Genomic DNA, 55,396 nt, shown 5'->3' on the forward strand with positions numbered 1-55,396 from the left:
TTCATCCCCTCCACCTGGGAGTGGGCGGGCCGCGACGGCAACGGCGACGGCAAGAAGGACCCCAACAACGTCTACGACGCCGCCCTGGCCGCCGGCCACTACCTGTGCCGTTTCGACCACGACATGTCGGTCCAGGCGCAGATGAACGCGGCGATCCTCAGCTACAACAACTCGACGGCGTACCTGAACACCGTCCTGTCGTGGCTGGAGTACTACCGCAAGGGCACGCACGAGATCCCCAACGGCACCGGCACGCTGCCCTCGCACAACAGCGACGAGCCCAGCTCGCCGAGCCCCACGCCGGTGCAGCCGTCCCCGCCGAGCAGCCCCCACCCGGGCGGCACCCCGACGCCCCCGGCCCAGAAGCCGACCCCGCCCGCCACCCCGACCCCGCCGCCCACGAAGCCCCCGACGGGCACGCCCACCCCCACGCCGACGCCCACCCAGACGGTGGACCGTCTGACGAACATGGGCGCCGGGAAGCTCACGGCGACGGCCGGGGACACGTTCGCCGACAAGATCGCGGTGCGCACCGACGACAAGGCCGGCAAGCCCGTGGGCAGGGTCCGGGTGCGGTTCACCATCGTCGGCGACACCGACGCCACCTTCACCGGCGGCGAGAACGTCGCCACCCTGGTCACCAACGGACTGGGCATCGCCACCGCGCCCGCACTGGTGGCCGGTGAGCAGACGGGCGACTTCACGGTCCGCGCCACCGTCGTCGGCCGCGTCATGGCGGGCCTCGACTACACCGCGAGCGTCACCGCCCGCCAGGCCGACACCCTCACCCGCACCGACGACACCGCCCTGACCTGTGCCCCGGGCGGAGAGTTCGACGGCCAGGTCGCGCTGAAGGCCACCTACAAGGGCGCCGCCGCGGGCAAGGTCGCCGCCACCGCGACCCTGATCAAGTCCGCCGACGACCCGACCGCGAACGACCAGGGCCCCTACTTCAAGGACACGGACGGCAACCCCGTACGCACCCTCACCACCCTGACCACCGACGCCGACGGCACGCTCCAGCTCCCCAAGCTGTACGCCGACGACACCACCGGCACCTACCTGCTCCACGTCACCACCACCGGCGGCGCCACACTCACCGTCGAACTCACCGTGGCAGCCGCAGCCTCCTAGTACTCCAGCCGTAGATCGTGATCATGGATACCGAAGCTGCTCGTCGGCAGCCTGCGCGCGTGGCTGAGACCTGGGACGAAGTGCAGCTGATCGCGGACGGCTTCGAGCGCGTGCACGTCGAGTTGGAGTGGTATAGCAGGCCGCGTGCCGGCCTCGGCGATGTCGACGGGAAGCCGCACTACTTCGACGCCGACGAGTACCGCGTCTGGCCCGCGAGCGACGTGGTAGTGGAGCTGGAGCGCGAGCAGTGGGCGATCTTCGCCAGGTGGAACGAATGCTGTGAGGCCGGGACGGTGAAGCCGGAGACCCACCCGGGCCGGGGCGGGATCAACGCCCTCTACGACGAGCTGGCCCTGTTGCTGGCGTCGTACCGTCAGGCGCCGGACGACGCGAGGCTACTGGTGGGTGAGATGCGCTTTGACGCTGGGGCCCGCTACCGGGTCGAGGGTCTGGACTACTGGTTCCGGTGGCTTCCAACCAAGTGAGGCCGCCGTTGATCACTAGGTGTTGCGTGGACAACCAATGATCACGCGACGACCTCGGACGCCATGCCCAGCGGCTCGCGCCACAGCTCTGGTGGCTGCTGCCCGCAGCGCTGCTGCGGGCAGCCGATACGCAGTCGAAAGGGCCTGGCCACGGCTGTAAGGTACCCGAGGGCTAACGGACGGGGACGCAGCCGAACACGGCTCTGGCGCCTGTCATCGGTGGCAGACCTGCACGCTCTTCGAGTAGGAAGTACTCGCTCTCGCAGAGTCGTTACAAAATGAATTGCCGGAGTTCACAATCCCGGCCGACTACAGCGCAACGGGGTTGGATTCACCGCTCATGATCAAACGGCTTCGGCTCATACGTATTCTTCTCCGCAAAATCCGTCTCGACGAATCGCACGGCACTTACCGTCATTGCAATTCATGCAATAAAATACTGGCGGTGGAACTCTCCGGTGATGGATTCTACACATGCCCGACTTGCGGAGAAGCTGATTACGAGGATTGGGCGCGTGGTCAATTCTGACTTCCTGTCACCTCGTTGGCGATACGACGCCATTCCGGTCTGGTGAGCGGTGCAGGGAGCCTGTCGTGCCCCCGGCTCTGCGACGATTGCTGCGTGAGCAAGCATGAGTGGGACACATTGACCAAGTCCGAAGAAGCCTTCATGGTCAATTCCTATGAGATCGACATCCTGCCCGGTGTCTGGGGCGATCTCGACGAAGCCGACCAGTCCCGACCGGTCAACGAGCTGGCGGGAATCTTGCTCGCTCTCATCGATCGCGAGTGGATCGAGGTCCGCCGACTTGCGCCGTGGACCTCCCCCGCCGGAGAGAACGGCCTCCAGCCCGAACTGGTGCCTCGTGATCAGCTTCCGGCGATCCTCGAAGACGCGGCCAACTGGGAGTATCCCGAAGACGGGAACTGGATTGGCGCGTTGAACCTGGGCGAGACCGAAGCGGGAAAGAAGATCACTCGTCTTTCTCCCGAGGAGATCACCCAGTAGGCCGTCATCGTGGGAAGCCTCAGGCGGCGGCCAACGGTCGGCCGCCCCAGCGGAGGCCCTCCTCGCTGCGGATGCGGGCTCGTTCGCGGCGTTGGGCGGCCAGGAGGTCGGGGTGGCGGGCGTTGGCATTGCGCCAGCGCAGATGGCGGTGCAAGGGCGTCGGCAACGAGTCCGGTTTCTGTGAAGCCGGCGCCCCGGCGCGCTGTTCGCGGTCACGTCCGCTGGAGTGGTGTATCGACGGCCACTCGGTGATCTCGTTTTTGAGGCTATGCGGTGAGTTCGGTGGGCAGGGCGGTGTCGTCGGTTTCTGACTCGATCGAGTGGAGGCGGGCCTTGGCGAGGAGTTCGCGGCCCATGTAGCGGCGGGCCTCGGTCCATTCGTCGTTCTGCTCGGCCAGGACCGCTCCGACAAGGCGGATCAGGGCGGTGCGGTCGGGGAAGATCCCGACGACGTCGGTGCGGCGGCGGATCTCCTTGTTCAGACGCTCCTGCGGGTTGTTGGACCAGATCTGCCGCCAGATCTCCCGTGGGAACGCTGTGAACGCAAGCAGGTCGTGCTGGGCGGCGTCCAAGTGGGCCGCTGCTTTGGGGAACTTGGCTTCCAGGGCGTCCAGGACGTGCCGCAGCTGGGCTTGGACGGCCGTGGTGTCGGGTTGTTCGAAGACGGTCCGCAGCAGCGTGGCCACCCAGGGCTGGGCGGACTTGGGAACCTGGCTGAGCAGGTTGCGGGCGTAGTGGGTGCGGCATCGCTGCCAGGATGCGCCGGGCAGGACCGCGCCGATCGCGGCGACCAGGCCGGTGTGGGCGTCGGAGACGACCAGTTGGACGCCGGACAGGCCACGGGCGGTCAGTGAGCGCAGGAAGGCCAACCAGCCGGCGCCGTCCTCGGCGGTGGCGACGTCGATGCCGAGGATCTCGCGGTGCCCGTCGGCGTTGACGCCGACCGCGATCAGCGCGTGGACGTTGACGATGCGGCCGCCCTCGCGGACCTTCTGCGTCAGGGCGTCGACCCAGACGAACGCATACGGTCCGGCGTCCAGGGGCCGGTTGCGGAACGCGGTGACCTGCTCGTCCAGGTGCTTGGCCATCGCGCTGACCTGGGACTTCGACAGCTGGGTGACGCCGAGGGATGCGGCGAGCTTTTCGACCCGGCGTGTGCTGACACCGAGCAGGTAGGCGGTGGCGACCACCGAGATGAGGGCCTGCTCGGCCCGCCGGCGTCGTTCGAGGAGCCAGTGCGGGAAATAGCTGCCCTGCCGCAGCTTGGGGACGGCGAGTTCGACGGTGCCGGCGCGGGTGTCCCACTCGCGTGGGCGATATCCGTTGCGGGGGTTGACGCGTTCGTCGCTGACCTGCCCGTATTCGGCGTTGCAGAGGGCGTCGGCCTCCGCGGACATGAGCGCGTCGGCGAACGTCTTGACCATCGCGCGCAGCAGATCGGGACTCGCCGAGGCGAGGTTGTCCTCGGCGAGGGCGTGCAGGGGCAGACTGTCTGGTGCGGTCATCGTGCTGATCTCCTTCGAGCCTAGACATCTCGAAGATCAGCCGGTGGCCGTTCTCATATCCGGACCCTCACCCCGACGCCGGGACAAACACCCGGATCAGGTGAGAACCGGTACACCACTTCCAAGGACGCAACCCTGTTCGCCGTGAAGGCACCCCAGCCGGAGCGACAGTCTGCTCAGGATGCCTCAGCCGAGGCCGAGCGTGCTGAGCGCGGTGGTCCAGTCGGTGACGATGGCGCGCTGGGCGGCAGCGAGGGTGATCTTGTTGGCGCAGACCGCGGTGTGTAGTTTCGTCTCCACCGGGTCTTTGCGGTTGTTGACGCCGCTGCCCGCCTTGTGGCCGGGGTCCGGCGGCTCGACCCAGAGGTTTCGCGGATCGTTGGGGTCGCCGCCGAGCTGCAGGCTGATGAGGTGGTCGTATTCGGCATCGCGCATCGAGCCCCGATAGCCGTACGAGGCCGCGTTCAGCGCCTTCTCCTTACCCGTGACGGATGTGGAGGGCCGGATGCCGGAGGTGTAGCCGCCCTTGCGGCAGATCGTGGACTTCAGGTTCGCCTGCGTGACCGCCGGAGAAATCGCCCCCGGCGTGCACGCCGGGTCCTCCAGCGGCTCCCCCTGCTCGTACCGGAAATGACAGCTCCCGGCCGGAGGCTGCTTCTGGACGGTGTAGGTGGTCTGCGGGCCGGCCCCGACCGCGATAGCCCGGTCCGCGCCGCCACCTGTGCCCGTGCCCGAAGACTTCGTGGGCGACGTCCCGGTCGGCAACCCGGTCGATCCGCCCGTCGCGACCGGAGAGCATCCCGCCAGGAACACGGCGGCGAACAGCACGGATGACGCGGCGCGGTAGCTGGAGCGCATGACGACCCCTCACGAGCAGAAAATAGCTGGGCACATACTGCCCGGCCAGCGCATCAGCACACCGGCCGGGGCCCACGCACTGCAGTACGGAACGATGCGGGACGCCCCAGGGCAGTCCAACGCCGGCGCAGTCCCAGCGCGTGTCAGTCGTGTTCGCCGGGGTGGGTGTAGGTGGTGGTGTAGTCCTCCACGGGTGTGGCCATGTCCGCGGCGTACTCGGCGCGGGCCTGGCGGTCGGCCTCGGTGATGTCGGGGTGTACGGAAGGCGTGTGGGGTGCGGGCCAGAGCTGGACCAGGTGGCGTTCCCCGTGGTCGCCGATGCCGGGTTCGGGGTCGTCGGCGTGGCAGTACAGGCGCATGCGCACCCAGTCCGTGCCGTCGGATGCGACCGGGAACTTCAAGAGAGGCTCCTCGTCCGGCCATGCGTCGAGGATGTCGCCCTGTTCGAGGGTTGCGATGTGGAGGGTGGGGAGGTCGGCCCGCAGGCTGATCTCCTCGGCGGGCTCCCACGCGGTGCCGGTCTCGGGGGCCGGCACGGTGTCGTGGAGCTGGACGGTCAGCTGGAGGGGTCCGGTGTCGGTGGTGGTGAGGACGACGGCGCCGGCGTCGGTGGCCGGGCCGCAGCGCCAGCCGAAGGGCATCTCCTGGGGGTACTCGTAGTCGTCGGTGAAGCCGATCAGGTAGCCGCCTTCGCCGAGGTCGACGGTGAACGAGGATGCGCGGATCAGCATGGGGAGTCTCCTTGAACGGGGCAGGGTGCCCCCTCCCGGACGATGCGGGATGAGGCACCCAAGTCTTGCGGTTGCTGTCGTGGTGCTCAGGCGATCACGTAGAACGGGTCGTGGTCCATGACGTGCATCTGGCCGCGCCATGCGGTGATGCGTCCGCCCTGGGACGTGTTCTCGTTCACCTTGACCCAGGTGATCTCCCGCTGGGCGGCAGCAAGGGTGGTGCCGCCCTCGTAGGTGGAGGCGAACGGGTACTCGTCACACGAGGTGCGGCCGGCGCGCCGCATGTCCGCGGGCGCGGTCCGCGGGCACACCGCGGCCCGGTTGCGGGCCTCCTGCGTCTTGTTGATCATCCAGTGCAGGGGCTTGCCGCCGTTCGGGTCTCCGTAATGGCCGCCGCGGGAGCGGAGGTTGCGGATGCCCTCGTCGATCCGGGCCAGGCCGACCATGCTCACCCCGGTGGGCGCTTCGGGGATGGCGCATCCGGCCCGGCTGGCCCGGGTGCTTCCGTAGTAGTTGTCGCACCGGTAGACGGCGGAGGCGTAGGAGACGCCGGCGGGGCTGTAGCCGGCCTTGGTGAAGGTGTAGCCGTAGGTGGTCTTCGCCTTGGGGTTGATCTTCTTCGGGGCGATCGTGGCGGTCTTGTAGTCGACGCTGCCGCTGGCCGCGCTGTCGAGGGTGTGGCCCTGCGGGAAGTGGACCGTGGCTCGGGTTCCGCCGCCGGAGGTGGCGGAGAACTTGACGGCAACGCCCCTGCCCTGGCCGGTGGTCACCGCCTTGGAGATGGTGAACTTCTCACTCCAGTTGGCGGAGTTGGTCTTGAGCGTCATCTGGTGCTTGACGTTGAAGTCGGCGGTGCCCTCAAGGACCGGGCTCCCGTTGACGACTTTCACGACGTCGAGGTGGACGGTGACCCATTCGCACTCGCTGAAGCGGTTGACGGTGACGCGGTTGACGGTGCAGGACGCGTTCGCGGCCTGGCTGGCCAGAGCGCTCGCCCGGGATCCGGGCTGACCGATGGTGACGCGCAGCTGTCCGGCACTGGACTGGCCGGCCGCGGCTAACGCTGACGGAGCGGCCGCTGTTACCAGCAGCCCCAGCGCCACGGCCCCCGTCGTGAGCAGCTTTCTCGGTTTCACGTTGTACCCCCGGTTGTTGGTCTCAGCCAACGGAGGTGCAGCGTCAACTCCCGCGTACCCCCGTCGCGTTGACGCCATCCAAGCACCGGCATTGCAAAGGCTGCACACCGTTTTGTTCTGTTTCAGTCACAGGTGAGCGGGTGTCTCATTGCCGACGGCCCTACTCGTCCCGGAAGCCGGGCCTGACTGTCCTCGGCCGCTCTCCACCGGATACGAACCGCCTTCGCGGCGACGGGTCAGGAGACGCGCAGCAGGGTGGTTGCGGGGCGGATTGCGGAGGGTCCGAATTTGGCGCGGATGCGGTCGCTGGCTTCTTCGGCGAGGAGGCGGGCTTCGCGTGTCTGGTCGAGGCTGATCTGCTCGGCGATCTGGTCGGCGGCGATCAGGTCTTCGGCTTTCAGGGTGAGGGCGGTGATCCTGCCGCGCTGGAGTCCTGCCGCGTCGATGAGCCGGTAGGCCATGGTGCGTAGGTCGTCTTCGTGTGCGGAGGCTTCCGTGAGCCGGCGGGTCTTGTCCCAGGTAGCACCTCCGGCGAAGCGCAGGGTCAGGGTCAGGCCGCGGGCCGCCTGGCTGCGGCGGCGCAGTTGGAGGGCGAGGGTGACGACCGTGTCCAGGAGGACGGCGCGGACGGCGGCACCGTCCAGGGTGTGCCGGTCAAAGGTGCGGTGGATGCTCGCGGTGGCGGGCAGGGTGCGCGGGACGACGGGGCGGGGGTCGATGCCGCGGGCCCGGTCGGCGGCCTGCCGGCCGGCGCGGCCGCCCATCAGGCGTTGGACGGTGGCGGGCGGGAGCGCGGCGAGCAGGCCGATGCAGTGGACGCCGTAGTCGTTGAGGATCTTGGCATGGCGGGGTCCGATGCCGTGCAGGGCCTCGACGGGGAGGGGGCCCAGCCAGTCAGTGACCTGGTCGGGGGCGATGGCGAGGACGCCGCCCGGGCCGGTGATCTGGCCGGAGGCGGTGGCCGCGACGGTGATGGAGGGGCCGATCCCGACGCGCACGTCGACGCCCAGCCGGGAGATGGCCCGTACCCGCAGCACCTCCCCCAGCCGGGTGGCGTTCGCGCCGTGGTAGCGCAGCGCGCCCCTGAGCTCTGCCAGGGCGGCCGTCGGGGGCAGCGCCTGGACGACTGGCGACAACTGCGCCATCTGCTCCAGCACCTGCCGGTAGAGATCCTCCGGCAGTCGGTCCGGGCAGCGCACATGCATCACGCTCGCCACTCGCCGCGCTTCAGTCCCTGTCTCCACAGCATCCACCTCCACACCGCACGTTATCGAATAAATATTCGAACACGCGACAAGCGAAGCTGGCACCCTTCGCACGACGGCGTGACTGCGCACGATGGTTGGCCCGTGAGCAGGCGGCTCGGCCCCTGTGTGCGATGAACGGCCCGCGCGAAAGCCGCAGGGGCGGCTGGGCCGGGGTTTCCGAGTTCGTGATGGTCAGCGGCGTGCAGTGCCCTGGCTACGGGGTGGCGTCGCCTGGTCCGGATCGCGCATGATCCAGTCTCTGGTGGATTCGACGGGGGTGTGGCGTGGGGGACTGGCGGACCGATCCGACGTTCGCGATGTGCAGGGCTCTGGTCGACGGGGCGGATCTGGCATCGTTCGCGGGAGGCCCGTTCGACATCCGGGCCGTTACGGCGACCATTCGGCCCGAGAACATCGACGGAGCCGACCTCGACGACTTTCCCTGGGGGAACTTCCCTCACGGGGAGGACGCCCGGGAGGCCGTTCGCCTGCTGCACACCAAAGACGGATCGGCACGTGACGCGATGGGTGTACTGATCGGCATGTGCGCCGACGACAGCCGGGCCGCTGCTGCTCTCGCCGTCCCGTTCTTGATCCAGATCGCCACCGACCCACACCATCCACACCGCACTGCCGCCCTCGGCGATCTCGCCGCCCCGGCCCGCGCCCGTTACTTCGGTGTCGCCTCCCGCGCCGAATTCCTCCTCCACCGCTCCGGCCCCCGGCACGACGACTACGACGACTACGGCGTCGAGGTGACCGGCTATCCGGCAGGCTGGTCGGTGGCCGCTGCCCGAGCCGCGATCACCGCCGGAACCCCCCTGCTCCTGCCCCTCCTCGACGACTCCGATCCTGCTGTGCGCATCGACACCTCCTACGCTCTCGCCACCGCGGCCGACCCCGGCCATACGGTCCGAACCGCCTTCGCTGCCCGGTTCGCCAAGGAGCAGGACCCCATGGCCATGGCCGCCTTGGTTCTCGCGACCGCAGAGAGCACACGCGCCCACCCTCACCGGCAGGCCACCGCGTGGATCAGCGAGATGTGGCAGGACCGGGCACAGGCCCCCGAGGTCCGCCTTGCCGCCGCGATCGGCTGGCTCTGCCTCACCGACGAACCCGTCCCCGACACCCTGCACACCACCGTCGACGCCCTGACCACCGAAGAACGCGCCCGCGCCATGGACGCCCTGCCCTGGATGGCCACCGCCGGTGGCAACGAGCCGGGACTCCTGCGCTGCGTCCGCCGCATGCTCCACCCGCAAGAGCCCGAACCGTACAGCGACGACCCCTGGGCCCCATGGCCCTGAGCGACGAGCAGCCGGCCCGACCACGCCGCCCGCACACCTGCTCGCGTTCTGTGCATTGCAGTCGCCCGTCGGGGCCAACTACCACGCTCAGTCACAACGGAGCACCGTCGACGAGACCGACCATCAGCAACTCAGCACTTTGATGGCGGGAGCGAAGGCGGCCCGCCTCCTGCCCCACCTCGAGGAACGCCACCCGTTGCTTCTCCAGGCCAGGCAAGAGCATCCGCCACGCCGAGACCGGCCTAGAATCGTAAATATGTTCGATGAACTGCCGCCTGACCTGGCGCGACTGCTCACCTTGAGGGTGTGGCACGCGATGTGGCTGCAGCGCATCGACACCAAGATCGCCACTCTTCGGGAGCGGGAGACCGAACCGGAACAGGGGCGCCGGAACCGGCCGACGGAGCCGGACTGGATCGTCGAGCTCGGTATCGGCAATGGCCGCCCGCCCATCGAGGTCCATGCCGGCGGCTGCTACGCCGCGGGCAAACGACGGCGCCCGGTCCCGCGCGGCGAAGCACGCCGGCTCCTCACCGCGGGTGTGCGCGCGTGCGGTCACTGCCGGCCGGACACTGCACTGGACATCCTCGACTTATCCGCAGATCCGGCCCCGCCCCCACGCTGCGCTGACCGACACCCGCACCTTCAGTCCTTCATGCTGCATTTTCGTGGTGATTTATTATCTAATAACCCAGAACGGGATGCTCTGATGACCAGCACTCCTCCCCCGCCACCCCTCAGCGAACCGGACCCCTCCACCTTCACCTGCCCCGGCAGCCTCGTCGGCCCGTGCTCCGGCTGCCAGCGGCGCACCCACAAGTACGGCAACGGCGGCCTGCCCCTGTGCCAGTGGTGCATGCGCCCCGCCCGGGAGAGCTGGGGCTCCACCGTCCGCTTCACCAGCACCCGCCTGTAAAGGTCTCTCTGCGGCACAGCCAGCAGGCGAGTCACACCCTCCGGCGCAGCCGAGCACGCCGCCCTTGCCACTGCGGGTGTGCTGGCCCTGGGGGCCCGACGGCCCCCTGCACGTCCTGCGCTGACTAGCCCGAGCCGATGCCACATGTTGGGGCCTCGGCGTGCCCTGACCTGCGACTGCTTCTAGGCTGAAGGCCTCGGAGCTTGCCAGGGAGGGTCTCCCATGCCCCGAACCATCTGGTCCGGCGCCATCTCATTCGGCCTGGTCACCGTGCCTATCCATGTGGTCAACGCCCGGGAGGACCACAGCATCCACTTCCACCAGGTGCATCTGGAGGACATGGGCCGGGTGCGGAGCCGCAAGATCTGCGAAATCGAGGGCCGTGAGGTCGCGCAGTCGGAGATCGGCAAGGGCTATCAGTGGGGCAAGGACACAATCGTTCCGGTGCTCGACGAGGAGCTGCGGGAGATACCACTGCCCACGGCGAAGGCCATCGAGATCGAGGCGTTCGTGCCCCTGGAGTCCATCGATCCGATCCAGATCGGCGAGGGCTACTACCTGGAGCCCGACGGTCAGGTGGCGGCCAAGCCCTACACACTCCTGAGGCAGGCCCTGGAGCGCTCATCGAAGGTGGCCGTGGCGAAGTACGCCTGGAGCGGCCGCGAGCGGCTAGGTCTGCTGCGGGTCCGCGACAACGTCATCGTTCTGCACGCAATGCGCTGGTCCGACGAGATCCGCGACCCCGCCGCTCTGAAACCGGACGAGGTGGACCTCACCGATGACGAGATCGCCCAGGCGGAACAGCTCATCGACCGGCTGACCCGCGACGACCTCCAAGGCGAGGAGTTCACCGACCGGTACACGGAAGCGGTGGAACAGCTCATCGACGCCAAACGGGAGAACCGCGAACCTCCCACGGCCGAAGAGCCCGAGGCGCCGGCACAAGTCGTCGACCTGATGGCCGCGCTCAAGGAGTCCGTGGCCAAGGCCCGCAAGTCCAGAGGCGAAGACGCCACCGTCCACGACCTGCCCAAGAAGAAGACCACAGCCAAAAAGACGACGACCGCAAAGACGGCGAGGAAGCAGCCCGTCAAGAAAGCAGCCAAGAAGACGACCGGCCGGAAGCCGCGGCGCAGCGCCTGAACCTGCTCACCGCCAGCTGAACAGACACGGTGATGACAACGACGACCGTGGTGTCGACGATGCAGAGCAGGCCTCCCAACTGCTCCAGCTTCATCCACTATCCCTCGGCGCGGTGGGAGCTGCAGCCCGATGCAATCGGTACTTGTTGCGGGTGCGCCAGACGGCTGCCACGTCACTTGCTGTCGGGCGTGGTTGGCCTCGGCTGGGGTAGCCGTACGAGGCCGCCCCAACCGAACGCCTCTGGAAGCGGGTTAGGAGTAGTCGCCGTGTCCGGCCCGGCGCAGGATGTCGCGTTCCCGCCCGGCCTGACTGTCAGATGAGTCCTCGTGGTCGATGACGATGGTGTCGCCGGCCGGTCGGGCTCGTACCTGGGCCCCGTAGTCGTCGGTCGCTGTCACCAAGAGGGCGTCCTGGTGGGCGGCGGGCCAGCATTGGATCAGGTAGGACTCCACGACGTCGTCCGTGCTCCCGTCGACAGCCGTGTCCCTTCCTAGCGCGTGGACGCGCAACCGGTAGGGGCCCGGGCCCTGGGACGCCAGCGAGGGAAGATCAGCGGGATCGTCCATCATCGGTGTCACCAGCACTTCCCCGGAGGGGGAATGGCATGACATCTCAGCGATCTCTTCCCAGCCCGGAGCAGGGTCGGGTCGCTGTGAGTGCGCTTCAACCATGACACGGACTCTGCCGGTGTGGATCCCGGTTGACACCTCGATGACGCCGCCGACAGCGGATACGAGCCCGTTCTGGGATGCGTCGAGGTCGTCGGCCACGGGCCCTTGCGGATCTGCTATCTGGAAGAGGTGGTACTCGGCAGATACCAGGGCTGTTGCTCGGGCTGACTCAGCGTTCACGGGTTTTTGTCTTCCGGTCTCGTCCGCCTGGGGCTACCTGATCCATGCCGACCGGTCTCGGTCGAGGACGCGACTGTAGGTGTAGAAGCCGTTGGGCTCCCTGCCGGCGTCCGTGTTCTGCATGGCGTTGATCATCCGGCGGCAGTCTGCCCGTTCACGGGCGCGGATCCTCATGCGTAGCGCCGGTCTCCGGAGCCATGGCGTGTTCCCCGCGGAGTTCCTCCGCGACTTCGTAGGCCCGATCCGGGTCGTAGACCGTTGCCGTCTTGGCCGGTGAGTGCATCACCATGGCCCGGGTCGTGTGCTGGTAGCTGCGGACGCCGTGGCGGACAGCCAGCTCGTCGACCGCGCTGACGGGCACGTGCCACAAGGCAGCCAGGTGTGATGGCGTCCACCATTCCCCCGGGCATGCGAAGTTTCGGTCGACCTTCGCCAGGTACTCCACCTCTACACCAGCCGAGCCGAGTTGGCTGGTCAACCAGGCAAGCAACGCCTCTGTGCCGACCTGTGAGATCGGGGCCTGATACCCCGGTTCACATTCCACCACCCCGCCAGGCGTGTACAACACCACGTTGAGCGACTTTCGTTGGCCCAGCCTGAGCCCTTCGACAACGACGATGCGTCGCAGATCAGCCGCAGCAACGGTCGACGAACGCAGGGAGCGCGCGATCACGAGTTGTTTCGCATTCCCATGTGGGCGGAACTCGATCCACCGCACCATCGTGGCCGACACCGTAAACATCGAGGCCAGGGAGAGCCCGATCACGGCTAGGACTGTCAGCCCGAGACCGACCCAGACGATGGCCCAGAGCACCCCGGACTCCGTGAGCACGGCAATCACCAGCATCGGCAGCAGCAAGGGGGTTGCCATCCACAGCGGGACCATAACGCTCCCGCCGAGCGTGACACCGAACTCCCGGACTCGACTTGGCACGAACACCAGCCGGTCACCCGCTGCCGTCGCCGACGCAACTCCCGCCAGCGGGTTCGTGCTTCGCGTGGTCATGGGGCAAATATAGGTATCAGTCAAGACATGCGTAAGAGGTGTGAGCAGCACGGCAGTTCCGCGTCCTCAGGGCGCTCTTTTGACTGCTCGCCATGGGCGCCGTGCGTCTCCCTCTGCTTGCGCGATCCCCGACAGCGTCTGGCACTGAGCTACGGAGCCGCTCCCCCTGTGGGCAAATACGGCTGCTGTCGCATACCGACAGTTCGCCAGTGCGCCGGATCTGAGCAAGCCTCCGCCCCGACACCGGCGTGCTTGGAAGACGGAGACGGCTTGGCTCCCGTCTGTATCCGGCGGTTCGCCCTGGCCGGGCAGGCTGCCGGGCTCACTGCCAGCCGGGGCCCGGTACACGAAGCCCGGATGCCGGCGAGGGCGTGGTGGTCAGTTCGCTGACGGGATCCGTGCAGCGATCTCCCGTGCGAGCCGGTCTGCTTGCGGCGAGAGGGGATGCCCGTCTTGGGCGATCGTCAGCAGGAGCTGGAGCAGGTCGTGTGCTTCCTGCAGTGTCAGCAGGGCCAGTCTCTCGGCGCAGTCGTCCATCGGCGCAAAGTCGATCTCGTCGAGGTCCAGGTGATCGTAGTTGTCCATGCCGGGGCCAACTCCCCTACGGGTGCTTGCGTTACGGGCTGGCTCTGCCTGCTTCAACCAGGAGCGTTGCGTTGAGGCAGGCAGAGCCCTTCAGGAAGCCCGTACTCCGTCCGGGTCGCGTTCAGTTGGTGCAGGTGTCGATCATGGAGGAGAGGGCGGTCTTCTCGGCGTCGGTGGTGGCGAGCTTCCAGACCGATTTGATGTGGGTGTAGTCCTTGGCGTAGGTGCACCAGAAGGCGTGGTTGGTGGGTTTCCAGTCGGCGGGGCCGCTGTCGGACTTGGAGGAGTTGGAGGATTCGGAGGCGATGAGGAGCTGGGGGTCTTTGAGGTCGTTGCCGAAGGCTTTGCGCTGGTCGGCGGTCCAGGTGTCGGCGCCGGAACGCCAGGCTTCGGCGAGGGGGACCATGTGGTCGATGGTCGCCTGGGCGACGACGGTGACGGTGGTGTCGTCGTAGGCGGAGTACCAGGAGCCGCTGGCGGGCTGACAGTGGTTCGGCTGGTCTTCGACGTTCTTGCCGTCGCGGGCGAGGACGTCCTGGCGGGTGGTGCAGCCGTCGGGCTGGCTGGACCAGATGTCGAACTTGTCGCGGGCGTAGCCGTCCATGGAGTGCGGGGCGGCGACGGTCAGGGCGGCGAGTTCGGTGCGCGCGGTCGCGGTCGACGGGGGTGCGGGAGGCTCGGCCAGAGCCGGTGCGGCGCAGATGCCGAGGATCAGCAGGGAGGCTGTGGGCAGGCCGAAAGCGGTGCGGCGGAACATGAACTCTCCAAGGAATGTGGGGGGTTGGAGATATGCGTTCCTGAGGAAACCGCACCGCCCACGGAGTGTGCTACGCGCGTCGACAGGGCGTTTCAACCCTTCCACAGTGCCTTCACCTGCCGGTCACCACACCGGCAGTGGACAAAGAGAGATGGGGCGGGCCGGAGTAACCGGCCCACCCCTCTTGCACCGTTGCCGGCCCGGCTCAGGCAGTCCGCGGCGCAGGGCTCAGGTCATCTCAGCGGCGGAAGTGGCGCCGGCCCCATGAGGCGTCGTCGATGAAGCGGCCGTGATCGTTGCGCAGGGTGGCGGTGTCGCGGTCGTTGTTCCACACGTAGGCGCGGCGGTCCTGGTAGACGTCGTGACGGGTGTCAAGGCTGGTCCCCGTGTGGACACGGACCGTTGAGCGGCCGCCCAGGCGGTAGTGGTCGAAGGTGTAGGTGTGACCGTCCTCGTCGGAGAGGGTCCAGCCGTTCAGGTTCACGCTCTGGCGGCCGTAGTTGGTGATCTCCACCCACTCCGCGTTGAGGGAGCGGTTGGAGCGGTCGTCGGGGCCCGGGGAGTCGTACTGCACCCGGCTGATCTCCACCGCCTGGCGGTGGGGACGGTGGTCGGCGGCGGATGCCGGCACGGCGATCGCGGCCGTGATGGCCGCGGCAGTCAGGGCGGCGGCGGTCAGACGACGGGCGGCGGTCGAAGAAGCGGTCACAGGTTCCCCCTGCATGGTGCGGGCGCAACCCAACACGCCAGGTGGCGGGCCGGGTTGAGCGGTGTGCGGGTGGCGGCCGGCCGGCCGCACATTCACACTTTGCCGTCCGGTTCGCCGGGATGTGAACGAGAACCGGGGTCCGTTACCGATCAACCGAACCGTCGTGACACTTGGATGCAACACCCACAGATATCGCGAATGCGCAGTGTTGACGCTCGATCAACCGTCGAATCCACTGCAGGCGCAGGCCACCAAAGCACGTCGACCACGCTTCGCAGCCCGGCCGGCATTCAAGCCGTCACCCGAAAGTGAGTAACAACGTCACCACCCGACCAGCCAATCCGTCTCACGGACAGCAAAAGACCCTGTCCCATCAACTGGGACAGGGTCTTCACAGAGCGCCGGGCAGGCCTTGCACCTGCATTTCCCCGCAGGAAGCGGGGCGTCTTTCCTTGGACCACCAATGCATCGCGAACCGGCATGGCTTCTGCCGATCAGCTCAAGATCAATAATACCAGGTGCATGCCAGCCTCCGAGATCCTGGGCAATCCGCGGACGCAAGACAGGAGCACAACCAAGGCAGGAACCACAGCACGCCGATGCAATCCCGGGCCCGAGGTTCGACGCGCGAGCGCGGTGCATGCGACACGTCCGGCCCACCCGACCTATAACGAGAAGGCGCTAGACCCCAACAGGTTCCGGGAGCTCAAGCGGGTCAGAGCGATACGCAGCCAGCCATCCGGCCGCAGAAAGAGACGGCAGAACTGGAAGCGACCTCGACATCGGCGTTCTGGCTTCCCATCGAGCGTGGGGCAAGGTCGAGTCGAATGGCAGGTCACCATTGCCTGCGATCATGCGCAGGCGGGATGGTTCTTCGGCTCTGCCACCGGGTTGGACGCTGTCTTCGTGAAACGGAACCCCAGCCCCGTCCCCAGACCAGGGGGATCCCCTGACGTCTCGGGCACCACCCCGCTACCAGGACACCAGATTGTCGCCAGGCCACAGAGCGCAGCCCGCTTCCACGCGGGCCAGCTCCCTGCCGATGGACACGAGGACTTCGTCGCGGTCAGCAGGCCCATAGGTCCGGTACTCACCTAACTCCCCGTCGTAGGACCGCAGTGTGCTGTGGGGGCCACAGCACACCAGAGTGCGGTCATGGACCGACAGGTTGAGACTCAGAGCGTCGCAGCCACCGCCACCGATGAGCCGCAGCAGATCACGGGTAACGGTCTCCCAAGCACCGACCCGAGGCCACGCGGCACCACCGCCCAGCTCGTAGGTAAGCGTGGCCAGCGGCACGATCTCCCCCAGCCGGCGGCCACGAGTGAGGCGGTCATAAATCTGCATGCCATCCGGTTGTAGTACGTGCGGGTGCAGCAGCGAGGCTGCGGCCACCAGCGAGGTGTTGACTTCCTGGGCACCAGTCCAAGGGAAATAGGCCTCGTGAGCGAACAGCAGGTACACCTCGCTGGCCGCCTGCTGAGGGCCGTGCTGCGAGTCGGACATAAAGAGCTCCTCCTTCGAAGACGGTGCGTCACGGTACGGGCTGCACTAGGTCTGGCCGAAGAGACCTGGACAGACCAGGGCCCAGGAATCTCTGCACATCGGGCCGTCACGGAACATCGCATCGGCGATCTGCCCAAGCTGCTCCCCCACCCACCCTCGGCGCCCCGGCCCCAAAGCCACTCGAGCGCCACCCTGGACGCAAGCCGCGATGGATGGCCGCCGCAGCCCGCTCCGTCGAGGCGGGGCAGGGCGGAGGGCTAGTGCGCGCAGAGGCGATGGCGCCCGTGCCTTCCATGCCGTCAGCTCACTCGGCAGCCCTGACCAGACCGACGACCACCAGCCCCGACCACCGGTCACAGTCCCAAAACACCGCCGCCCGACGGCCGCGGTCGAGAGCAACCACAGCTTGCAGTAGCTGGCCCGGCCGCTCGGTCTCGCGGTGCGGGGATCAGACACGCGGGCCGTGGACGAGCGGGCCGAACAGAGGATCATCTCTGTAGGTGCAAGGAGCAGGGCATGGCGCTCGTTTTGTGCCACACGATCTTGGGATCAACCCCGCGGGTGCGAACAGTGGCCGCCTTAGGCCTGGTCGCTCCTCCACCCGGGACCATCCCCGCGGGTGCGGGGAGCAGCGGCTCGCCCTCGAAGGCGGCCCCACCCGCCAGGGGCCATCCCCGCGAGTGCGGGGAGCAGGAGGTGACGTCGTGATCCGCAGTCTCGGCTACGGGGCCATCCCCGCCGGCGCGGGGAGCAGTTCGGGTGGGTGCCGTCGATGTAGCCGTCGTGGGGGCCATCCCCGCGGGTGCGGGGAGCAGACCGGCGCCCGGGTCGACGCGTGGCCGTCGCAGGGGCCATCCCCGCGGGTGCGGGGAGCAGTCCGGCGCGGCCTTCTTCTGCGCAGAGTTGCCGGGGCCATCCCCGCGGGTGCGGGGAGCAGTCGCCGGTGTCGAACAAGCCGTTCTGCTGCTGGGGGCCATCCCCGCGGGTGCGGGGAGCAGTCCCTCTAACGCGAGGTGGGCCGGTCCCTGTCGGGGCCATCCCCGCGGGTGCGGGGAGCAGGCACGAGCCGGAGTTGCTGGATCTGCCGATCGGGGGCCATCCCCGCGGGTGCGGGGAGCAGAAGGGAGCAGGCAACCACTGGTCCCCATGGGAGGGGCCATCCCCGCGGGTGCGGGGAGCAGCCGGCTCCCTGACGGGGGCGATACGTTCCGGTAGGGCCATCCCCGCGGGTGCGGGGAGCAGGTCGTCAGCGTCAGACCGCTCTTGGAGTAGAACGGGCCATCCCCGCGGGTGCGGGGAGCAGACTGCCTGACCTGCGACGCTACCGGCCGGGCAGAGCAATTTCATTGACTTTCACCGACTCCGGCAATTCGGATAAACAACAGAGTCGTCCAGTCATTCCCGCACGGCTAGCGCGTCTTGAACGAGAGTTCTCAACGGGGGTGTGAGGTCGGGGTGGTCGCCTCGGGAGGCCGACTGGAGAAGCTCGGCGCACACGACCAGGAGCGCTGTCCGGCCTGATGGGCCGTCAAGCAGTGGGGTGAACTCGCTGCGGATGCGGTCTGCGGTGGGTGGCACGAGTTGGGCATAGGCGTAGAGCAGGGCGGCGTCGTAGCCGCGGGGTGCGCTGCCCCAGCCTTCCCAGTCGAGCAGGGTGGCCTTGGTGGTGAGGTTGGCAGCGTGGAAGTCGCCGTGCGCGCACTCCCAGTGCTCGACCTGGGGTGCGGGCTGACCCGTGAACTGAGGAACGGCGCGGTCGATCCACTCCTGGCGGACGGCGGTGCGGTCCGTGGGGGTCGCTGCGATGGTCTTCAAGGTGGTGCGTATGGTCGCGAACCAGCTGTCGGTCAGGGCGAGTTCGTGATGCAGGACCGGGTTGGACGACAGGATGGGCTCATCGATGTAGCCGGTGAGTTCGGCGCGGTAGGCGTACGTCTTGTCGTTCCAGTCGTAAATCCGGTGCAGGACCGGTTTACGGACAGTAGGAAAGGCGGTCGCGGCTTTCTCTGTGCCTTGCCACAGTTTCCCGCCGGCCGTATCGGCGGGGACGGACAGCAGGCGCAGCCAGCATGGGCCGTGTTCGGGGTGGTCGGCGCGGTGGCCGAGAGTTCGGCCGTGCCACCCCCACGACGGTGGGTCTGTTGTGGTGGCGCCCATAACGCCTGCTGCGAAGGCTGACGCGGCCTCCATGCGGCGCGTGTCGTCGTCAGACAGGGGCGGTAAGTACATCAAGGACCGTCCGGAGTATTGCGGAAGGGATGGCAGGCCTGCCGGTTACGGCGAGGGCGTCGTCCCAGTGTGCCGCCTGCCCGGTGGCCAGGAGCACGCGTTTGACGCCTGGGCACGATGCGGTGGCCGCCAGGCAGGCGGCAGCCACCGGCGCACCGGGGTGTATGAGGTCGGCGATCTCTGCTGTGGCCAGGGACAAAAGCTCCCCGCCGTGCAGCGGGGCCGATGCATGTACTTCCCATCCCAGCTCTGCGGCCTGGGTGATGGGCCCGGTCTGGTTCAGTGCCTCGGTCAGGTGAAGGTCCATCACGAGGCTGACGGGCAGCTGCACGAGGCGAAAATGGTGGTCTCTACTTCCGGCCGCCTCACAGGCCAACTGATCCAGCAATGCCACGGTGAACAGGCCGTCGCTGAATCCCGACCAGGTGGCCACGCCGTAAGCAGTCACCTCGCCGGCGTGTGCAGCCTGCTCCAGCACGGCGAAACTGTCCCGCAGAACGTCGGTCAGCATCTGTCGGTCGCCGCGGTGGTGTTCGGGGTTGTGAACGAACACCGCATCGAGCCGCTCGCGGCCCAGCTCGGTGCAACTGCGGGTGGTCTGCCAACGCACGTAGGCAGGCGCGAGGCTATGCCGGATGTCCGCCGTAGGGATGACGCTGGCGGCGTGCGCGCGCCCAGCGCGGAATCACCGCCCAGTACAACAGGCCCGTCACCAACGAGGACATCCTCAACCACGTACACGACTACGAACGCCGCTGGCAGACCATCAGAAAGCATCAAGCCGAGACCCAGTTCTGAGAGCCGGAGGAGACATGGCTGATCCGACCAGGAACCACACCAGCGCTCGCGGGACTCTATGCAATATCGATGGGCCGGTGAAGGCTCCCGGTCGCGTCCCCGCAGCCGGCACACGACCGGGGACGGCCGCGCGAGGAAGGGGGGTGGAAGGCGCGGACAACAAGGAACAGGGCAGTAGCCGAAGCGGCAGATCTCGCTCGAACCTGGGCTGAGGTTGACCAGCCCGAACGTCGGAACTCCGCACCATAACCAAGGTGCGAAGCTCCTTCATCCACCGTCGCGGCCGCCAGACCAGCGACATAGCGCATGGGCTGTTCGGCGCGGGCGCGGGTTGCCGGCGAAGTCAGGCCGGCCCTGCTGGCCGGGGCGGCACGCGTGGCGGGTGCCTCAGTGCTGGAAGGCTGCTGTCGCCACGGGCACCGCCAGCAGCAGGCTGAGCCCGATCAGGGGCAGCCGGTCCAGCCACAGGACGGCGGCGAACTCACGCAGGGTCGCGGAGAGCCAGTACGCGGGAGAGGTCGGCGCGCCCACGACGTGGGCAAGGACGCCGGCGCGACGGGCCAGCAGAGTCGTGCGGTAGACGTGGAAGCCGCTGGTGACCACCGTGGCACGGTGCCCGGAAGCGGTGCGGTCCATGAGGGCCGCGCTGAAGCGGAGGTTCTGCCCGGTGTTCACGGAACGGTCCTCCCGCACGATCCGGTCGGCGGCCACCCCGCGTGCGCGCAGGTAGTCGGCCGCGTTCACCGCCACCATGAGGGCACCCGCCACCGCGCCTGTTCCCGGGCCTTCGGGACGGGCCTCGTAGGCATTCTGGCCGGGCCACACCGTGGCGGTCCGGGAGCGCTTCTTCCGCGTCGGAATTCTCCCGGCTGATCGGGCTCACGTCGCCGATACCGCAGAGGCAGAGGCTTCGTTGGCGAAGTAAGCAGCGCGGCTCGGGCACAGAAACTCCGGTGTTCCGAGCCTCGCAGATGTCGCGCTTTCTTGGTTGTGTCAACTTGCCGGACTTCTCGTCACTGGATCGATGAAACTCCCGCCGCACACGTGAGCCCGCAGGCGCGGGCGGCCGTGTGGCTGGGGTTTGAGGGGTTCACCGGTCTGGTGAAAGTCCAGGGGCGGGCGGCATTCGCTCAGTGCGGTCTCTGAACGAAGCAAAGCGACGCTAGGGTCACGGCACAGAGCGAGAGAGGAGGACTAGTGGCCCATCAGAGCTTTCTACTCAACAGTGCCAGGCACTTGCGGAATTTGGTGGCTGAAGACGAGAGGGATGTGCAGGCTGCAGAAGAGCGACTCCAATACGCTCAGGCCTCGCTCGAAGACGCCAGGCTGCGGGCGGAGGCCTCTCGTGAGGTCCTGGAGAGCGTTGAGCACCGCTTGAGCACCGTGGTGGGTCCTTCTCAGGACGCACTGTTCGCCGCGCCTGCGGTGGAGGAAGTCGGTGCGACTCAAGCCCCGGTCGTCGACCTGATCCGTGAATTCTTGCGGACGCGGGAAGAGGCAACGACGGGTGAGATCATCGCGTACGTCCGCGTGGCACGCCCGACAACTAATTCGTCCAACGTCAGTCCCGAGTTGAGCCGGCTGATGAAACGAGGCGACCTTGTGCGACCCCGTCAGGGTGTCTACAGCATCGCCTCGTCCGGAGCCTCTCAAGAGGAGCCTGTCTGAGCGAATCCCCGCACAGCGCAAAGCACCGCCGGGTGTCGCCGACGGTGCTGTAGTGCGCGCACATCCTGGAGAATCCAGATCCCCGTCGGTTACGCCCGCGCTTTGCTCACTATAACGAGAGTGCGCGGGCTGTACGGGCGGGGCCGTTTACCGATTCGAAAAGCGGTACACATGTTCGCACGTTGCGTGTGTTCGTCCGGCCCTTTTGGCCTGCTGCACCTTGTTGGAGGCAGGCGATGACCGTCAGTCCGGGGCAGTTCGAGCGGATCCTTCCCACCGGCCGGGCCAGTCTGCGTCATCAGCGCGAGGTGTTTCTCTGCGCGGTCCAGCTCAGCGGCCCGGACCGCCTGGTTGTCAAAAGCACCCAGGTCGCCAAGCTTGCAGGGCTCAGCGGCGACACGGTCACCGAGAGCCTGCGCTTCTTCGAGACGATGGGGATCGTCAGTGGGGCCCGCGGCCGCTACGCGGCTACCGCGGAGGGTGCGGCGCTGGCCGACGTGTGGCTCGAGGACGAAACCCGTGCCCGGGTCATGCTCCATCATCTCGTCCGCGGGCACTGGGCCGCCACCGCCGCCCGAACAGCGCTGGCCCACGGGCCGGTGGAAGCAGAGGCGCTGTCCCAGCACCTGCAGCGGGGACTGACTGGCAATCCTCGGCGTGGTCTGTATCTCGTGGAGTGGCTCGTCCACGCCCTCGTCGCCTACACCGACCGGCACGGGCGCGTTCATGCCCTCAGTTCGGAGACCGCTCCGCCTGGCCTGTCTCTGCCGCTGCAGGCCGCCCCCTCACCGGAGCCCGCCAGCGGCTACGTGATGGGCATGTGCAACGAGGAACTGCGACTGCTCCCCACCGCCCAGTACGTATCCGTGCTGCGCAGTTTCAAGACCATGCTCGATCAGGTGGATGCCGCCCGGGTCTGACCCTGAAAGAGCCCGTCCCCCGGGCAGGCTGCCTGGGACAGGTGCCGTGACCGGCATCCGGCCCGGGCTGTCGCCCTCGTGTGTCGGTGCAGGGCATTCGGCTGTCGCCGGTTCTTCTCCACGTGCCGCGGCAGGCTGCCGGTTGCGGGTATACGCCGCAACCGGCCGGTGCCCGCCGTGACAGCCGCACCTCTGATCCGCGTCCCTCTCTTCATTCTTTCTGCCTGGAGTCGTCATGAAGTGGTTCGAAACACGTCGCCCTGCGTGGGTGACGCTCGCGGCAGCAGTACCGTCCGGGGCGGTGAGGGCGGTCGTCAGCTTCGCCCTGAGCCTCACACGACGCTGAGCCTCACCCGTGCCAACGGCCCGAGCATCGCCACCGCGCGAAGCGGGTTGGTGGGAGAGCAGGGGCGCGGTCGCCGCGGACCGCGCCCGCTCCCCTCGTCCCGCCCTGTTTCCAGGAGGCAGGGCGGCACGCGCCAGGCTCGTCCTGTTCACCAAGTGCGTTGTGCCGGCACAAAAGCGGGTGACGCGCCGTGGGCTGCATGAGGCAGCCGAAGCCGTTGCTGCAGGCAGCTGCGACCGCGCTCGCTGTTTGGGGGTCAGGGGTGTAGCCACTGCCGGGAACGCATCAACGGCGGACAGGCCGCTCTGCCAATGCCTTGACGTGACAGGTGCCACGGGACTGCAGGTCCTGGTGGGGTGGGAGACATCGCTTCGTTCCCAGCTGGCTGGCCGGCTGGGCTTGTTGGTGTCTGGGAAGCGAGGAGAAAGACTGCGGCTTGCGCCCGGGCAGGCGGCCGCGTGTGTCAGGGCCGGCCTACCCGCCCCAGCCTGCCGGTCGCGAAATCCTGCGGCGTGTAATCGGAGCCCCGTTCAGCAGCTTTGATCGCGTCGGCGAAAGTGGCTGCGCGCTCCGCGGTGAGGCGGCCACCGCGGACCATCTCCGACAGGAGCTTGTGCGTACTGAAGGGGGTGATGCCGTGCGCGGTGGATTCGATGCGCGCATTGTAGTCCTCGCACAGCAAGTAGGAATCGGTGTGCTGCAGGCGTTCAGTCATTGCCATGATCACCGACTCGGCCCAGTGTTCTGTCTGATGCCTCAGGCTCCGGCCGCTGCGGAGAATGTCCTGGATTTCCAGCACTCGCGTTGGCTCGACGAGTTGGCTGGTATCCACGACCTCGCCGAGCCATTCGAGCTGCCTCAGGGCGGCTGTCGCCAGTGCGGCAGGCCCTGGGTCTCCATATTCGGCCAGTCCTTGCAGCTCGTCGTACACAACGTCGAGCAAGACGCGTCTTTCAGTGCTGAGTTCAGTGTGGACTGCCCGGCGCAGGCCGTCATCGGTGGCCAGGGACAGCAGGGCCGACGTGTCGATGAACCACACCTTGCGCCTGGGCGGTACGGGCACGGGTGCCGTCACCGTGCCGGCCGGTGTCAGGCGAGTACCTCGGATTCTTCTTCCATCACCGCATCCCAAAGGGCGTCATCGTCGTCGCGTTGGAGCAGGGTCGCAACGACGCCCAGGCCGACGCGCTGGCTGCGGGCAGCTTCCACTGCGGCGCTCAACAGCCGCTCGGGTGCCCTGACGGTGCGCCGTACGGTGATGCCTGCACCGGTGGGTGCCACTGAGCCGTGTCGGGCGACAAGATTGTGCGCACCTTGCTGGCGCAGGAGCACTCCTTGGTCGTAGGGGAGCAGTCCCATGACCCCCAGTTGGTAGATCAGGGCGGCCAGGGAGACGCCGAACTGCTCCATCAGGGCCACCAGACTGCGTTCAGTGACGCGTCCTTGGCTCAGCCAGCGCAACGTGTCACGGATGCCCTCTTCCGGCATCAGGAGATGGCCGGCGAAGGCGTTCACTCGTCTTTCCTGCAGATCGTCGGCGAACATGTCCCGTTCGCCTTCGTTGATGACGTCGCGCGGGTCACCCAGAAGGTGGTGGCCGAATTCGTGGGCCAGGGTGAAGCGGACGTGGCCTTGGGAGAAGTCTGTGCTGGCGACTATGAGCGCCACGCCATCACCGTGTACGCATAGTCCGTCGGTTGCTGTACCCAGCGGGGAGAGGGCAACGTCCACCGCGAAATGCCGTTCGATCAGCCCGGGCAGGTCACCGAGTTCGTAGTAACCCAGGCCAAGGTCTCGGCGGACCTGCTCGGCGAGGTGCCTGCCCTGGCGTTCCGCCTCGGAGCGGGTGCGGGGGCGCTGAAGAAGTTCCTTGCGCGCGAAATCGAGAACCGCTGTGCCTGCTGCAGTTGATGACGAGGGGCGTGGCTGGAACCGCTGGGAGAGGATGTCCTCGACCTCGAGGAGTTCCAGCGCACGGCGCTTGGCGTCGTTGTCTGCATCTGGCGTGGTGTCTTTGGCCAGGCGGTGGGCCATGGCGAGGGTGGGGCGGGCCGGTTGGCCCAGGAGGTGGGCGATCGTCACCCCGAGGGCGGAGGCGAATTTGGGGAGTTCCCTGACGCTGACCTTGCGGCGGCCGTTCTCGATCTTCGAGACCTGATCCTTGCCGAGACCGACGAGTTCTCCCAGCCCCTCCCCCGTCAAGGCCCGGCGCCGCCGGGCGTCGCCAACCCGTCGCCCCACCTCGGCGGGCGTTGCAGCCAATGGTGTGGGCACCTCGGACGGTGACAGATCCAGGGCTTCCAAGCCGGTGAGCCTGTCGTTCATGACCGCCTCCCTTCGCGCCACAAAGTCTGTACTGACCAGTATTGCGGCCGGCCGCCAAAATCGCAACTATATCTACAGGCGAGTTGCGATGACGAGGCCCGTGGTTTCCACCGCTTTCGACGGAGGCCGACGGCCAGCCGTAGGCCGTCGCTCTCGGCCAGTGGGTCCGCCGTCCCGTCGACACCCAGGCCGCGGACCGCTTCCTTTCGGGTGCCGCCAAGACCGTGGCTACTGCTGCCGGACAGCCATGTGGCCCGGCAGCAGCCGCTCCCGTCCATAGAGTTTCGCGGACGACAGCACGCCCCTGCATGAAGGCTGCCGATGACCTGCCGGTCACGGCACTCGTGAGTCCGCCCGGCATACAGGTGGTCCGGGGACGCTGCGGGGCAGGCCGCCCCGGCCATCACCGCCGCAGCAGAGCCGAGTCGCAGCTCCAGCAGGGGAATTCAACCCGCCGCTGGCCGGTCCCCCACTGCCCCGGCCGGTACGATCACACTGCGAGGCGGGCAACTCGCCCGCGCCGCGCCATCGGGACAAAGGACCGGGGCAGCAACGTGTGCAGGCATGCCCCAAAACGTGTCAACACGGTCGGCGGAATCGCTCCGGCCCGGGCCAGGGGCCGCCCGGGCGCCCCGAGTTCACCGTACGGCGCCCACAAGGCGAGGGGGCACAGTACACCCCAGCCGCAAGGCATGAGCATCTCTTTCGCGAGCTGGCGGGTGCGGCACTAGGCTGCCGGAGCCGGACAACGGGACAGCGACAGGACCTGACGGGTGGACGAGGCGGAGCGCGCGGGAATCCCCGCAAGCGCTCACAAGGAACGTGCGAGCTATTTCGCTCTGGGGCTACTCGCCAACAGCGCCTTCTGTCATCTGCAGGATCCCCACCTGGACTACGACTGCCTCGACGTCACCGTGCTGGGATCGGGCCCCTTCAAGGTCAGAGGACCGCGGTTCGACGTACAGCTCAAGTCCACAAGTTCCGCGCGGAAGCTGGGCACCGGCGATTACGCGATCACCCTGCCGGCAGCGCAGTACCAGCATCTCCGCCGCCCGGGCTACGCCCCGATGCGTCTGGTCGTCCTGATCCTGCCGACAGGCGTGGAAGTACCCCAGACCAGAAGCGTCAACGGCCACCTGATTCTGGACGGCGTCATGCTGTGGTCTGATCCTGCCACCTGGGAGCCCCTTCCTCCTGGCCAGAAGTCCGGCACAGTGGCCCTCGAACGCAAAAACGAGTTCACAGCCGAGTACATCAGAGAGATGATCAAGCACGAGGGAAACGGAGGTGGCCGGTGAGTAGCGCGGACTTCGATCCAGGCGCCTTTCGCGCCCTGATCCCGTCGGTGTCCCCTTCGCTTCTCTCGGATTTTCTCAGCTCTATCGGCTGGGAGCTGACGGAACGCCATGAGGGTCTGCTGGAATACTGGATGGCGCCCGATGAGAGCGATCACTCTCCTCACGGGCGCATGCTTCTTCTCCCACTGAACGAGGAGATGCGCGATTTCGAGCGCAGGCTCGTGGAGTCACTGGCGGAACTCGCATTCCATTTTAATGACGACGCGCCGCACCTGCTCGAGCGGATCGATCGATTGAATTGGGACACTCTGGTTCTCCGTTCAGATTTCATTGGCCGCGAAGAATCAATGAGGCTCGCCGAAGCAGCGGGCATCCTCAACGCGGGCATGGAAATGATGAGGATTTCCGCCCTTTACACATTCAATCCTCACCGAACCAAATGGAACAACCGGAGTCCCAAGGTTTCGGCCTATCTGGACGAGGGCGTGCGGCTTGGTCACACCGAGCGCGGCAGCTTCACTTTCCCGATCTTTTCGCGCATCGGAGCACGCCGCGACGCCGAGGCGAGCTTCGGCCGTCGCGTCATGTCGAACCTCGCCCAGGCACTGGAGAGAGTGCACCACTGGCGCGGCGACGGACCCCGGGAGCGGGAAGATAATTCCCTCTTCGATCTGGAAATCGCCAAGCAATTGGCTTCCATTCCACATGCTCCGGGCGGGAATCTTCTCAGCATTTCGTTCCGGTGGTCTCCATCGCGTTCGCTGCAGGCTGATCACTCCTCTGATCCTCTCCACTTCAGCAGCCGCTCTATAGAGGAGCTTAAAAAAACCACGCGACGGCTGGACACGCTGCGGAAAATTGAAGCATCCGAGATCGATACGGCTGGAGTGAAGATGAAGCCTCCTCCCCCGCTGGGAGGCTGGCAGTCTTCTATGCCCGTGATGCATTCACCTGTGTCTCAGGATTCTGTGACATTCATTTCTGGTCTGGTCGTAAGTGTCGGCTTGGACGATCGGAACAGGGAAAATGAGGAGAGCCCGTACTTTGTTGTCCTGCGGACCGACGAAGGCGATGTCTGGATCTGGGTCGACGCGGAGGACCATGCCTTCGCATTGAACGCACGCCAGAACAATCAGGCCGTGAGGGCTGAAGGGACTGTTCTGCCTGGGGACCGCAAAACGTTGCGCGGTTCCCTTGTCCGTCCCCCGGGCATCACTGCCGGGCATGACGGAAGCAGCGACTGATCACCCGCAGCCGTCCTGAATCTGCCTCGGTCCGGGCGGCGTCGCCGGGTGCCGCTCCGCCAGAGGCGGCGTCTGTGACGGGGCCTGGCGGGCGGGCATCTGCACAGTGGACCGGCAGCCTCAGCGGATCTGCGCCCGCTGCCAGAGCAGTGCGTGCCGACGCGGCTCGTCTTGGCGAGGCCGCCCGTATCTACCGCGGTGGCTCCAGGGCCCAGCGGCGCCAGGCGACTCCTTGCCCGTCGGGAACTCCGGTCATCGGCACATCGGCCCGGTTCTCGCGGTGAAGAACGTGCACGCCGCCATCGCACCGGCCGGCAGGGCATCTAACCGGCCGCCACGACTGGCCAGGTGCCCTCAGTGCGGCAGTCGACGAGCGTGCGGGTCCGTTTGGCGGGGGCGGGATTTGGATGCCGGGGGCGGAACGGCTGATGATCGGTGACCACTTGCCGGTGTGGAACGTGGTTGCTGTTGGGTTCGGCAACCACTTCCCCGGCAGGAGCAGGCCGAGTCCGCGGTCGTCCTGGGACGAACTGCATCCGGGCCGCTCCTGGGCCACGGAGCAGCAGTCGGCCAGGCTGAGCCGCGCAGAGCTACGCAAGGCGGTTCGGGAGCATTTCAAGAGGGCAGCCGCGTCGTAGTTGCCGCCCGCGCTTGCTGGCGGCCTCGGCGGCCGGGTGTCCGGCCTGAGGAGGCCGAAGCCTCTGCTCGGTGCCCGGCCGCCAGCTCGACGCGGCTGACGGCCGACGCATCATCCCAGGACCGGCGAGGGACCCGCTGCACGTATCGCCTCTTGAGCTGGCGCCGTCCGGACGACAGGCGGTGGCGCGGGCGGTACGAAGCAGACCCGCGTGAGGGGCGGGGACCGGCCGCCCGGCCATAAGCGGCGAAATGCACCCCGTCCTGTGAGAACTTCGCAAAGGGTCGGGCAGGCTTGCTGCCGCGGGGGGATCGCGGGGCCGTCGGCTCAGGGTTCGATGAACGTCAGAGTCTGGGCGTCGAGGTCGAGTTCGAGGTGACCGGCGCCATGTTTGCGCAGCTGTCGCCAGGCGGTGTAGCCGGTCATGATGGCTTGTTCCCAGTCGGCGGCGCGCAGGACGTTCACTTCGAGGTGGGCGGTCATGTGGTCGATGGTGATGAGTAGTTCGTGGTCGACGTGGCGGAGGTTCTCGAAGTACTGGTGGCGGCTGGCGTAGGAGAAGACTAGTGCGCTGATTCCTTCTTCGATGGCGATGGCGCGGCCGCCGTCTTCGGCTTCGTCGATTCCGGGGCGGCTGCGGCGTTTGCGGTCGAGGAGGAAGCGGGTGACGGGCGACCAGCCCAGGACGGCTGCGTGGGCGAGGTGGAAGGCGTCGTGGAAGCGGTAGTCGTCTTCGATGTGGCTGGCGCTGGTGAGTGGATCGCCGGCAGGGGTTCCGTCCTCGCGGGTCAGGGTGATGACGGTGCGTCCGTCGGCTTGGGGGGTGGGGGTGAAGGTGACGGTGGTGCGCCGGGGCAGCTGTTCGTGCGGGGGGTAGTCGGCGTCGAAGTGGGGGCGTTGGTCGTCTGGGGTGGCGCGCCAGCGGTCCTTGGTTTTCTCCAGGCTCGCGGCGGCAATGTCCTCGAGGTCGAGGCCGAGGAGGTGGGCGAGGGTGGCGGTGTACCAGAGGACGTCGCCGAGTTCCTCGCGCAGTTGTTGTTTGGAGGGGCTGGCGTCGGCTCCGTCGCGCAGGCGCTTTTTGTAGGCGGTGGCGACGGAGCCGGTTTCGCCGACGAGTCCGAGCAGCGGTATGAGGACGGGGTCGGTGCCGTCGGCGGGGGGCTGCAGGGTTTTGAGGGCTGCTTGCTGATAGCGGGCGAGATGCACGCACACTCCCGTGAAGGATCTTCCAACAAGGTTGTCGGTTTTCCCGACATCGCTTTACAGTAGGTCATGCAGGGCCGGGTGTCCGGGAGTTGTGTGAAGGAAGGGAAAGCGGAGCATGCCGTCGCACAGCGTCCAGGAGATCGTGGACATCGTGATCGATTTCCTCGCCGCGTACCAGGACCGGCCGGTCCAGGAGGTGTACGAGGAACTGGCGTCCCGGGGAACGGACTTGCCGGTCGACTCCGTACTGATCATGGAAATACTGGCGCGCGTCGAGGAACACTTCGGCGTGCGCATTCCTGCCGATGCCGAGGCCGGGCGCTCCCTGCGCTCGGTGTGGGCGTTCGCTGAGACCGTGCACGAGACCATGCAGAAGGCCAAGGAGCCCCAGCCGTGAACGACAACGCCCCCTCCCCAGCAGAGGATGCCGACCGGCGCGCCCGCCTGGGCCAGCGGCTCAAAGGCACACGCGAGTACCTCGGGCTGTCCCAGCAGCAGGTCGCGGAGCGCACCGGCATCGTGCGCTCGGCGGTCAGCGACATCGAGCGCGGACTGCGCAAGGTGGAAGTGATGGAGTTGCAAAAGCTCGCCCGCCTCTACCGGCTGCCGGCCTCCTACTTCCTGGACGAGGAGGAATCGGCCGACGCGGGAGAACACGCGCTGGCCGGCCTTCCCCGCACGGGACGGCCTCTCAGTGAAGGCGATCGCATCGAGGTGGCGAAGTTCATCCAGTATCTGCAGGCGCGGCGCCAGGCGGAGGAAGACCAGACGGAGCCGGTGTCCCCGGCCCCGAAGGGCCGTGCGTGAGCTGGAACAACGCGCATGGCGCTGCGATGATCGCGGCCGCCCAGGCCCACGAGGCGCTTACGACGGCAGGTGACGGGTACATCGATGTCTTCGGTGCGCTGGGCTGGGCCGGGGTGGAGGTGATGGGGCGCAGGCTGGGCGGTCTGCTGGGCCTGTACGTGGACGGGAGCAGCGGCGTACCTGGGTGTCTGCTCAACACGGGCCTGGAGGAGGTGGCCATGCGGCATACGGCGGCGCACGAGCTGGGTCACCACCGCATGGGCCACGGCACCAGCATCGACCATGAGGAGCAGTCGTCGGGGCGTTGGGGTGAGGGCTGGCCCCAGCACGAGAAGGAGGCGGAGGCTTTCGCGTCCTGGTTCCTGATGCCCCGCCCGGCCGTCCGGGCCGCGCTGGCCCGCTGCGGCCTGCAGCGTCCCGGATCTCCTCTGGACGTGTACCGGATGGCTCGGTGGCTGGGCACTCCGTATGCCACCACGGTGCGTCATCTGGTGCGGCTGAAGATGATCGACCGGTCCGCCGAGAGCGTGTGGCTCAAGTACTCCCCTGCCGTACTGAAGGCGGAACTCACCGGCAGTCTGCCGCTGCTGGGGCCGCACGCTCATGCCCACGTCCTGACGCCTGCTGCCCATGACGCCCTGCTGCATGTGGCCATCGGTGACTGCCTGCTGCTGGATGTCCCGACCGCCGCGTTTGACCGTCTGCCCTCCGGTCTGACTGCCACCCCGCCGGATGACGGCAGTCAGCTGCCCCTGCCCGCTCTTGCCCCGCAGCGGTCCGGCGTCGCATGGGTGAGCGAGGACATGGCGGGCGACACCCGCGTCACCGCCACGACGCAGTCCTGGGGTCTGTTTGGGGTGACCCTGCGGCGCACCCCTTGCCGCGAAGGCTCCGACATCTCCTGGGCCTGAAGCGCTGTCTGTCTGCACTCCCGACGCTTGTCGATCAAGGAGCGAGCCGATGCACACGATCACTGTCGACGCCCCGGACGTCTCACGTGCCTGGCTGGAAGCCTGCACCCGCCTGTCGGAAATCCCGGGCAAGAAGGCCTTCCACACCGTGGTCCGGATCACCCGCCCGCTACAGGAGGACCCGCATCTGCGGGCCGAGCTGGACCGGCTGCGTGCGGCTCGCGCCAAACCGGTGCTGTATCCCATCGACACGGTCGTCAACACGCTCTTCCCGGCGGCGCTCGCCGCCACGTGCACCACGCACGAGCAGCTCAGCGAACGCTACCGGGCCGTGTATCCGCGTCTGCAGCAAGGGATCCGGCGCAACGTTCACGGCACCTACTTCGGCCGTCTGGTCTCCTACCCCGGCACTCCCGACAAGCCGGAGCCGGTCGACCAGCTGGCCCGTGTGATCAGGCGCCTGAACAAGCTGCGCACCTCGGCGAAGTGGAGCGCCGTCTACGAGGCGGGTACCGCCCAGGTCCTGGACAGTGACGAAGGCGTGTTGGCGCAAGAGCCGGCGGCCGGTGACGCCGGGCCCGAGGCCGTGATCCGGGCCGCTTCGCTGGACACGCAGACGCTGGACTTTCCTTGCCTGAGCCACTGCTCGTTCCAGTTCGACAGCGCCACGAACACCGTGCACCTGGCCGCCTACTACCGCAGCCACTACATGTTCGACCGCGCCTACGGCAACTACCTTGCTTTGGGGCATCTGCGTGCCTGGGTCGCCCGCCATGCCGGCCTCGCACCGGGCACCGTGAGCGTCATGTCCGGCTGCGCCCGGCTGGACTGCAGCAAGGTCGAGCTCGGCGCCCTTCAGAACGCGGTGACTACGCCGCTGTTCGGGCTGGGGGCCTAGCCTCGGGCAGCCCGGGCTTCGGCGGCGGGGGCGCCGTGCCCTGCCGCGGTGTTCAGGCCCCACTTAGGAGGGAACCAGGCCCGCAGCGCGGCAGCGTCTCTGCGGTAGGCCTGCTTGATGCGGGTGCGGCCGCTGATCCCGGCGATGTCCGGGTGGGCGACACGCGCGTACTTGTCGACCTCGCAGAACAGGTTCTGGCAGTCGATCAGTTGCAGCGGTCTGCCCTTCAGCCCGGCAAAGGGCAGACCCAGGCGGGTGAAGTGCTCGTCCTGGGAGGCGGCCATGTAGCGGATGACGTCGGCCTCGATCCCGTCGGCTGCCGGCCCGAAGCATTTGCGGATGCCGTCCCGCGCTCCGGGGCCCGGCACCACGAAGTCCATCTCCGAGAACGCGAGCTGCGGCGCGTAGTTGAGGTCGATGGTGAACTGGTAGGCGAGGAACGGGCCGAGCGCCGGGTAGCCGAGCAGGACCTTGTAGGCCTCTTTCATGGTCGCCGCCTGGGCGACGCGCCCGGGTGCGCCGCTCGTCATCATCATCTCCAGCAGCCGCAGGTGATTGCGGTGCTTGCGGCCCTCCCCCAGCTGGGGCGGAGGAACGATGTAGGCGGCCGAGTAGAGACGCTCGCCCTGGGCGAAGGCTGCTGACAGCACCCGGTCGTACGCGGCGAAGGTGTAGCTGTCCCAGCGCACCTCGCCCAGTTCCCGGCTCAGCAGCCGCCAGGTGGACTCTTTGTTGAAGAGCTTGAACAGCAGGGTGCGAAAGAACACGTCCTCCCAGGCCTGAGGACCGCTGTAGATCACGTCCGTGAGGAGGAACTGGCTGACTCTGTCCGCTGCCCGGTAGCAGTTAGTGAACCGGTGCCGGGCCAGGATCGGGTCGTCGGTCCACGGCTGTTCCCGGCCCTCCAGACGGGCCTCGTAGACGGCCTGCCGGGCCGCGGCGAACCGCCAGTAGGTGTCGAACACCGGCGTCGGCCGCAGCTTTTGGCCCGCCACCTGCACCGTTCCCGGCATCGCATCCGAGCCGGCGATCGCTTGACGGTCTTGCAGCAAGGTCCCCATGGCCGCATTATATATTCGTTATATGTTGCCTGTCAGCGAGGAGGAGCCATGGAGTTGCTGCACCGTCAGCAGCAGCGGCGCACCACCTCGGTGCAGTGGCCCGAGGACATCGACCGGCGGCTGAACATCCTGGTCCGCGCTGCCGCAGCGGCTGGCGAGCGAACATCGCGGGCCGAACTGCTGGCCGCTCTGGTCGCAGCCGCCGACACCCAGCCCGATCAGTTGGCTCGCCTTCTGCACGACTACCGGCGCCTCCCGGAATCCGCCCTTGCGGATGACGAGAACCGTGAGGACCTCCCCCGCGTCCTGCCCCCTGGGCCGCGACGCGCCGCATCCGCCTGAACGACCCACCTCCCCGCAAGGACACGGCGGCCGGCTGGATCACCCGCCACACGGACCGCGTTGCCAGCCCGACGACACGCAGTCACCGTCGCTACGGCACTCTTCGCACGCGGTACACCGGGCCGGTCGCCACAGCCGCCGCCCCCGGTGACCGCCTTCGCCCCGGCTTTTCAGACGGCTGGAGCATCGGCGGCGAAATCCCTGTCATCCGCAGCAGGCAGCGAAGATCGCTCCCGCGGGACGGGGGTGCTACCCGACCCCGCAGCGGCGGCCCGAAATCGGGTCAGCTGTGTGCGTAGCGTTTCTTCCATGCCACGAACTGCACCCAGCCGGGCCGATCTCAAGCTGATGGACCTGGCGGCGGCGTCCGGATACCCGATCAGCGCAAGCCAGTTGGAGCGCTGGCGCCAGCACGGCTTGATTCCGGGCTCTGATTCCCGGCGTACAGGAACGGGGGGAACCGAGCAGATATCCCCGCAGGGCACGGAAGATCTGGTCCGTGCTCTGGCACGGCACGCCAGCCCTGGACGCACCTACGACGACCTGGCTCTGCTTGCCTTTTTCTCCGGAGCCGCGGTCCCGGAGCTCGCGCTCAAGACCGCGCTGGGACGTGTCTACTTCCGGCACCGCGCACAGCACGAGGAGCAGGTCGAACGTGTGCAGGCACTGGTTCCGCCGCTGTGGGCTGCCGAGATGGACGGTGAGTACGAGCGGGCCGAGGCTGCCGCGAAGATCTCGCTGGCGGAGAACGGCAGGGCCGTACGCCAGATGCGCATCAATCTCCGCCGTCAGCCTGATCTGGCCCGCTCCCCACGCGAGGAAGTGGACGCCCGCCTACTGGGAGTGCTGGTAGGGCTGGAGAGGCGACAGCTTCCTGAATCAGACGTGGCTTTCATGACCGACCTGTCAGCGGCGCTGCACCTCGACTGCGATACCGCCGAGGACTGCCTCGCGGTCTGGGACTACGCGGCCGCATGCCACGCCTCGCAGATGGCCCGCCAGGAGACGACATCGCCCCAGGAGCGGATCGAGAAGCTGGCGCGTATCAGCATCGAGGATCTGACGGCCCTGCGCACAGAAGTGCTCGAGAACCTGGATCAGGTGTGGACGCGGGCGACCGGAGGGCTCCAGACACGCGCCTCGAGGGATCAGCCATGGCTGGCACGAGGTGCTGCCAGCACGCTGATGGAATGGATGAGCGCGCGCGAGGTCCACCCGCCCGGCTCTTCCCTCGCCGGCCGCTACTTCATCGAGAGCCTCGCCGACTTGTCACTACGTTGCCAGTTCTCGCAGGCCCGGTCATTGTTCGGCGACCGGGCCGGCGAAGGACGTGCTGCCTTTGTTGCGCGCACCAGCGGCTGACGGGCCGCTCTGCGCCTAAGACGTCATTTCATTTGGTGATGCGGCCCCTGGGCCGGGCGTGCGTTTCGGCAGACATAGCGCGCTGACCAGGCATGGCCGGAGCTTGGGCTCAGCATGTCCTTCCTGCTTGCCATGGGCAACCGTTTCTGGTTCACTCCGCAACCAAGATCACTTCACAGAGTCTTCACGTTTTCTCTACGAGGAGAGTGATGCGGTTCCGCATGAGCACAACTGTCATCGCCGTCGCTGCGCCTTCCTCGGCGCACGGCTCCGGCCATCGGCACGGCTGCTGGCCCAGCGTCAGAACGTCGTTCGGCAACATTCCGAGGCCCGACGCGGGCCCGAGGTGACGCTCGGCTACTCGCTCGCCAGCCTGCTCTCGAGTGGATCAGACGTCGCCCTGGGCCGCGAGGCCGGTGCCGGTCTTCAAGGCCGTCAACAGGCCCCCGACCGCCAGCGGTAAGGCTCGGTGACACTGCGGCACCGGCCTGGGGCCGTCGGGATTGCCGCATCTACGACCTGAACTCCAACAACGATGTCCCGGCCGAGGCGCAGCGCGCCCTCTGCGCCGGGCACGAACCTCTCGTACCTCTGGAAGGAAGTTCCGCACGCATGCCCTGCCACCTGTTGGGTGACACTCTTCGGAGAACTCCATGAGACGCCCAGGAAGGGTACTAGCCCTTCTCCTCGCCGCCGCCTCGGTCCTGGTCTCCGCGCCCTCCGCTCTCGCCGCTGCTCCCGCAGCCTCCGGGAAGACGATCGTCGACCAGGACGGCAACTCGGTCCAGCTGTCGGCCCGTACGACGCTCCTCGACCAAGCGACCGTGGCAGCCGTGAAATCGGTGACGAAGGACACCATCGCCTTCGCGCACAGCACCCCGCAGACCAGCGCGCTCAGCGTCGGCGACATCATCGTCAATCAGGCCGTCGCGTCCACACCCCTGCTGGTCACCTCTGTGACCCGGGCAGCGGGGCAGACCACGCTCGGCGTCCGGGAGACGACCACGGCCGCAGCGTACGCGCAGGTCAAGCTCCACAAGCGGGTCCACGCCAGCCGGCTGGCCTCCGTCTCAGGCACAGCACTGACCGCCACGGGCGAGGAGGTGCCGGCCACGACCAAGGTCGAGGTCACACCGAGCCTGACCGGCGTGAAGTGGAAGGCGACCATCGCGTCCGACAAGTTCACCAAGGGACCGATCGGCTCGAAGGTCACCGGAGTCATCGAGACGAACGGCGAGCTGAGCTACCAGCCTGACCTGGACATCCATCTCGACCTCGCCAAGCGGCAGTTCTCCGTCATCTCAACGGTCAAGCCGACAATCAAGTTCGACGTCACGAGCAACGTCGAATTCGAGGTCACGAAGGACTGGGCGAAGCCGTTCCGCCTCGGCAAGCTCAGCTTCGAACCCGTCGTCTTCACCGTCGGCCCCATCCCGTTCACTGTCAGGCCCGAACTGGAGGTCGGTTTCGGGCTGTCCGGGAAGGCGTCCGCCGGTCTTGGTATCAAGTTCGACTGCTCGACGCCCGCAGAGCTCACGGCCGGTTTCCGTATCGGCAGCACGAACGAAGGAGTGTTCTCCTACAACGGCTGCACGAACAACTCAGTTGCGCCGGCGTTCAATGCCATGGGCACCGTCGAGGCGAAGATCCCGCTGACGCTCTTCGTCAAGATCGACGAGATCGCCGGACCCTTCGTCCGGGTCACCGGCAGCGCGTACGCTACGGCCGACGCCACCAAGAAGCCCTGGTTCGACTGGGGCCTCAAAGTGACCGGAGAGTTCGGAGGCCGCATCGAAGCCGGCCCCTGGCAGAAGGACCTGCCCGTCACTCTGGCTGCAACACTGTGGCAGTGGCCCAAGAAGCCGACCACCACAACGGTATTCAAGGGCGTCAGCAGCGTCACCACCACGTACAACCACGCAGCCACGACCAGCGCGGCAAAGACGTTCAACTATCCGGGCGAACTCCTGACGCTGAAAGCCAACGTATCCGGCGGCGCCACGGCGAAGAAGGCCGTCTGGTCCCGGACGAGCCAGTCGAAGTACGACCTGTGGTTCGTCAACCCGGCCTGCACGGCAACGAAGATCGCGTCCACCACCAAGACACCGGCGTCGGGCGTCTGCGCCAGGCGCACCAGCTGGACCGGCGCCACCGTCAAGGCGTACACATACCGGGACACGGCCCTGTCGACCGCCACGCCCATCACCAGCCAGAAGGGCATCTTCACGCAGGGGCAGTTCGCCTACTCGGTCACGACCACCGACACCGGCGTCAGTGCACCGCACACGGGCAGCATCTCGGTGCTGCGCACGGCACCCGTCAAGCCCACCGCGGCCACCAAGCTGACCGGAACGCCGCTCGAAGCAGGCGCCCGCCTCACCTGGGCCGCACCGGCCGACGACGGCGGCACCCCCGTCACCCGCTACCGCGTCTACGCGACCACGACAGCCGACGTCGCCGCGTCCCGCAAGACGGTCGAGCAGCTGGTATACGGCACAACCGTCGACCTGAACCGCCTCGCGGAGAAGGTGCCCTACACGATCACCGTGACCCCGCTCAACCGGATCGGGTACGGACCGGCCATCAGCACAACGGTGACACCGCTCGCCCCCATCCGGGCCGGCGACACGACTAAGGTTGCTCCGGCCGCCTACACCAACGGTCTTGACACTTCCTACGCCTCGTTCAGTTCCGACGGCCGATATCTGCTCACTTACACCGAGGAGTATGTGCCGTCGAGGGCAACTTCAGTTCATGAGCTGACCCAGGTCGACCTGGCGACCGGAGCACGTATCGTCGCACCGCAGGCGAAGTCGCTCAGATGGGAGTACCCGCTCTCGGCGAGCAACGACGGCTCAAGAGTGTTCGACGGCCACCTCGTGTACGACTTCAGCACAGGGCAGACAACCACTCTGGCCGAAGAGGACGTGCACGTCACGAGCTCGACCTTGTCAGGCAACGGCCAGGTCGCCTTCTGGGTGACAGAGGACGACCCACTGCATGTGAAGATGGTCCGACTGGCCAGCCCCGCCAACGTATCGACTCTCACGGTGGCTGTTGCCTCATACGGCCGCCTCGTGGATGACCGCATTACTGATGGGACGCTCAGCGCATCTGGCGACGGGACGCGGCTTCTCGTCCGAAACGCCCGCACCGCGACCGACGACTGCATGCCTCACCAGGCCGGTGTAGTCATCGAAACGGGCACTGACTCACGCCAGGCCGTCACACCTACGGCGAGCAACTGCCCCACCAACAGCTATTCGCGCTACTTCGGCTTGAACGTCCAGAACCTGGCCCTGTCAGCCAACGGACGGTTCGTGACGTTCAAGCTCGGCAACGACTGGGACGGGTTCCAGCAGTACATCGTGGACCTGCAGCAGACCAGCCCTCGGCTCGCCCGCAAGCTCAACACGCCGCAAGCCCTGATATCGGGGTACTTCTTCAACCAGTACGGCACCGTCATCAGCAATGACGGCCGGGTCGCCGCTTGGACCGCAGACAACAGCAACATGTCTGGCGCGACTTCGATCGCGGGCGCGTGCGACCGGCTCACCGGAAGCTGCGCGATCGCCACAGCCTCAGGCAGAGCAGACGGCCAGGAGGACAAGGGCCAGGCATACTTCGTCAACGACTGCCACACCGCGCTCTGGGTGGCGGTAGACGGGACCGTCTACCGCAGAGACCTGACCTGGTAGCCGTCCACAGCACTGCGCCTTGAACCACAACCCAATCTTCGGCCTCGGCACCCGTGCCGAGGCCGAAGCGTTTCCTCAACCACGAACCACACCACCCACAGGAGCCGGCGCAGCGCGCGGCGCACCGGCCAGGCGGCGGGCGAGGCCGGGTGCGGCATAAGCGATGACGAGAGCACGGCCACGGCGGCGAACGTGGTGAGGGGCCCAGCCAGCAGCACGCCGCCGGTCAGGAGCAGGACGGCGAGGGTGAGCGCGAGGCCCTGGTCGTGGTCGTGGTGCGCGAGGCCGGCTCGCTGGTTCATGTCCGGCGCAGGCATCCGGACGGCACCTGGCCTCCGTTGCTTGGTGCCGCACCGCAGGGGCAGGAAGGGACGCCCTGCCGGAGGTCCCACCGTGGCACGTCGCCAAGTGGCTACCGGCATGCGCACCAACATCGTCCGCCAGCTCAAGGGCGATGAGGCCAAGGGCGTTCTGCTGTTTGCCCGACGCCGGAAGCGTCCAGCGTTGGGCCACCGGCGATCCGGCATCCGACGAGGTGCTGCGCGTGTGGTACGTCGCTGTCACGCGTGCCCGCCGCTTGGCCGCCATCGCCCTGTTGGAAGAGGAGACCGACGCGCTGGCCCGGTTGCTGACCGAGCGACAGGTGCCAGTCCGCGTCGTATGAGACTGCTTTGTGCTGACCGGGCCGCCGAAGCGGGCCGCGCTAAAACGTGCTGATCAGGCACACCCGCACAAACGGCCCGACCTCACGGCAAGTGCGTACGAGACTTCTCAGACGAGAGCAGAAAACCGGGCGCTTCGCCGCTGCCGCCCTCACAATCAAAGGTCTCTCTCCAGCCTCGCCCAGCGCCTTCTCTGGCCGCTCCGCCTCGCTCTCGGCAACACCCGCACCCCCCGTCCCGGCCTGGGCCGACAGCCTGTAGCCCAAAGCGACTTCACGCAAGCGCGCCGCAGAACCCGGCAATCACAACCAATTTCCGGTTGCAGCCAGAGTCCCTCGCTGCTTCGGCGGGGTTCACTCCACGATTCGGTCGAAGAATAGGACACCGGCGGCGGTCGCGCCTACGCCAGCAGTGACGGCCACAGGCCAGGGGTTTGTGGCAATTGTGGCGAGAAAGCCTGCGCCGATGCCAGTGAGGATGGCCAGGAGGAAGATCATGGCGGAGCGCTGGTTGAGCAGCGGCCTGTTCTCGCTGGTCTGGCGGGAGTTGTTGCTGGCCATCGGGGTTCTCCTTTTAGGTCGGGAACTTGGTTCGAGGTGTTGTGTACCAAGCGGGATGCCGCGGGCCCGGGCGGTTTGTGGGCGTTCTGGGGTGGTGTGGCGGCAGCACGGATCGGCCTGGCTGTGGCACGTACCAGGCTCGTGATCGTGGTCGGCAGGGGCGCTGTTTGTGCCGCGTCTGTCTTTTAGATGGCCTGGTCGAGGATCGCGGTCAGGTCGTTGTCTTCCAGCGGCACGTAACGCTCGTACTCCGTGCGTGCGGTCTCCAGCAGTCGGCGCCAAGAGGTCACCGACGGACGACGACGCAACAGCGCCCGTCGCTCGCGTTCGGTCATGCCGCCCCAGACACCGAACTCGACGCGGTTGTCGAGGGCATCGGCCAGGCATTCGGTCCGCACCGGGCATCCGGTGCAAACGGCCTTGGCGCGGTTCTGGGCTGCGCCTTGCACGAAGAGCTCGTCCGGGTCGGTGGTACGGCAGGCGGCCAGTGCGGGCCAGTCGGTTACCCAGCCGGAGGACCTGGCCGACTGTTGCCTGCCCTTGCCGCTGGTAGTCTCGGCCTGAGCGATGTCATGGACATCGTCAATTCGCTTGTGGTTGATCGCATCGCCAATGACCTCGTCCTCCAGCCGGGCGCGGCCGGGCGCCGGGTCGTAGTCGGCGTACTCATCCTTCAGGGCAGCACGGGCTGCCTGTGCCAGCTCGTCGATGTTCATGCGTGCTGCTCCCTTCCGGTGCCAGCGGGGCGGTAGTTACCCAGGTGCTCTGCCAGCCGTTGCCGTCCGGCGGACAGGTGTGAGGAGACCGTGGAACGCGTGATGCCGAGATAGAAACCGACCTGAGTGGGAGACAGGTCCAAGAAGAGGTGCAGACGCAGGCAGTCGCCTTGTTGGGGCGGTAACAGATCCAGCGCCTTCTCCACATCCAAGCGGCAGATCAGGTCACTGATGCCCCCGTCTGCGGACGGTTCACTGGCGGCGGCCAGAGGCAGCGTTCTGGGCCTGCGGTCCGCCGCTCGGAAATGGTCCGTCAGTGTGTCGCGCAGGACCTTGAAGCTGAACGCCGACCGGTTGTCCGCCGACAGGAACGTCTGTCCAGCTCGATGCAGTTGAAGAAACGTCCTGCTAACGACGTCCTCGGCCTCGTCGCGGGTAATGCCACGACTGCGCACGTACTTGAGGAACACCACCCGGTGAAGGTCGTGGAAATCGGTCAGTGCCTGCGGGACGATCCACGTCTCATCTCCGGTGCCAGGTGTAGGAGCGACTGTTAGTGCCCAAGGGCAGCCTCTGCAGTCCGGTTCAAGGTCCGTTCGACGGCAGACCGGCTGGCTGCAGACGGGGCCAGAGGTGATGGTCATTTCGTTCCCCACCCCCCGGTCTCCGTCCGTGAACGCCGGTATCGCATTCGATCCCTCCCCCAACTGCTCACCGCGCACTGCTCTACACAACGGATGCCGCTCGCCGCCCGAAAAGCGTCTAGTGGCCCGTCAAGATTCTTTTCCACGCGCTGAAAACTCTCCCAGCCGACGTCGCCCGACCGCGCCATCCCGGACCCGAACGGCGCCTGCGGCCAAGCCACTTGCCGATTGTCATGCACCGTTGCGACGGTGACGGGGCCAAGCGATGGGCACGTGACCTTAGCGGGCTTGAGCCACTTTGGCGGTCACCCCCGGAGGGTCAGCGGTCGATCGAGCTAGTGAAGCTCCTTTCGAAATGACAATCGGTGTCGGTGCCCGGGTCGTCCCCACCGTCGCTGGCAGGTGGGGCAAAAAGAGGCATGCGAAGAAGTCGCGTAGCTGGTCCAAGAACGCGCACTTTGGCCGCTACTGGGCGCTGTCCGGTACGGCTTACGTACCTCCCGGGCATGGCCTCCCGCCTGACCGAACCCGTCCTGCTGGGCCTCGCCGTCCGCAACCGCGTCAAATGCTGACCCGGCACTCCCAGGGCCACAGGCAGAAGACGCGCGCACCGGCACAGTCCGCCGGTCGGATCCGCGGCCGCATCCGGTAGATGCCGCCCTGCCGTAATGGATCACCGCCACCTCGTCCTCGATCCACTCCAGCACCCGCTCGATCGCGCGCTCGTGCGCGGCCTCGATAACTCGCCAGGTCTCGTCATCACCCAGCGCCCACAACAGGTAGATCGTCGACTGCGGCCGGAAGACGAAGTCGACACCGTTAACCGTCACCGGCCAAGAGCGCCAGCCTTGAACGCTTTCTTCGGGGACGGACGCCGCCCGGCCCTCATGCCGCTGCGCGGGGCCCAGAGTAAGCCGGTGTCCCGGTCGGGCGATGGATGGGGCATGGCCTGATCGTGCTCGGACTGGCGCCAGGTGAGGCGGAACCTGTTCGGCGTAGGGGGCCGGCGCCCGTACGCGGACCGGATCGAGGCCGGCCTGTTCGCCAGGGGACGTCGCCTATCACTCGTGTCCTGTATCTACCTGTCGGCGACCTTGTCCATCGGTTCGCCCGTTTCCCCGACGACGGGACCTCGGGGATGGAAAGCTGGTCGGTCCAGAGGGGAGGGAGCGCCCGTTGCGCGCATTCAACGTCGCACGGTGCATGGCCTCGACGGTGGCCAGCAGCTTCTCGTCAATCGCGCCGTCATCCTGCTGGCGAACTGCCTCGCGCACCAGGAGTCGGACAGGGTGCTGCGCCCTCCACCAGTACACCTCAGGAACTACTGCGGCCAGAACCGCGGCGACGACAGCGGTGGCTGCCGTCACCAGCACGCCTGTGGGACCGCTGGCGACCGCAGCCCAAGCAGCCGGCGAGACACCAAGGCCTGCGGCCGTGCCACGGACCGCGGCGCGGGTGGGGCGCCTCATGGTGCCACCGTCCCTGCTGTTGCATGGGTGGCATACGGATGAGCGATCGTCAGGTTTCGCATGGTCCCTCCCTGGACTTGGAGCCGTTCGCAGGGATGGGGAAAAGCAGAGCGAATTTTCCCTTGACCAGAATGAAGTTTTTTCAAGATTCTTTTCCCGCCGAGGGAAGCGCAGGTCAGGGGCATAATGGCGGGGGCAACACGGTGGGAGTATGCGTCCGACGCCGACCTGATCGCGTATCTGAGGTCCGGCCCCACCCCTCTGGTGCAGGAGCAAGCGGCGGTGTACGACGAGATCGCCCGTCGTCATCGTCCGCCGGTACTGCGCTATCTGGCGCGCGAGCTGTACGGGGAGGACGCCGCGCTGGACGTGGGGCAGACCACCTTCCACGACGTCTTCACCGCATTGAAGTCACACAAGTGGCCCCAGAACCCGTCCAAGCTGGGTGCATGGGTGATGGTTTTCGCCAAGAACCGCTTGCAGAACTACCGCAAGCAGCGCAGCGCCCTGCTGCGCCGTGAGGCCTTGGTCGAACCTGAAGACGTCACGGAGGTGAAGTCAGCGCCCCAGATGTTCGGTGATGACCCCGGGCGGCTGGAGAACGTGCGTCTCATTCTGTACCGCGCGGTTCTTCCTATGCTGGACCCTGACGAACAGCGGCTCTTAGCCCTGCTGAGTGCAGAGCAGATTTCCGATGCGCAGGCCCTCGAACGGCTGGGTCTGTCGAAGAACCGTGCCACTACTGCCCGAAAGAAGGTTAGCAAGCTCTTCTACGCCTACCTGCTGACACAGGATCCGCCTGATTGCCCCCAACTGGCCCTAATCCTGGACGACTACGCAGGCGAAGGGTTCGCCGCCCTGCTCGCATCCCGGGTCATCAAGCACTTCGACGACTGCCCCGTCTGCCAGAACTGCCGTACCTGCCACGTGCAGCGTAAGCACCACGCGCGGGAATATGCGCCTGTCTTCATCCCGCTGGTGTGTGCAGCTGAATTCAGCCATCGCGTCCGCGAAACGATGACCGAGGTCGTCTACGGCAGGCCCCGAGGGGCTTCTCCCTCCGAAAGGCTTTGGCCCCCGCCTGTGACGTTGTACGCGGCCCCCGGCCTCCCGCCCGCGCCAGCGCCTTGGCCGAATCCCGGGACAAGCCTCAACTCTGCAGGCAGCAGAGGCGGGAACGTGCCGTCCCGGGGGCTGGCGGCAGTCCTGGGCTTGGCGATCCTGGCGATTCTCGCCGTCACCGTGCCCCGGGTCATACCAGCAGGCCCTCCGACGAGCGCTACCCCGGTCTCCTTGACCAGCAGCGACGACGTGGAGAACTGCCAACTGCGCGTCTTGGTCTACGCTGCGTGCTTCGGTCCCCGTGTCCTGGCCAACGACGGCAGCAACCCCCTGGTGAAGCAACTCCTTGCCGCACCGCAGGGCGGCATCACCCGGGTCGACCGCAACCTCTCCGTGCAGTTCGTTGCCTCCGAGCCCCTCATTCATCAGCCGGCAGGCAACGAACCCACCCCCCTGCCACCGAACTGCTTCACGTCGGGCTCCAACCGCCAGTCCTGGGCACTCGCTGCGGATGGAGCGGTCCAGACCGTCTTCTCCGGCTCCACCCTCGCCGAAGACGGCATCATCCCCCTCGACGCTCCTACCGCTGCCGACCTGGCTGCAGACCTCGGAACCCCTCTGAGATCCTGCTTCTCGTCCAACCTCTTCGGCGACAACTACGTACTGGACGAGCGGCCGGCACCCATAGCAGGGATGCGGTCCTTCGCGATCCGCAACGTCGGCCCCGTACCGCGCTTCTACACCGGTCACGCGGTGAGCATGCAGTACTCAACCGTCTGGCTTCAGGGAAACAACTACCTGTATGCGACCTCGCTCAGCGAATCCACCTGCGACGCGATCGCTCGCGCCCTACACGACAAGGCGGCCTCATCCTGACCCTGGGCATCAGGCGTGCCGTCAGCGCTACCGGGCATGGGACTGCAGCCACGCGAAAAGGGCATTGAAGGCCATCATGGCCCCGGCGAGCAGCACTGCAGTGGCCCCCACCATCACAACCCACGCAGGCGACTGCGAGTGTGCTTGAGTGTCTGCCAGGATCACGCGGCCGGCAACGTGCTCGATATGGGACGCTCCAAGTACGGCCAGGGCACCCCAAACCCACAGACGCGGCCACAAGGCTCCCAGCAGGGCCAACGCGAGGGCGCCGAATCCTGCATAGAGCACCAGGTCGGCGAGGCCGCGGTCCTGCCAGAAGTCAGCCTCGCCCATGCGGAACCACGGCATCCGTGAACCGGCGGCCATGAGTAGACCCCCCGTCGCAAGCACCCACGGTGACCGGTAAACGGTGGATGGCGCGGGCGCGGCCTGCACCCAGAACGACCAGCCAGCCGGCGCCGGAGGCCAACGCGGATCCGGCTGCCACCCCTGCGGCGGCCGCCAGCCCGAAGGCGGCACAGGCCACCCCGGCGGAGCGTTGAACTGCATATTCTCCCTCCGATCGGTATCGACCCCCCTCGCCGCTGCCCAAAGCACCAGAGACCAGGTGTACTGCCTCCAGGCAGTACGTTCCGGCTGTGCCCCGGTGCCGTCGTCCATTTGCTCTGCAGAGCGTGGCGCGAACGAAAGTCAAAAGGTCGACTGCACTCCGTGCAGTGTCGCGGCCAGAACATCGCGCTGCCCCGCTTCTCGTGCGTCCGCTCTGCGATCGCTGGCGCCCATCGCTCAGTGTGCAGCTACTGGAAGACCGGTGCGGTCACGTCGTCGGCAGCCGAAATACCGACCATGAGCAGGTCGCTCTGGTCGCGCGGAACGCGAAGCGATACCAACAGTCGCTGCCGTCTCACTTTCGAAAGCGACGATCACACGCAGCGACCGAGGCAGATGTTTCGCGCAGAGGCGATTTACAACCTCCCCGGTCAAGTGGTATCCGAGGTACTTGCCGCCCTCACTCTGGAGGCGGCCTTGCTTGAACTGCTCGAAAGCCTGTTTGTCAGACCTGAGCAGGCGATCAATCTGCTCCTTCGCGAGGGGAGTTGCGGTGACTTCGACTGACACCCCCGTAAGACTAGGGGAATATCGGTCGTGCATGGATCAGAGTGGGATTTTCTTGCCCATCCGCTGATTCATGCTCTCGACCAGGTCTTCCCGTTCAGCTGCGGCTTGATCCTGCAGTCGGTACCACAGCGCCGTCACAAGATCGCGGTTGCGCCCTGCATCTCGGAGCTCCTCCACCAGGTGCTTCACGCGGTGGAGCTGGACAGGGTCGACCTGCTTGGGCCTGTGGGCCACCACCTTGAACTCCCCGCAGCAAAGACGTACAGGCCGCGGCAAACGCACAGCCCGACAACTTCGACGATGGAGAGTCAGCCGTCGACGAACGGTCGGCCGACCCCACCCATCCCGAAGACGGCTTGGATCACGGCCGCGCCTCGGCACCGCCCACAGACGTGAGAGCGCACCCTGCCAAGGAAACGCGCAGCACGCGAGTGAACGCGGTCGACGAGCAGTAGGGGTCAGAGGCGAGAAGCGACAACGGTCTGCCTGCGGTCGACCGGTACTACCTCGCGTGGAGGGACTACCAGGACGTGCACGGCGAACAGCCCTCCGGCAAGGAGCTCTCCGCACACCTCGCGGGCAAGGGCACAACAGGCCGCGGCGGCAGCCCAGTCAGCCCCTCCACGCTGCGCCGGTACTTCCTGCACTTCCGCATCTACGAGATTTGGGCGGACTGCCGGCTCGAGAGCACTGTTCCCTCGCCGCACACCGTGGTTCAGATCTGTGCGCGGCGCGGCATCACCGCGCAGTACAACAGGCCCGTCACCGCCGAGGACATCCTCCACCACGTACACGACTACGAACGCCGCTGGCAGACCATCAGAAGGCACCAAGCCGAGACCCTGCCCTGAGCCCGGCGGCCTTACAGGCGTCCTCGACGTCGTGGTCCTGCCCGATGTGCGCGTCATGCCCACCCCGGTCGCCGACTGTCGCCCCGCCCTCGAGAGCTGGCATGAGCAATGGATCCCGGCGCGATGCCTCGGTGGTCATAGCTGGGCCCGCCAGGACTGCGGGAACCACGAGAGCCGGCCACGGCCGCGGTGCGGACCTATACCTTCCTCGCCACGCATGCCAGGCCGTTGCCCACATGCACAATCTGGCCCTCGCGTCATGAGCAGACGAGCCCGCCACCGGCTCTGACCTACCGGCACTCAGCCTTGTGCAACACCCTTTAAGGGGTGTTGCACAAGGCTCTGAGCTGGGCATCTTCCTTGTATGGCTGGGGTGTTAAGGGCTGGGCGGGTGTGGGTGGAGACGTTCACCGGGTTGTGGGTGACGCAGTTCGCCCGTCTGCTCAAGGTGGTGCGGGAGCTGGGTGGCGACGGCACGTTGCGGGGCCGTCCGTGGTCGCTGCCATTGGCCGAGCGGGTGCTGATGGTCGCGGTGTACTACCGCACGAACCTCACGATGCGGCAGCTCGGTCCGCTGTTCGGAGTCTCCTCCTCCACCGTGTGCCGGGTCGTCCAGCGGCTGGTACGGGGTCAGCAGCGTGGTCGAGTGCGTCGTTTGGTCTGCGCCTGTTGACCAGATCGCGCACGTGTGACCGCCGAGGTTGCGCGGGCCTACGATCTCGGGGATGGCCAGTCGTGTGTGATGTCGAAGAGGCGCTCATGGCGGAGCTTGTGCGGCAGCAGGATGTGGATGCGTACGTGGGCTATCACGCCTTCGGGTTGCAGGAATCCGATGACGCGGACCTGCCGGTCCCCTTTCCTGACGACTTCAACCGGCATGCGTTCCTCAGCACTCATCCGGGACGTCTGGACATCACGAGCGGCGGCCATACCCACACCGCCACAGTCGGCGTCGAAGTGTGGGATGGGCCGCCGCCCGCCCAGAACCGGTCCCACTGGGATGAGGTGGCCGAAGCCGAATTCGAGTCGACCAGTGGTCAGGTAGCCGTGTGGTCCATGCACACGGGTCGGATGGACGACCTGATCACGCTGGCTGACTCCGGCGGTTCGTGGAATGTCCGCGTCCACTGTGCAGGCCGGGCCGAAGCCGCAGCCCTGTCGGAAGGCGAAGGCACCGGCCACGGTGTGGAGCGCTACCTCGTGCAGTTCTGGCCCGCCAAATCGTGAGCCGGCTGCGGCGGGAGCGGCTGGTGCCAGGGGCCGCTCCCGCCGCAGTACAGGTCAGGTGACGATCTTGACGATGAAGCCGTCATCCAGTCCGTCGATCATGCGGTTCTTGGCGTAGAAGCTCTTCAGGAGGGAGCCGCCCGCCCCGTTGTCGTCGCCCGGGATCGGCTTCGCGGAGAAGTTGAACTTCTGTGCCTCTGGGTCGTAGTCATGCTCCGCGGCTCCTTCCGGCTCGCTTTCCGCGAACCGGTCACACACTGTTCAGCGACGTCGGCCGTTGAGATGATCACTGCTCACCCATGGCTGAGGAGTCGGGTCCCAGATGAGCAGTTGGTCGCCAGAGATAGATGAGGTGCTGGAGGCGTCGGGATGGGACGCTTGGACGGAAGGCAGACACGGCCCGCCGGCGATCCATGTTCGAAGCGGTCGGCCTCGCCGTGCACGACGCTGCGGAAGCCTTCCTGCAAGAGTTCGGCAGTCTGACTGTGAACGTCAGCGGACCAGGGATCAGCTGTGCACACACGCCGTTCGAGCTGGACCCGAGCCGGCCCGGGGCAAGGATGACCGCTTCACGGAGTGGGGCGAAGCGATCGGGCGCCGTCTTCACCCGCTCTGCGAGCTGGACCACGGCCGGTTCTTCCTGGGCATCGATGAAGTGGGCGTGATCTATATCGTCGAGACCTGGGTTGCCGGCTTCGGAGCGATCACCAACGGCGCGGTCAGCGACATCCGCATCTACCCCACCGCCCCGCCCCCAGCAGACGCCGCGTCGCCAGCAGACGCCGCGTCGAGCGATGACCTGCCCAAGGTGACTCAGCTCGACTGACACCGGGCCATCGCTCAGCGCCCCGCCCGCACACCTCTACTTGGGAACCATCATGAGACGCAGCACCTTCCTGGCCGCGGCCACGGCGACCGCCCTGTCCGCCTCCCTGTTCACGGGAGGCGCCCCGGCCCACGCGGACGGCACCACCGACGGTCCGGTCCTGTCCGACGCCGACGGCTGGTACGAACCGGGCCTGCTCTTCGTCACGGCACACTCCGACAGCCCGCTCACGCACATCACGGCCCACTTCTACCCGCTGAACGCACCGGAGGGGGCTCAAGAGGCCGGATCGACCGAGGACTTCACCCAGTACTCCGGGGAGGACGCCCGCTCCGGCGTCTGGCGGGCACCGGTGCACCTGCCTGAACTGGGCGACTACCGGGTGACCGTCGATCTCCAGGACGCCTCCGGCGCCACCGTCACCGCGGCCGTGTCGCCGCACCCGCTGCGGTATCAGACCGTCATCACCGTCACCGGCCTCACCGCCACCCCGAACGTGCCGGACTACCTCCACCAGGACGTATCCGTCAGCGGCACTGTCGTCGCCCGCGACCCCCGGGACCCCGACACTCCGGCAGCTGCTGGCGGTGTCACCGTCGACGTCGACGCCGGGCACATCCACAAGACCGCAACCACCGGCACCGACGGCCGCTTCACAGCGGCGTTCGTCCCCACGACGCAGTCCTTCCGGCTGTACACATCGCCCGAGGGGTCCGACCGCTACCCGGGGGCGATCGATCTGGGGTCGGCCCCCCTGGATCTGCACACCGCACCGGCACCGATCCGCTTCACGGCCAGCACCCACGCCCTGAACCTGCAACAGGGTGCGACGGGGACCGTCACCGGCCACGCGGAGATCCAGACCACCTCGGGCTGGCAGCCGCTGCCCCACACCACGATCACGCTGCAGGACCAGGCGTATCTGGCGGGGACGACGACCACCGACAGCCAGGGCAACTACACCCTGCACGTCTCCTCGGACGGCGCCGCCACGAACGCCGAACTCGTCGCAGGCACAGGCGACATGCCTTTCCAGCTGACGGCCACCGAGCCCTTCAGCCTGCACGTCGCCTACACGACACACATCGGGCTGAGCACATCACTCGACGACGACGGCGCCCTTCGAACTCACGGCTACGTCTACTACGAAGACACCCGCGCCCACTGGCCCGCCAACCCCACCGTCACCCTGCAGTACTCCAAGGACGGCAAGAGCGGCTGGAAGGACGCCGCCACCGTTCCCGTCCCGATCCACCACAACAAACCCCTGATCGACGAGACGTTCACCCGCACCCTCACCAAGCCGGACACCGACGCCTACTGGCGCGCCCGCTTCAACGGCAACCCCGACCTGGGCACCAGCACCACCAAGCCCGTGCACCTCTACCGCTACGCCACCCGCATCACCGGCTTCCACACCTCCCCCGACCCGGTCCGCAAGGGACAGCCGATCCGTTTCGCCGGCACCCTCCAGTACAAGAACGGCACCACCTGGAAGCCGCTCTCCGGCGGCTCGCCCACCCTCTACTTCAAGCCCCGCGGCTCCACCACCTACCACTACGTCTGCGAACTGGCCAGCGACCACAACGGCCACCTGTCGGGCTGGGTCACCGCCAAGCAGGACGGCACCTGGGCCCTCGCCTTCAGCCGCCAGACCGGAAACCACTACCTCGCCAGCACCAGGGTCACCGACTACGTCGACGTCCGCTGACCTACGTCACAACGGATCCAGCACGCACCGCTCCGTCAGGCCGGCCGGCCCGGTGAATAAGGGGCCGGCCGCCAAGGCGACACGGTGCGTGAGGAACGCTGGAGTGCCGCTTCGATCAGTACCGTCGCCACCGTGGAACAGTTCAGAGCTGACCACCGTCCTCCGGCCACGTGGTCGCCGTACGATGACGCGGGCGCGGGGCGACGGTGTCGTGGCGCGCTCCGGGCGCCCGCAGTCAGGCGTGGGTTCAGCTGGAGCGATGCCGGGCATGCCGGTGCCGCTCAGGCTCAGAACGGGCTCATGTGGATCCGCGCTGTCGAGCACGAGCTCAACCGGACGGCGTGGCCGAGGACCACACGCCGAACCACTGCTCGGCGCCGTACTCCTCGAACCGCTCCACCTCGGTGAAGCCCAGCTTGGCCGCGAGGCGCATCGAGCGGTCGTTGGCGGTCTGCGTGCAGAGCACCACCGGCTCGCCGGGGAGGGCGTCGGCAAGCCAGTCGAGTGCCGCCGCGCACGCCTCGGCCGCGTACCCGTATCCCCAGGCTTCCGGCAGGAACATGTAGCCGAGTTCGGCTTCCCCGGCATCCGGACGGACGTGACCCGGCCGCTCCGCGTCGCGCCGGTCGAGCGTGATCATGCCGATCATCGCTCCGTCGAGATCGATCACGAAAAAGCCGGGGCGCCGCCCGGGGATCTCCGGTGCCGTGCGCTCGAGCTCGTCACGCGGTCGAGGGCCGCCGATGTAGGTGCCCACCTCCGGCGAGGCGAACAGCTCGATGAACGCCACACGGTCGCGGGCCTCGGACTCGCGGAGCACGAGCCGTCCGGTCCGTATCGGGGCAGGTGGCCAGGCGACGGGTCCCCACTCGGTCATGGCGGGCAACCTAGCGCACACCCACCCGGCAGGAGCTCCAGATTCCGGAACAAAGAGCTGCTTCCCGGACGTCGGGACGCGCCGATCTTGTCAGCTCCGGTGGCGTCCAACGACCGCTCTCAGCAGACTCTCGGCTGTGGACCTGAGACCGGAGTTGTTGCCCCCGCCCGTGAGTCGCCAGCGGCTGGACGAACTGTGCGCCGAGGTGGAGCGGATCGGTGACCTGCTGGAAACCCGCCCGGAGGCGGCGGGCGAGGCGATCGAGGCCTTCAACGCGATGACCGGGCACGACTACGTGGCCCTCGACTTCGCCACGTACTGGGGCAGCAGGAGCCTGGAGGAGTTCGCGACGGAGGCGGCCCGTCCGGCGTACCCCAGGGTCGCGGACGTCACCCGGGACGAGCTCGTGGAGATCGTCCGCAGACTGCTGACGGTCTCTCCGGAGAGCGACTACTACCTGCTGCTCCTGAAAGCCAACGTGCCGCATCCCCACGTGAGTGACCTGATCTTCCATGCCTCGGACGACCTTCGGGACGCGTCTGCCGAGCAGATTGTCGATGCGGCTCTGAAGTACCGGCCGATCGCGCTCTGAGCCCTGCACAGAGGTCAGCCGGCCACAGCCTGTTGCTCGGCGTGGGTGGTGGGTCAGGAGACTGCGGGTAGCGGCGCAGCAGGGAGGCGCCGAGGTCCTGGCGCTGGAGGTGGGCGGCGAGGGGACACACGGGGCAGCGTCCGAGCGGCTCGGCGCACCGTGACGGCGTCTCGCGGGACGAACCGCATGTCAGGGTGGGCCGGGCCCGGGCGAGGCTCGCCCGGCGGCAGCACCGGAGCCGGCACCTCGAAGACCCGCTCCGTCACCTGGTCCGTGTACCCGTCCATCGTGGCCGATGCCTGGAGCAGCACACCCCCGCCCGCAGCGGAGCGATCGTCAAGAGTTGTGGATTGGCTGAGTTGCTGATGTGTTCTGGCGTTGCAGCTCTGTGACCATGACGCCAGGCGCGATCTGGCGCTCGCAGACAGGCACGAAGCCGCGCCGACGGTAGAGCGCGACTGCGGGCAGGTTGGCGGTTCCGGTGGAGACGATGGCCAGTTCCGCGGGCTCGATCGAGTCCAGAGCGTCGAGGAGGGTTGTTGCGACTCCGCGGCGATGCGCGATGGGATGGACCACGAGGCGGCAAATGTCCAGAGCGCCGTTCGGCAGGCGGGTCCAGCCAACCGCTCCGACCAGCTTCGACTCGTCGCGAACCCCGATGAAGCACTCGTCACATGCACGCAACTGCTCGAGGGACTCGTGTAGAGGCGGGATGCCGTCGAAACCGATGAGCTGGGCCTCGACCGCGTAGGAGGCCCGCTGGAGGTCCCACAACTGCCGCAGGGTGTCGGGATCGGCCAGGTCGAGACAGGCTGGCTCGGCAAAGGGCCGGTGGGATTCGGTGGCGGCGTCGTGTTGGCCTGTCATGCGGCGATCTTCTCAGAACGCTCGACCAAGACGCCGTTCTCGAACGTCGCGCCGGAACGGACCAGGGCAACCAGCCGGCAGCCCGGCCGCCGCCCTCCGGAACGCTGGCGCGCGATCACCGGTGCCCACCTACAGGGAATCGATCTCGTGTTGCCGCACGAGGACGCTGATAGTCCCAGTGGCCAGACGAAGCGGGATCGCCGCCTGGGAGGCCGGGGCAGCGGCCCAGCAGCCCGCCCGGAAACATGCCGACCTGCGCGAGGCGCCCCCGGGCAGGGTCCGGGCGCAGCGCAGGTGAAAGCCCGGCCGGGCGCAGCCGTTTCTGTGGGGTGGCTCATGGCCGTGGGGGCGACCCGGGGGTAGCGGTGCTGGTGCACCGGACGCGTTCCTCTACCGTCAGTAGAGGAACGCGGTAGAGTCGGGATATGGCAGCAGACGAGACGAGCATCAAGGTGAGCGCGGCCGCGCGGGACCGGCTGGCGCGGTTGGCGGCCGAGCACGGCACGACCATCCGCAGCCTGGTCGAGGAACTGGCGCAGAGCACGCCGACGCAGGCCGAATACGCCGAGCGCGCCGAGCTGGCCCGCGCCGAACTCACCTCCGCCCTCGGCAGCGCGCCGAGTCCGGAGGCGGAAGCTAAGGCCCGTGCGCTGCTGGAACGCCTGGGCGGGACGCAGCCCGGCTCAAAGACGGCCGCCTAGTGGCGGCGATCTCGGTCGTCCTGGACCACACCACCGCTACCGCGCTGTACGACCCGAAGGACCCGTTCAACGAAGCGGTCGCCGCGTTCTACGTCCAGGCATCCGGCGGACTCGGTGATCTGTACGCGCCGGTGCTGTCCCTGACGGCCGGTGACACGGAACGGCCCGGCCTGCTCGGCTACATCAAGGGGCTGCGGTTCATCCGGATCGAGGCGTTCGACACCGACGCCGCAGCCACCGCCACCGAACTGCTGCGCTTCGGGCACTCCTGGGCCGGCGTCCACGCCATCCACGCCGCCCGACCCTCCGCCGCCCACCCCGCCGGGCGGTTCCTGCTCACGCTGACGCCCAAGGCGTACGCGGGCACCGGAGTTCAAGCCGTCCATCCCGACCAGTAACCGCGGGCTCTTGGACGCTCTCTCCAGCCCGCCCGCGCCGTCGCGGACCTGGCCCTTTGAGCACGCAAGGCCCGGCACCCTTCAGCGGGGGAGCAACGCTCGAGCAAGGCGGTCGCGTTGTCTGTTCTGATGTGCCCGGCCGTCGGCCGGGGTGTTCTCCGGAGGAACCATGTAGTTCACTGTCCTGCCTGTCTGCGGGTGGCCCGTCTCCCCCATGCCGGGGCAGACCTTCCTGGACGGATGAACGTACCTGGGAAGGACCGCGTTGCGAGCTCGGCAGGGCGATCAAGAACGTCCTCGCCCTCGCAGTCAGCCTCGCCGGGGGCTGAACACGGGCGACAACTCCCTTGCCCTGCTTGTCACCGCAGCCTCGCGGAGACCGCGCGTCTCGGCCAGGCGATGGGCACCGACCGGCTGACCTTCTCCGGCCTCGCCAGCGCCAGCGACTTCAACGCCACCTACAACGTCCTGGTGGCTACTGGTCGTACGCCCAGGAGTGGCCGCTCTGGCGGTACTCCTCTACGGGCAGCGGTTCGACGCTGGGACGCATCCGGCTCAGGTACAGCAGTCCGTCGAGGTGACCGATTTCGTGGGCGCCGAGCCGGGCGAGTCCCCGTTCGTACACGGTGGTAACCTGGGCGCCGTCTTTGTCGAGCTCGAAGAGGCGCACCTCGCTGGTCTTGGTCGGCCACGCGAAGACAGCGTCGGTATTGAAGCTCAGGCCGGTCTCCTTGATGGTGTGGTTCACCTCCACCTGCCGGCCAGTCAGGTGGTCCCGGCCTCGTCAACGTCGCCACCCGGATCGTCGCCCCAGTCACCGCGCTGCCCGGCCCGGAGGCGGGCGAGCCGTGCGAGGACACGTTCGCCCTGGAGGCCCTCAAGCGCGTCTTCGTGTCCTCGTTGCGGGTCTGGGCGCAGGCCTGGACGTTCCGTGCGGCGAACAGCGGCACATCGCGCCGCCAGTCCTCGTGTGTGAGTAGCTGCTCGGACACCGACGCCATCAGGCCGGTCGCGGGGTGGGTCTGCAGACCATCCCTGCCCCACCATCAGCCAACTACACTCCCGACGACGCCTCTGACCAGGACAGATAGCGAAACGCTGCTGCGTAATAGCCGTTACGGCAGTTCCCAGGTCTCTGATTCGCAGAAGAACAGGCCGCCTACGGCCTTGGGGCGCGTTGCTCGCCCGAGCCTCGAATGATCAGTCTGGTGGAGACGGTGACGGTGCGTGCACGGGAGCGGTCGCCGTCGAGTCGGTTCAAGGCGGTGGTCGCTGCCGCTCTGCCAATCTCTTCGGGGTCTTGAGCGACGACAGTCAGGGCCGGTTCGAGTGCCTCGGCCAGTACCAGGTCGTCGAACGCGACGACGGCTACGTGCTTGCGTTGGGTGCGGGCCAGTTCGGCGACGATGCCAAGCGCCATGATGTTGTTCCCTGCGAACAGGGCGGTGGGGGGATCGACCTGGTCGAGGAGCTGGGAGGTCGCGGTCGCGGCACCCTGCTGATCATGGGCATTGGTGACCAGCGAGGAGTCGTAGGGGAGTCCGGCTTCCTGCAAGGCCGAGCGGTACCCGGCCAGACGCTCACGGCGGGTATACAGCTGGGC

Annotated in this window: 59 protein-coding genes, 3 pseudogenes and 1 CRISPR repeat array (1 of these 63 cut by a window edge); of the genes and pseudogenes, 30 read left to right on the forward strand and 32 right to left on the reverse strand. The window is 67.2% G+C overall.

What is annotated here, in order from left to right; translation table 11 throughout:
• The 3 genes from ACFWI4_RS28950 to ACFWI4_RS28960 all read left to right on the forward strand — a co-directional run.
• Positions 1-1,134, forward strand: a 1,134-nt coding sequence (locus tag ACFWI4_RS28950; protein ID WP_387201941.1) for a lytic transglycosylase domain-containing protein, incomplete at its 5' end; no start/stop codon positions are given.
• 59 nt (positions 1,135-1,193) lie between these two features.
• On the forward strand, positions 1,194-1,619 hold the full coding sequence (locus ACFWI4_RS28955; protein WP_387201944.1) for a hypothetical protein: 426 nt from the start codon (positions 1,194-1,196) through the stop codon (positions 1,617-1,619).
• Between the two features lie 622 nt (positions 1,620-2,241).
• The gene (locus ACFWI4_RS28960; protein WP_387201946.1) at positions 2,242-2,628 is read left to right on the forward strand and encodes a hypothetical protein; all 387 of its coding nucleotides are present in this window, start codon (positions 2,242-2,244) and stop codon (positions 2,626-2,628) included.
• A gap of 19 nt (positions 2,629-2,647) precedes the next feature.
• On the opposite strand, the pseudogene ACFWI4_RS28965 reads toward ACFWI4_RS28960, so the two are convergent.
• The 6 genes and pseudogenes from ACFWI4_RS28965 to ACFWI4_RS28990 form a co-directional block, all read right to left on the reverse strand.
• A pseudogene (locus ACFWI4_RS28965) lies at positions 2,648-2,782 on the reverse strand (IS630 family transposase); the annotation flags it as partial.
• 112 nt (positions 2,783-2,894) lie between these two features.
• Positions 2,895-4,133 (reverse strand): IS256 family transposase, encoded by a 1,239-nt coding sequence (locus tag ACFWI4_RS28970; protein WP_387201949.1) that lies wholly within the window; start codon positions 4,131-4,133, stop codon positions 2,895-2,897.
• Positions 4,134-4,319: 186 nt separating this feature from the next.
• Entirely contained in the window at positions 4,320-4,991 is a 672-nt protein-coding gene (locus ACFWI4_RS28975) for a hypothetical protein (RefSeq protein WP_387201952.1), read from the reverse strand.
• A gap of 143 nt (positions 4,992-5,134) precedes the next feature.
• Positions 5,135-5,722, reverse strand: a complete 588-nt coding sequence (locus ACFWI4_RS28980) for a hypothetical protein (protein ID WP_387201955.1) — start codon at positions 5,720-5,722, stop codon at positions 5,135-5,137.
• 86 nt (positions 5,723-5,808) lie between these two features.
• The gene (locus ACFWI4_RS28985; protein ID WP_385401367.1) at positions 5,809-6,888 is read right to left on the reverse strand and encodes a NucA/NucB deoxyribonuclease domain-containing protein; all 1,080 of its coding nucleotides are present in this window, start codon (positions 6,886-6,888) and stop codon (positions 5,809-5,811) included.
• Positions 6,889-7,094: 206 nt separating this feature from the next.
• Positions 7,095-8,063 carry a hypothetical protein gene (locus ACFWI4_RS28990; RefSeq protein WP_387202125.1) on the reverse strand — a complete coding sequence of 323 codons (969 nt, stop codon included), beginning with the start codon at positions 8,061-8,063 and terminating at the stop codon, positions 7,095-7,097.
• Positions 8,064-8,389: 326 nt separating this feature from the next.
• On the opposite strand from ACFWI4_RS28990, the gene ACFWI4_RS28995 reads away from it, so the two are divergent.
• Positions 8,390-9,412: a hypothetical protein gene (locus ACFWI4_RS28995; RefSeq protein ID WP_387201959.1), complete on the forward strand. Its 1,023-nt coding sequence runs from the start codon at positions 8,390-8,392 to the stop codon at positions 9,410-9,412.
• Positions 9,413-9,503: 91 nt separating this feature from the next.
• Here ACFWI4_RS28995 and ACFWI4_RS29000 read toward each other — a convergent pair whose 3' ends face one another.
• Positions 9,504-9,971: a hypothetical protein gene (locus ACFWI4_RS29000; RefSeq protein WP_387202137.1), complete on the reverse strand. Its 468-nt coding sequence runs from the start codon at positions 9,969-9,971 to the stop codon at positions 9,504-9,506.
• Here ACFWI4_RS29000 and ACFWI4_RS29005 point away from each other — a divergent pair.
• Positions 9,864-10,328: a DUF6233 domain-containing protein gene (locus tag ACFWI4_RS29005; RefSeq protein WP_387202128.1), complete on the forward strand. Its 465-nt coding sequence runs from the start codon at positions 9,864-9,866 to the stop codon at positions 10,326-10,328. The genes ACFWI4_RS29000 and ACFWI4_RS29005 overlap by 108 nt on opposite strands.
• A 222-nt stretch (positions 10,329-10,550) precedes the next feature.
• Positions 10,551-11,471, forward strand: a complete 921-nt coding sequence (locus tag ACFWI4_RS29010; protein WP_387201962.1) for a Ku protein — start codon at positions 10,551-10,553, stop codon at positions 11,469-11,471.
• A 251-nt stretch (positions 11,472-11,722) separates the two neighbouring features.
• Here ACFWI4_RS29010 and ACFWI4_RS29015 read toward each other — a convergent pair whose 3' ends face one another.
• From ACFWI4_RS29015 to ACFWI4_RS29055, 9 genes are all read right to left on the reverse strand, one after another.
• Positions 11,723-12,049, reverse strand: coding sequence for a hypothetical protein (locus tag ACFWI4_RS29015; RefSeq protein ID WP_387201965.1), 327 nt, complete (start codon positions 12,047-12,049; stop codon positions 11,723-11,725).
• A gap of 427 nt (positions 12,050-12,476) precedes the next feature.
• Positions 12,477-13,328, reverse strand: a complete 852-nt coding sequence (locus tag ACFWI4_RS29020) for a hypothetical protein (protein WP_387201968.1) — start codon at positions 13,326-13,328, stop codon at positions 12,477-12,479.
• Between the two features lie 378 nt (positions 13,329-13,706).
• The gene (locus ACFWI4_RS29025; protein WP_387201970.1) at positions 13,707-13,913 is read right to left on the reverse strand and encodes a DUF6417 family protein; all 207 of its coding nucleotides are present in this window, start codon (positions 13,911-13,913) and stop codon (positions 13,707-13,709) included.
• 121 nt (positions 13,914-14,034) lie between these two features.
• Positions 14,035-14,670, reverse strand: a complete 636-nt coding sequence (locus ACFWI4_RS29030; RefSeq protein WP_387201973.1) for a DUF1524 domain-containing protein — start codon at positions 14,668-14,670, stop codon at positions 14,035-14,037.
• A 238-nt stretch (positions 14,671-14,908) separates the two neighbouring features.
• Positions 14,909-15,379, reverse strand: coding sequence for a lamin tail domain-containing protein (locus ACFWI4_RS29035; protein WP_387201976.1), 471 nt, complete (start codon positions 15,377-15,379; stop codon positions 14,909-14,911).
• A 972-nt stretch (positions 15,380-16,351) separates the two neighbouring features.
• Positions 16,352-16,885: a hypothetical protein gene (locus ACFWI4_RS29040; protein ID WP_387201979.1), complete on the reverse strand. Its 534-nt coding sequence runs from the start codon at positions 16,883-16,885 to the stop codon at positions 16,352-16,354.
• A 545-nt stretch (positions 16,886-17,430) separates the two neighbouring features.
• Positions 17,431-18,188: direct repeats of the CRISPR family, unit length 28 nt; unit sequence GGGCCATCCCCGCGGGTGCGGGGAGCAG.
• A 92-nt stretch (positions 18,189-18,280) separates the two neighbouring features.
• On the reverse strand, positions 18,281-19,042 hold the full coding sequence (locus ACFWI4_RS29045; RefSeq protein ID WP_387201982.1) for a hypothetical protein: 762 nt from the start codon (positions 19,040-19,042) through the stop codon (positions 18,281-18,283).
• A 49-nt stretch (positions 19,043-19,091) separates the two neighbouring features.
• A complete protein-coding gene (locus ACFWI4_RS29050; protein ID WP_387201985.1) occupies positions 19,092-19,724 on the reverse strand; it encodes a hypothetical protein in 633 nt (210 codons plus the stop codon).
• 575 nt (positions 19,725-20,299) lie between these two features.
• Positions 20,300-20,680: a YdcF family protein gene (locus ACFWI4_RS29055; protein WP_387201988.1), complete on the reverse strand. Its 381-nt coding sequence runs from the start codon at positions 20,678-20,680 to the stop codon at positions 20,300-20,302.
• A 429-nt stretch (positions 20,681-21,109) separates the two neighbouring features.
• Between ACFWI4_RS29055 and ACFWI4_RS29060 the strand changes: the two genes are divergently transcribed.
• Together ACFWI4_RS29060 and ACFWI4_RS29065 are read left to right on the forward strand one after the other, a co-directional pair.
• Positions 21,110-21,580 carry a hypothetical protein gene (locus ACFWI4_RS29060; RefSeq protein ID WP_387201991.1) on the forward strand — a complete coding sequence of 157 codons (471 nt, stop codon included), beginning with the start codon at positions 21,110-21,112 and terminating at the stop codon, positions 21,578-21,580.
• Positions 21,581-21,816: 236 nt separating this feature from the next.
• Complete coding sequence (locus tag ACFWI4_RS29065) at positions 21,817-22,500, forward strand: hypothetical protein (RefSeq protein ID WP_387201994.1); 684 nt, start codon at positions 21,817-21,819, stop codon at positions 22,498-22,500.
• 809 nt (positions 22,501-23,309) lie between these two features.
• Here the strand turns inward: ACFWI4_RS29065 and ACFWI4_RS29070 are convergent.
• Both ACFWI4_RS29070 and ACFWI4_RS29075 read right to left on the reverse strand, forming a co-directional pair.
• Complete coding sequence (locus ACFWI4_RS29070) at positions 23,310-23,909, reverse strand: hypothetical protein (protein ID WP_387201997.1); 600 nt, start codon at positions 23,907-23,909, stop codon at positions 23,310-23,312.
• Between the two features lie 26 nt (positions 23,910-23,935).
• Positions 23,936-25,171, reverse strand: coding sequence for a helix-turn-helix domain-containing protein (locus tag ACFWI4_RS29075; protein WP_387202000.1), 1,236 nt, complete (start codon positions 25,169-25,171; stop codon positions 23,936-23,938).
• Positions 25,172-25,944: 773 nt separating this feature from the next.
• On the opposite strand from ACFWI4_RS29075, the gene ACFWI4_RS29080 reads away from it, so the two are divergent.
• From ACFWI4_RS29080 to ACFWI4_RS29090, 3 genes are all read left to right on the forward strand, one after another.
• A complete protein-coding gene (locus ACFWI4_RS29080) occupies positions 25,945-26,469 on the forward strand; it encodes a DUF4365 domain-containing protein (RefSeq protein WP_387202003.1) in 525 nt (174 codons plus the stop codon).
• The gene (locus ACFWI4_RS29085; RefSeq protein WP_387202006.1) at positions 26,466-27,713 is read left to right on the forward strand and encodes a hypothetical protein; all 1,248 of its coding nucleotides are present in this window, start codon (positions 26,466-26,468) and stop codon (positions 27,711-27,713) included. The genes ACFWI4_RS29080 and ACFWI4_RS29085 overlap by 4 nt, the downstream gene beginning before the upstream one ends.
• A gap of 407 nt (positions 27,714-28,120) precedes the next feature.
• Entirely contained in the window at positions 28,121-28,351 is a 231-nt protein-coding gene (locus tag ACFWI4_RS29090) for an Eco29kI family restriction endonuclease (RefSeq protein WP_387202009.1), read from the forward strand.
• Positions 28,352-28,677: 326 nt separating this feature from the next.
• Here ACFWI4_RS29090 and ACFWI4_RS29095 read toward each other — a convergent pair whose 3' ends face one another.
• Positions 28,678-29,556 (reverse strand): nucleoside triphosphate pyrophosphohydrolase family protein, encoded by an 879-nt coding sequence (locus tag ACFWI4_RS29095; RefSeq protein WP_387202012.1) that lies wholly within the window; start codon positions 29,554-29,556, stop codon positions 28,678-28,680.
• A 115-nt stretch (positions 29,557-29,671) separates the two neighbouring features.
• Here ACFWI4_RS29095 and ACFWI4_RS29100 point away from each other — a divergent pair, with 115 nt between their 5' ends.
• From ACFWI4_RS29100 to ACFWI4_RS29115, 4 genes are read left to right on the forward strand one after another with little or no spacing between them, the layout of a single operon-like run.
• Positions 29,672-29,953: an acyl carrier protein gene (locus ACFWI4_RS29100; RefSeq protein WP_387202015.1), complete on the forward strand. Its 282-nt coding sequence runs from the start codon at positions 29,672-29,674 to the stop codon at positions 29,951-29,953.
• Positions 29,950-30,363, forward strand: coding sequence for a helix-turn-helix domain-containing protein (locus tag ACFWI4_RS29105; RefSeq protein ID WP_387202018.1), 414 nt, complete (start codon positions 29,950-29,952; stop codon positions 30,361-30,363). Before ACFWI4_RS29100 ends, ACFWI4_RS29105 begins: the two co-directional genes overlap by 4 nt.
• Entirely contained in the window at positions 30,360-31,274 is a 915-nt protein-coding gene (locus ACFWI4_RS29110) for an ImmA/IrrE family metallo-endopeptidase (RefSeq protein ID WP_387202021.1), read from the forward strand. Before ACFWI4_RS29105 ends, ACFWI4_RS29110 begins: the two co-directional genes overlap by 4 nt.
• A gap of 49 nt (positions 31,275-31,323) precedes the next feature.
• Positions 31,324-32,172 carry a hypothetical protein gene (locus ACFWI4_RS29115; RefSeq protein WP_387202024.1) on the forward strand — a complete coding sequence of 283 codons (849 nt, stop codon included), beginning with the start codon at positions 31,324-31,326 and terminating at the stop codon, positions 32,170-32,172.
• Here ACFWI4_RS29115 and ACFWI4_RS29120 read toward each other — a convergent pair.
• Positions 32,169-33,233 (reverse strand): nucleotide kinase domain-containing protein, encoded by a 1,065-nt coding sequence (locus tag ACFWI4_RS29120; protein ID WP_387202027.1) that lies wholly within the window; start codon positions 33,231-33,233, stop codon positions 32,169-32,171. The genes ACFWI4_RS29115 and ACFWI4_RS29120 overlap by 4 nt on opposite strands.
• 48 nt (positions 33,234-33,281) lie before the next feature.
• Between ACFWI4_RS29120 and ACFWI4_RS29125 the strand changes: the two genes are divergently transcribed.
• The 3 genes from ACFWI4_RS29125 to ACFWI4_RS29135 all read left to right on the forward strand — a co-directional run bounded on the left by ACFWI4_RS29125 (position 33,282) and on the right by ACFWI4_RS29135 (position 38,635).
• Positions 33,282-33,575: a hypothetical protein gene (locus tag ACFWI4_RS29125; protein ID WP_387202030.1), complete on the forward strand. Its 294-nt coding sequence runs from the start codon at positions 33,282-33,284 to the stop codon at positions 33,573-33,575.
• A 309-nt stretch (positions 33,576-33,884) separates the two neighbouring features.
• Positions 33,885-34,937, forward strand: a complete 1,053-nt coding sequence (locus tag ACFWI4_RS29130) for a hypothetical protein (protein WP_387202033.1) — start codon at positions 33,885-33,887, stop codon at positions 34,935-34,937.
• A gap of 824 nt (positions 34,938-35,761) precedes the next feature.
• A complete protein-coding gene (locus ACFWI4_RS29135; RefSeq protein WP_387202036.1) occupies positions 35,762-38,635 on the forward strand; it encodes a fibronectin type III domain-containing protein in 2,874 nt (957 codons plus the stop codon).
• Here the strand turns inward: ACFWI4_RS29135 and ACFWI4_RS29140 are convergent.
• A complete protein-coding gene (locus ACFWI4_RS29140; RefSeq protein WP_387202039.1) occupies positions 38,611-38,937 on the reverse strand; it encodes a hypothetical protein in 327 nt (108 codons plus the stop codon). The genes ACFWI4_RS29135 and ACFWI4_RS29140 overlap by 25 nt on opposite strands.
• 176 nt (positions 38,938-39,113) lie before the next feature.
• Here ACFWI4_RS29140 and ACFWI4_RS29145 point away from each other — a divergent pair, with 176 nt between their 5' ends.
• Positions 39,114-39,299, forward strand: coding sequence for a hypothetical protein (locus ACFWI4_RS29145; protein WP_387202042.1), 186 nt, complete (start codon positions 39,114-39,116; stop codon positions 39,297-39,299).
• Positions 39,300-39,650: 351 nt separating this feature from the next.
• Here the strand turns inward: ACFWI4_RS29145 and ACFWI4_RS29150 are convergent, their stop codons facing one another.
• The 4 genes from ACFWI4_RS29150 to ACFWI4_RS29165 form a co-directional block, all read right to left on the reverse strand.
• Complete coding sequence (locus ACFWI4_RS29150) at positions 39,651-39,857, reverse strand: hypothetical protein (RefSeq protein ID WP_387202045.1); 207 nt, start codon at positions 39,855-39,857, stop codon at positions 39,651-39,653.
• 185 nt (positions 39,858-40,042) lie between these two features.
• Positions 40,043-40,426, reverse strand: a complete 384-nt coding sequence (locus ACFWI4_RS29155; RefSeq protein WP_387202131.1) for a WhiB family transcriptional regulator — start codon at positions 40,424-40,426, stop codon at positions 40,043-40,045.
• Positions 40,427-40,569: 143 nt separating this feature from the next.
• Positions 40,570-41,217, reverse strand: coding sequence for an RNA polymerase sigma factor (locus tag ACFWI4_RS29160; RefSeq protein WP_387202048.1), 648 nt, complete (start codon positions 41,215-41,217; stop codon positions 40,570-40,572).
• Between the two features lie 335 nt (positions 41,218-41,552).
• Positions 41,553-42,191 (reverse strand): relaxase domain-containing protein, encoded by a 639-nt coding sequence (locus ACFWI4_RS29165; RefSeq protein ID WP_387202134.1) that lies wholly within the window; start codon positions 42,189-42,191, stop codon positions 41,553-41,555.
• 777 nt (positions 42,192-42,968) lie between these two features.
• Between ACFWI4_RS29165 and ACFWI4_RS29170 the strand changes: the two genes are divergently transcribed.
• Positions 42,969-44,624, forward strand: coding sequence for an RNA polymerase sigma factor (locus ACFWI4_RS29170; protein WP_387202050.1), 1,656 nt, complete (start codon positions 42,969-42,971; stop codon positions 44,622-44,624).
• A gap of 27 nt (positions 44,625-44,651) precedes the next feature.
• On the opposite strand, the gene ACFWI4_RS29175 is transcribed toward ACFWI4_RS29170, so the two are convergent.
• Complete coding sequence (locus tag ACFWI4_RS29175; protein ID WP_387202053.1) at positions 44,652-44,957, reverse strand: hypothetical protein; 306 nt, start codon at positions 44,955-44,957, stop codon at positions 44,652-44,654.
• A 513-nt stretch (positions 44,958-45,470) separates the two neighbouring features.
• Here ACFWI4_RS29175 and ACFWI4_RS29180 point away from each other — a divergent pair.
• Entirely contained in the window at positions 45,471-45,740 is a 270-nt protein-coding gene (locus ACFWI4_RS29180; RefSeq protein ID WP_387202056.1) for a hypothetical protein, read from the forward strand.
• Between the two features lie 39 nt (positions 45,741-45,779).
• On the opposite strand, the gene ACFWI4_RS29185 is transcribed toward ACFWI4_RS29180, so the two are convergent.
• Positions 45,780-45,932, reverse strand: a complete 153-nt coding sequence (locus ACFWI4_RS29185) for a hypothetical protein (protein ID WP_387202059.1) — start codon at positions 45,930-45,932, stop codon at positions 45,780-45,782.
• 341 nt (positions 45,933-46,273) lie between these two features.
• Between ACFWI4_RS29185 and ACFWI4_RS29190 the strand changes: the two genes are divergently transcribed.
• The 3 genes and pseudogenes from ACFWI4_RS29190 to ACFWI4_RS29200 all read left to right on the forward strand — a co-directional run bounded on the left by ACFWI4_RS29190 (position 46,274) and on the right by ACFWI4_RS29200 (position 47,821).
• Positions 46,274-46,594, forward strand: coding sequence for a hypothetical protein (locus tag ACFWI4_RS29190; RefSeq protein WP_387202061.1), 321 nt, complete (start codon positions 46,274-46,276; stop codon positions 46,592-46,594).
• Between the two features lie 364 nt (positions 46,595-46,958).
• Positions 46,959-47,216: pseudogene (locus ACFWI4_RS29195) on the forward strand (transposase family protein); the annotation flags it as partial.
• A 137-nt stretch (positions 47,217-47,353) separates the two neighbouring features.
• A complete protein-coding gene (locus ACFWI4_RS29200; RefSeq protein WP_387202064.1) occupies positions 47,354-47,821 on the forward strand; it encodes a hypothetical protein in 468 nt (155 codons plus the stop codon).
• 54 nt (positions 47,822-47,875) lie between these two features.
• On the opposite strand, the gene ACFWI4_RS29205 is transcribed toward ACFWI4_RS29200, so the two are convergent.
• Positions 47,876-48,079, reverse strand: a complete 204-nt coding sequence (locus ACFWI4_RS29205; RefSeq protein WP_387202067.1) for a hypothetical protein — start codon at positions 48,077-48,079, stop codon at positions 47,876-47,878.
• Positions 48,080-48,234: 155 nt separating this feature from the next.
• On the opposite strand from ACFWI4_RS29205, the pseudogene ACFWI4_RS29210 reads away from it, so the two are divergent.
• From ACFWI4_RS29210 to ACFWI4_RS29220, 3 genes and pseudogenes are all read left to right on the forward strand, one after another.
• Positions 48,235-48,455: pseudogene (locus ACFWI4_RS29210) on the forward strand (SUKH-3 domain-containing protein); the annotation flags it as partial.
• Between the two features lie 27 nt (positions 48,456-48,482).
• Positions 48,483-48,647 carry a hypothetical protein gene (locus ACFWI4_RS29215; protein ID WP_387202141.1) on the forward strand — a complete coding sequence of 55 codons (165 nt, stop codon included), beginning with the start codon at positions 48,483-48,485 and terminating at the stop codon, positions 48,645-48,647.
• Positions 48,648-48,699: 52 nt separating this feature from the next.
• Positions 48,700-50,358: a hypothetical protein gene (locus ACFWI4_RS29220; protein ID WP_387202070.1), complete on the forward strand. Its 1,659-nt coding sequence runs from the start codon at positions 48,700-48,702 to the stop codon at positions 50,356-50,358.
• A 328-nt stretch (positions 50,359-50,686) separates the two neighbouring features.
• On the opposite strand, the gene ACFWI4_RS29225 is transcribed toward ACFWI4_RS29220, so the two are convergent.
• Positions 50,687-51,235, reverse strand: coding sequence for a GNAT family N-acetyltransferase (locus tag ACFWI4_RS29225; RefSeq protein ID WP_387202073.1), 549 nt, complete (start codon positions 51,233-51,235; stop codon positions 50,687-50,689).
• A gap of 169 nt (positions 51,236-51,404) precedes the next feature.
• On the opposite strand from ACFWI4_RS29225, the gene ACFWI4_RS29230 reads away from it, so the two are divergent.
• Complete coding sequence (locus tag ACFWI4_RS29230; RefSeq protein WP_387202076.1) at positions 51,405-51,827, forward strand: hypothetical protein; 423 nt, start codon at positions 51,405-51,407, stop codon at positions 51,825-51,827.
• Positions 51,828-52,163: 336 nt separating this feature from the next.
• Here the strand turns inward: ACFWI4_RS29230 and ACFWI4_RS29235 are convergent, their stop codons facing one another.
• Positions 52,164-52,694: a GNAT family N-acetyltransferase gene (locus ACFWI4_RS29235; protein ID WP_387202079.1), complete on the reverse strand. Its 531-nt coding sequence runs from the start codon at positions 52,692-52,694 to the stop codon at positions 52,164-52,166.
• A 425-nt stretch (positions 52,695-53,119) separates the two neighbouring features.
• Here ACFWI4_RS29235 and ACFWI4_RS29240 point away from each other — a divergent pair, with 425 nt between their 5' ends.
• Together ACFWI4_RS29240 and ACFWI4_RS29245 are read left to right on the forward strand one after the other, a co-directional pair.
• A complete protein-coding gene (locus ACFWI4_RS29240) occupies positions 53,120-53,395 on the forward strand; it encodes a hypothetical protein (protein WP_387202082.1) in 276 nt (91 codons plus the stop codon).
• Complete coding sequence (locus tag ACFWI4_RS29245; protein WP_387202085.1) at positions 53,395-53,793, forward strand: hypothetical protein; 399 nt, start codon at positions 53,395-53,397, stop codon at positions 53,791-53,793. The genes ACFWI4_RS29240 and ACFWI4_RS29245 overlap by 1 nt, the downstream gene beginning before the upstream one ends.
• 475 nt (positions 53,794-54,268) lie before the next feature.
• On the opposite strand, the gene ACFWI4_RS29250 is transcribed toward ACFWI4_RS29245, so the two are convergent.
• Both ACFWI4_RS29250 and ACFWI4_RS29255 read right to left on the reverse strand, forming a co-directional pair.
• Positions 54,269-54,541 (reverse strand): peptide deformylase, encoded by a 273-nt coding sequence (locus ACFWI4_RS29250; protein ID WP_387202088.1) that lies wholly within the window; start codon positions 54,539-54,541, stop codon positions 54,269-54,271.
• Positions 54,542-54,952: 411 nt separating this feature from the next.
• Positions 54,953-55,396, reverse strand: partial view of a LacI family DNA-binding transcriptional regulator gene (locus ACFWI4_RS29255; RefSeq protein ID WP_387202091.1) — the end only. It continues 579 nt past the right edge of the window; the window shows 444 of its 1,023 coding nt (coding positions 580-1,023); its start codon lies off the right edge, out of view; it ends in the stop codon at positions 54,953-54,955.

It is taken from the genome of Streptomyces sp. NPDC127038 (assembly GCF_042725875.1).
Lineage (GTDB): Bacteria > Actinomycetota > Actinomycetes > Streptomycetales > Streptomycetaceae > Streptomyces.

Coding starts and splice junctions, on each gene's coding strand:
- ACFWI4_RS29090 (WP_387202009.1), top strand. CDS start 28,121: ATGCCGGGGGCGGAACGGCTGATGATCGGTGACCACTTGCCGGTGTGG.
- ACFWI4_RS29220 (WP_387202070.1), top strand. CDS start 48,700: ATGAGACGCAGCACCTTCCTGGCCGCGGCCACGGCGACCGCCCTGTCC.
- ACFWI4_RS29235 (WP_387202079.1), bottom strand. CDS start 52,694: ATGACAGGCCAACACGACGCCGCCACCGAATCCCACCGGCCCTTTGCC.
- ACFWI4_RS29140 (WP_387202039.1), bottom strand. CDS start 38,937: ATGAACCAGCGAGCCGGCCTCGCGCACCACGACCACGACCAGGGCCTC.
- ACFWI4_RS29115 (WP_387202024.1), top strand. CDS start 31,324: ATGCACACGATCACTGTCGACGCCCCGGACGTCTCACGTGCCTGGCTG.
- ACFWI4_RS28970 (WP_387201949.1), bottom strand. CDS start 4,133: ATGACCGCACCAGACAGTCTGCCCCTGCACGCCCTCGCCGAGGACAAC.
- ACFWI4_RS29025 (WP_387201970.1), bottom strand. CDS start 13,913: ATGGACAACTACGATCACCTGGACCTCGACGAGATCGACTTTGCGCCG.
- ACFWI4_RS29225 (WP_387202073.1), bottom strand. CDS start 51,235: ATGACCGAGTGGGGACCCGTCGCCTGGCCACCTGCCCCGATACGGACC.
- ACFWI4_RS29030 (WP_387201973.1), bottom strand. CDS start 14,670: ATGTTCCGCCGCACCGCTTTCGGCCTGCCCACAGCCTCCCTGCTGATC.
- ACFWI4_RS29020 (WP_387201968.1), bottom strand. CDS start 13,328: ATGACCACGCGAAGCACGAACCCGCTGGCGGGAGTTGCGTCGGCGACG.
- ACFWI4_RS28990 (WP_387202125.1), bottom strand. CDS start 8,063: ATGCATGTGCGCTGCCCGGACCGACTGCCGGAGGATCTCTACCGGCAG.
- ACFWI4_RS29045 (WP_387201982.1), bottom strand. CDS start 19,042: ATGGGCGCCACCACAACAGACCCACCGTCGTGGGGGTGGCACGGCCGA.
- ACFWI4_RS29010 (WP_387201962.1), top strand. CDS start 10,551: ATGCCCCGAACCATCTGGTCCGGCGCCATCTCATTCGGCCTGGTCACC.
- ACFWI4_RS29065 (WP_387201994.1), top strand. CDS start 21,817: ATGACCGTCAGTCCGGGGCAGTTCGAGCGGATCCTTCCCACCGGCCGG.
- ACFWI4_RS29040 (WP_387201979.1), bottom strand. CDS start 16,885: ATGTCCGACTCGCAGCACGGCCCTCAGCAGGCGGCCAGCGAGGTGTAC.
- ACFWI4_RS28980 (WP_387201955.1), bottom strand. CDS start 5,722: ATGCTGATCCGCGCATCCTCGTTCACCGTCGACCTCGGCGAAGGCGGC.
- ACFWI4_RS29200 (WP_387202064.1), top strand. CDS start 47,354: ATGGCGGAGCTTGTGCGGCAGCAGGATGTGGATGCGTACGTGGGCTAT.
- ACFWI4_RS29130 (WP_387202033.1), top strand. CDS start 33,885: ATGCCACGAACTGCACCCAGCCGGGCCGATCTCAAGCTGATGGACCTG.
- ACFWI4_RS29175 (WP_387202053.1), bottom strand. CDS start 44,957: ATGGGCGAGGCTGACTTCTGGCAGGACCGCGGCCTCGCCGACCTGGTG.
- ACFWI4_RS29180 (WP_387202056.1), top strand. CDS start 45,471: ATGAGCAGGTCGCTCTGGTCGCGCGGAACGCGAAGCGATACCAACAGT.
- ACFWI4_RS29100 (WP_387202015.1), top strand. CDS start 29,672: ATGCCGTCGCACAGCGTCCAGGAGATCGTGGACATCGTGATCGATTTC.
- ACFWI4_RS29125 (WP_387202030.1), top strand. CDS start 33,282: ATGGAGTTGCTGCACCGTCAGCAGCAGCGGCGCACCACCTCGGTGCAG.
- ACFWI4_RS29075 (WP_387202000.1), bottom strand. CDS start 25,171: ATGAACGACAGGCTCACCGGCTTGGAAGCCCTGGATCTGTCACCGTCC.
- ACFWI4_RS29240 (WP_387202082.1), top strand. CDS start 53,120: ATGGCAGCAGACGAGACGAGCATCAAGGTGAGCGCGGCCGCGCGGGAC.
- ACFWI4_RS29160 (WP_387202048.1), bottom strand. CDS start 41,217: ATGACCATCACCTCTGGCCCCGTCTGCAGCCAGCCGGTCTGCCGTCGA.
- ACFWI4_RS29150 (WP_387202045.1), bottom strand. CDS start 39,857: ATGGCCAGCAACAACTCCCGCCAGACCAGCGAGAACAGGCCGCTGCTC.
- ACFWI4_RS28975 (WP_387201952.1), bottom strand. CDS start 4,991: ATGCGCTCCAGCTACCGCGCCGCGTCATCCGTGCTGTTCGCCGCCGTG.
- ACFWI4_RS29120 (WP_387202027.1), bottom strand. CDS start 33,233: ATGGGGACCTTGCTGCAAGACCGTCAAGCGATCGCCGGCTCGGATGCG.